The 55047-nt window shown below is 73.8% G+C and carries 55 protein-coding genes (1 of these 55 only partly in view); 31 read left to right on the top strand and 24 right to left on the bottom strand.

The window, feature by feature from the left end; all coding sequences use genetic code 11:
• Both ACFY00_RS29905 and ACFY00_RS29900 read left to right on the top strand, forming a co-directional pair.
• A protein-coding gene (locus ACFY00_RS29905; protein ID WP_388035044.1) for a thioredoxin domain-containing protein crosses the window boundary here: on the top strand, positions 1-740 show its final stretch. 1294 nt of this gene lie to the left of the window's left edge; the window shows 740 of its 2034 coding nt (coding positions 1295-2034); its start codon lies beyond the left edge, outside the window; it ends in the stop codon at positions 738-740.
• Between the two features lie 64 nt (positions 741-804).
• Positions 805-1656 (top strand): GNAT family N-acetyltransferase, encoded by an 852-nt coding sequence (locus tag ACFY00_RS29900; protein ID WP_388035042.1) that lies wholly within the window; start codon positions 805-807, stop codon positions 1654-1656.
• A 55-nt stretch (positions 1657-1711) separates the two neighbouring features.
• Here the strand turns inward: ACFY00_RS29900 and ACFY00_RS29895 are convergent, their stop codons facing one another.
• Complete coding sequence (locus tag ACFY00_RS29895) at positions 1712-2650, bottom strand: hypothetical protein (protein ID WP_388035039.1); 939 nt, start codon at positions 2648-2650, stop codon at positions 1712-1714.
• A gap of 264 nt (positions 2651-2914) precedes the next feature.
• On the opposite strand from ACFY00_RS29895, the gene ACFY00_RS29890 reads away from it, so the two are divergent.
• Positions 2915-3577, top strand: coding sequence for a papain-like cysteine protease family protein (locus ACFY00_RS29890; RefSeq protein ID WP_388035037.1), 663 nt, complete (start codon positions 2915-2917; stop codon positions 3575-3577).
• An 11-nt stretch (positions 3578-3588) separates the two neighbouring features.
• On the top strand, positions 3589-4434 hold the full coding sequence (locus ACFY00_RS29885) for a hypothetical protein (RefSeq protein WP_388035035.1): 846 nt from the start codon (positions 3589-3591) through the stop codon (positions 4432-4434).
• A gap of 162 nt (positions 4435-4596) precedes the next feature.
• Here ACFY00_RS29885 and ACFY00_RS29880 read toward each other — a convergent pair whose 3' ends face one another.
• Entirely contained in the window at positions 4597-5574 is a 978-nt protein-coding gene (locus ACFY00_RS29880) for a GlxA family transcriptional regulator (RefSeq protein WP_388035033.1), read from the bottom strand.
• A gap of 83 nt (positions 5575-5657) precedes the next feature.
• On the opposite strand from ACFY00_RS29880, the gene ACFY00_RS29875 reads away from it, so the two are divergent.
• Complete coding sequence (locus ACFY00_RS29875) at positions 5658-6623, top strand: NADP-dependent oxidoreductase (protein WP_388035031.1); 966 nt, start codon at positions 5658-5660, stop codon at positions 6621-6623.
• Between the two features lie 12 nt (positions 6624-6635).
• On the opposite strand, the gene ACFY00_RS29870 is transcribed toward ACFY00_RS29875, so the two are convergent.
• Complete coding sequence (locus ACFY00_RS29870) at positions 6636-7295, bottom strand: TetR family transcriptional regulator (RefSeq protein ID WP_388035029.1); 660 nt, start codon at positions 7293-7295, stop codon at positions 6636-6638.
• Complete coding sequence (locus ACFY00_RS29865) at positions 7292-8911, bottom strand: MFS transporter (protein ID WP_388035026.1); 1620 nt, start codon at positions 8909-8911, stop codon at positions 7292-7294. Before ACFY00_RS29865 ends, ACFY00_RS29870 begins: the two co-directional genes overlap by 4 nt.
• 213 nt (positions 8912-9124) lie before the next feature.
• On the opposite strand from ACFY00_RS29865, the gene ACFY00_RS29860 reads away from it, so the two are divergent.
• On the top strand, positions 9125-9394 hold the full coding sequence (locus ACFY00_RS29860; RefSeq protein ID WP_388035023.1) for a hypothetical protein: 270 nt from the start codon (positions 9125-9127) through the stop codon (positions 9392-9394).
• Between the two features lie 6 nt (positions 9395-9400).
• Here the strand turns inward: ACFY00_RS29860 and ACFY00_RS29855 are convergent, their stop codons facing one another.
• Positions 9401-10069, bottom strand: coding sequence for a hemolysin III family protein (locus tag ACFY00_RS29855; protein WP_388035020.1), 669 nt, complete (start codon positions 10067-10069; stop codon positions 9401-9403).
• Between the two features lie 264 nt (positions 10070-10333).
• Here ACFY00_RS29855 and ACFY00_RS29850 point away from each other — a divergent pair, with 264 nt between their 5' ends.
• Positions 10334-12163: a phosphoenolpyruvate carboxykinase (GTP) gene (locus tag ACFY00_RS29850; protein ID WP_388035018.1), complete on the top strand. Its 1830-nt coding sequence runs from the start codon at positions 10334-10336 to the stop codon at positions 12161-12163.
• 90 nt (positions 12164-12253) lie between these two features.
• Here the strand turns inward: ACFY00_RS29850 and ACFY00_RS29845 are convergent, their stop codons facing one another.
• Positions 12254-13468, bottom strand: coding sequence for a pyridoxal phosphate-dependent aminotransferase (locus tag ACFY00_RS29845; protein WP_388035015.1), 1215 nt, complete (start codon positions 13466-13468; stop codon positions 12254-12256).
• 118 nt (positions 13469-13586) lie between these two features.
• On the opposite strand from ACFY00_RS29845, the gene ACFY00_RS29840 reads away from it, so the two are divergent.
• Together ACFY00_RS29840 and ACFY00_RS29835 are read left to right on the top strand one after the other, a co-directional pair.
• Entirely contained in the window at positions 13587-14261 is a 675-nt protein-coding gene (locus ACFY00_RS29840; protein WP_388035012.1) for a prepilin peptidase, read from the top strand.
• A 57-nt stretch (positions 14262-14318) separates the two neighbouring features.
• Positions 14319-14813, top strand: a complete 495-nt coding sequence (locus tag ACFY00_RS29835; protein WP_388035010.1) for a hypothetical protein — start codon at positions 14319-14321, stop codon at positions 14811-14813.
• Between the two features lie 102 nt (positions 14814-14915).
• On the opposite strand, the gene ACFY00_RS29830 is transcribed toward ACFY00_RS29835, so the two are convergent.
• Positions 14916-16523: a chitinase gene (locus tag ACFY00_RS29830; RefSeq protein ID WP_388035007.1), complete on the bottom strand. Its 1608-nt coding sequence runs from the start codon at positions 16521-16523 to the stop codon at positions 14916-14918.
• 336 nt (positions 16524-16859) lie between these two features.
• Here ACFY00_RS29830 and ACFY00_RS29825 point away from each other — a divergent pair, with 336 nt between their 5' ends.
• The 4 genes from ACFY00_RS29825 (at position 16860) to ACFY00_RS29810 (ending at position 22153) form a co-directional block, all read left to right on the top strand.
• Complete coding sequence (locus ACFY00_RS29825) at positions 16860-17654, top strand: isoprenyl transferase (protein WP_388035005.1); 795 nt, start codon at positions 16860-16862, stop codon at positions 17652-17654.
• 191 nt (positions 17655-17845) lie between these two features.
• The gene (locus tag ACFY00_RS29820; RefSeq protein WP_388035003.1) at positions 17846-19177 is read left to right on the top strand and encodes a PhoH family protein; all 1332 of its coding nucleotides are present in this window, start codon (positions 17846-17848) and stop codon (positions 19175-19177) included.
• A 405-nt stretch (positions 19178-19582) separates the two neighbouring features.
• Positions 19583-20260 carry a transglycosylase SLT domain-containing protein gene (locus ACFY00_RS29815; RefSeq protein WP_388035000.1) on the top strand — a complete coding sequence of 226 codons (678 nt, stop codon included), beginning with the start codon at positions 19583-19585 and terminating at the stop codon, positions 20258-20260.
• A 435-nt stretch (positions 20261-20695) separates the two neighbouring features.
• The gene (locus ACFY00_RS29810) at positions 20696-22153 is read left to right on the top strand and encodes an AI-2E family transporter (RefSeq protein ID WP_388034997.1); all 1458 of its coding nucleotides are present in this window, start codon (positions 20696-20698) and stop codon (positions 22151-22153) included.
• Positions 22154-22247: 94 nt separating this feature from the next.
• On the opposite strand, the gene ACFY00_RS29805 is transcribed toward ACFY00_RS29810, so the two are convergent.
• Complete coding sequence (locus ACFY00_RS29805; RefSeq protein ID WP_388034994.1) at positions 22248-22781, bottom strand: alkyl hydroperoxide reductase; 534 nt, start codon at positions 22779-22781, stop codon at positions 22248-22250.
• Positions 22782-22784: 3 nt separating this feature from the next.
• Positions 22785-23336 carry a peroxiredoxin gene (locus ACFY00_RS29800; RefSeq protein WP_388034992.1) on the bottom strand — a complete coding sequence of 184 codons (552 nt, stop codon included), beginning with the start codon at positions 23334-23336 and terminating at the stop codon, positions 22785-22787.
• A gap of 175 nt (positions 23337-23511) precedes the next feature.
• Between ACFY00_RS29800 and ACFY00_RS29795 the strand changes: the two genes are divergently transcribed.
• From ACFY00_RS29795 to ACFY00_RS29775, 5 genes are all read left to right on the top strand, one after another.
• Entirely contained in the window at positions 23512-24453 is a 942-nt protein-coding gene (locus tag ACFY00_RS29795; protein ID WP_388034989.1) for a LysR substrate-binding domain-containing protein, read from the top strand.
• 174 nt (positions 24454-24627) lie between these two features.
• The gene (locus ACFY00_RS29790; protein WP_388034986.1) at positions 24628-25557 is read left to right on the top strand and encodes an AAA family ATPase; all 930 of its coding nucleotides are present in this window, start codon (positions 24628-24630) and stop codon (positions 25555-25557) included.
• Positions 25554-26282, top strand: a complete 729-nt coding sequence (locus ACFY00_RS29785) for an HNH endonuclease (RefSeq protein ID WP_388034983.1) — start codon at positions 25554-25556, stop codon at positions 26280-26282. The genes ACFY00_RS29790 and ACFY00_RS29785 overlap by 4 nt, the downstream gene beginning before the upstream one ends.
• Positions 26283-26373: 91 nt before the next feature.
• The gene (locus ACFY00_RS29780) at positions 26374-26811 is read left to right on the top strand and encodes a MerR family transcriptional regulator (protein ID WP_388034980.1); all 438 of its coding nucleotides are present in this window, start codon (positions 26374-26376) and stop codon (positions 26809-26811) included.
• The gene (locus ACFY00_RS29775) at positions 26780-27796 is read left to right on the top strand and encodes an NADPH:quinone oxidoreductase family protein (protein ID WP_388034978.1); all 1017 of its coding nucleotides are present in this window, start codon (positions 26780-26782) and stop codon (positions 27794-27796) included. The genes ACFY00_RS29780 and ACFY00_RS29775 overlap by 32 nt, the downstream gene beginning before the upstream one ends.
• Positions 27797-27877: 81 nt before the next feature.
• Here the strand turns inward: ACFY00_RS29775 and ACFY00_RS29770 are convergent, their stop codons facing one another.
• The 3 genes from ACFY00_RS29770 to ACFY00_RS29760 all read right to left on the bottom strand — a co-directional run bounded on the left by ACFY00_RS29770 (position 27878) and on the right by ACFY00_RS29760 (position 33958).
• On the bottom strand, positions 27878-29677 hold the full coding sequence (locus tag ACFY00_RS29770; protein ID WP_388034975.1) for a SpoIIE family protein phosphatase: 1800 nt from the start codon (positions 29675-29677) through the stop codon (positions 27878-27880).
• A 52-nt stretch (positions 29678-29729) separates the two neighbouring features.
• Complete coding sequence (locus ACFY00_RS29765; RefSeq protein ID WP_388034972.1) at positions 29730-30467, bottom strand: class I SAM-dependent methyltransferase; 738 nt, start codon at positions 30465-30467, stop codon at positions 29730-29732.
• Positions 30468-30976: 509 nt separating this feature from the next.
• The gene (locus ACFY00_RS29760; RefSeq protein WP_388034970.1) at positions 30977-33958 is read right to left on the bottom strand and encodes a BTAD domain-containing putative transcriptional regulator; all 2982 of its coding nucleotides are present in this window, start codon (positions 33956-33958) and stop codon (positions 30977-30979) included.
• A gap of 212 nt (positions 33959-34170) precedes the next feature.
• On the opposite strand from ACFY00_RS29760, the gene ACFY00_RS29755 reads away from it, so the two are divergent.
• Positions 34171-34380 (top strand): hypothetical protein, encoded by a 210-nt coding sequence (locus ACFY00_RS29755; protein WP_388034968.1) that lies wholly within the window; start codon positions 34171-34173, stop codon positions 34378-34380.
• Positions 34381-34455: 75 nt separating this feature from the next.
• Here the strand turns inward: ACFY00_RS29755 and ACFY00_RS29750 are convergent, their stop codons facing one another.
• A complete protein-coding gene (locus tag ACFY00_RS29750) occupies positions 34456-36117 on the bottom strand; it encodes a fumarate hydratase (protein WP_285734474.1) in 1662 nt (553 codons plus the stop codon).
• Between the two features lie 160 nt (positions 36118-36277).
• On the opposite strand from ACFY00_RS29750, the gene ACFY00_RS29745 reads away from it, so the two are divergent.
• Together ACFY00_RS29745 and ACFY00_RS29740 are read left to right on the top strand one after the other, a co-directional pair.
• Positions 36278-37006: a DUF1707 domain-containing protein gene (locus tag ACFY00_RS29745; RefSeq protein WP_388034965.1), complete on the top strand. Its 729-nt coding sequence runs from the start codon at positions 36278-36280 to the stop codon at positions 37004-37006.
• Between the two features lie 246 nt (positions 37007-37252).
• Entirely contained in the window at positions 37253-37594 is a 342-nt protein-coding gene (locus tag ACFY00_RS29740) for a WhiB family transcriptional regulator (RefSeq protein ID WP_388035110.1), read from the top strand.
• Positions 37595-37785: 191 nt separating this feature from the next.
• Here the strand turns inward: ACFY00_RS29740 and glpX are convergent, their stop codons facing one another.
• A complete protein-coding gene (gene glpX, locus ACFY00_RS29735) occupies positions 37786-38826 on the bottom strand; it encodes a class II fructose-bisphosphatase (RefSeq protein WP_388034962.1) in 1041 nt (346 codons plus the stop codon).
• 216 nt (positions 38827-39042) lie between these two features.
• Here glpX and ACFY00_RS29730 point away from each other — a divergent pair, with 216 nt between their 5' ends.
• On the top strand, positions 39043-39570 hold the full coding sequence (locus ACFY00_RS29730; RefSeq protein WP_388034960.1) for a DUF4245 domain-containing protein: 528 nt from the start codon (positions 39043-39045) through the stop codon (positions 39568-39570).
• 86 nt (positions 39571-39656) lie between these two features.
• Here ACFY00_RS29730 and ACFY00_RS29725 read toward each other — a convergent pair whose 3' ends face one another.
• Together ACFY00_RS29725 and ACFY00_RS29720 are read right to left on the bottom strand one after the other, a co-directional pair.
• A complete protein-coding gene (locus ACFY00_RS29725; RefSeq protein ID WP_388034957.1) occupies positions 39657-40250 on the bottom strand; it encodes a malonic semialdehyde reductase in 594 nt (197 codons plus the stop codon).
• A gap of 135 nt (positions 40251-40385) precedes the next feature.
• Positions 40386-40625, bottom strand: coding sequence for an exodeoxyribonuclease VII small subunit (locus ACFY00_RS29720; RefSeq protein WP_285734479.1), 240 nt, complete (start codon positions 40623-40625; stop codon positions 40386-40388).
• 72 nt (positions 40626-40697) lie between these two features.
• Between ACFY00_RS29720 and ACFY00_RS29715 the strand changes: the two genes are divergently transcribed.
• A complete protein-coding gene (locus ACFY00_RS29715) occupies positions 40698-41177 on the top strand; it encodes a GNAT family N-acetyltransferase (protein ID WP_388034955.1) in 480 nt (159 codons plus the stop codon).
• Here the strand turns inward: ACFY00_RS29715 and ACFY00_RS29710 are convergent.
• The 3 genes from ACFY00_RS29710 to ACFY00_RS29700 all read right to left on the bottom strand — a co-directional run bounded on the left by ACFY00_RS29710 (position 41111) and on the right by ACFY00_RS29700 (position 44743).
• Positions 41111-41773 carry an RNA polymerase sigma factor gene (locus ACFY00_RS29710; protein ID WP_388034952.1) on the bottom strand — a complete coding sequence of 221 codons (663 nt, stop codon included), beginning with the start codon at positions 41771-41773 and terminating at the stop codon, positions 41111-41113. The genes ACFY00_RS29715 and ACFY00_RS29710 overlap by 67 nt on opposite strands.
• Before the next feature lie 166 nt (positions 41774-41939).
• A complete protein-coding gene (xseA, locus tag ACFY00_RS29705) occupies positions 41940-43157 on the bottom strand; it encodes an exodeoxyribonuclease VII large subunit (RefSeq protein WP_388034949.1) in 1218 nt (405 codons plus the stop codon).
• A 239-nt stretch (positions 43158-43396) separates the two neighbouring features.
• Positions 43397-44743, bottom strand: coding sequence for an APC family permease (locus ACFY00_RS29700; protein ID WP_388034947.1), 1347 nt, complete (start codon positions 44741-44743; stop codon positions 43397-43399).
• A gap of 84 nt (positions 44744-44827) precedes the next feature.
• Here ACFY00_RS29700 and ACFY00_RS29695 point away from each other — a divergent pair, with 84 nt between their 5' ends.
• Complete coding sequence (locus ACFY00_RS29695; RefSeq protein ID WP_388034944.1) at positions 44828-45802, top strand: 4-hydroxy-3-methylbut-2-enyl diphosphate reductase; 975 nt, start codon at positions 44828-44830, stop codon at positions 45800-45802.
• A gap of 167 nt (positions 45803-45969) precedes the next feature.
• Positions 45970-46746: a polyphosphate--glucose phosphotransferase gene (gene ppgK / locus ACFY00_RS29690; RefSeq protein ID WP_388034941.1), complete on the top strand. Its 777-nt coding sequence runs from the start codon at positions 45970-45972 to the stop codon at positions 46744-46746.
• A 27-nt stretch (positions 46747-46773) separates the two neighbouring features.
• On the opposite strand, the gene ACFY00_RS29685 is transcribed toward ppgK, so the two are convergent.
• Positions 46774-47208 (bottom strand): DUF6542 domain-containing protein, encoded by a 435-nt coding sequence (locus ACFY00_RS29685; RefSeq protein ID WP_388034938.1) that lies wholly within the window; start codon positions 47206-47208, stop codon positions 46774-46776.
• A gap of 326 nt (positions 47209-47534) precedes the next feature.
• Between ACFY00_RS29685 and ychF the strand changes: the two genes are divergently transcribed.
• From ychF to ACFY00_RS29665, 4 genes are all read left to right on the top strand, one after another.
• Positions 47535-48608 carry a redox-regulated ATPase YchF gene (gene ychF, locus ACFY00_RS29680; RefSeq protein WP_388034935.1) on the top strand — a complete coding sequence of 358 codons (1074 nt, stop codon included), beginning with the start codon at positions 47535-47537 and terminating at the stop codon, positions 48606-48608.
• Between the two features lie 177 nt (positions 48609-48785).
• Entirely contained in the window at positions 48786-49067 is a 282-nt protein-coding gene (locus ACFY00_RS29675; protein ID WP_100588909.1) for a type II toxin-antitoxin system Phd/YefM family antitoxin, read from the top strand.
• Positions 49064-49318 (top strand): Txe/YoeB family addiction module toxin, encoded by a 255-nt coding sequence (locus ACFY00_RS29670; RefSeq protein WP_030236528.1) that lies wholly within the window; start codon positions 49064-49066, stop codon positions 49316-49318. The genes ACFY00_RS29675 and ACFY00_RS29670 overlap by 4 nt, the downstream gene beginning before the upstream one ends.
• 338 nt (positions 49319-49656) lie before the next feature.
• Positions 49657-50346, top strand: coding sequence for a 2-phosphosulfolactate phosphatase (locus ACFY00_RS29665; RefSeq protein WP_388034932.1), 690 nt, complete (start codon positions 49657-49659; stop codon positions 50344-50346).
• Here the strand turns inward: ACFY00_RS29665 and ACFY00_RS29660 are convergent.
• The gene (locus ACFY00_RS29660; RefSeq protein WP_388034929.1) at positions 50297-50884 is read right to left on the bottom strand and encodes a Uma2 family endonuclease; all 588 of its coding nucleotides are present in this window, start codon (positions 50882-50884) and stop codon (positions 50297-50299) included. The genes ACFY00_RS29665 and ACFY00_RS29660 overlap by 50 nt on opposite strands.
• A gap of 53 nt (positions 50885-50937) precedes the next feature.
• Here ACFY00_RS29660 and ACFY00_RS29655 point away from each other — a divergent pair, with 53 nt between their 5' ends.
• Together ACFY00_RS29655 and ACFY00_RS29650 are read left to right on the top strand one after the other, a co-directional pair.
• Positions 50938-51525, top strand: coding sequence for a TetR/AcrR family transcriptional regulator (locus ACFY00_RS29655; protein ID WP_388034927.1), 588 nt, complete (start codon positions 50938-50940; stop codon positions 51523-51525).
• The gene (locus tag ACFY00_RS29650; protein ID WP_388034924.1) at positions 51522-52898 is read left to right on the top strand and encodes an MFS transporter; all 1377 of its coding nucleotides are present in this window, start codon (positions 51522-51524) and stop codon (positions 52896-52898) included. Before ACFY00_RS29655 ends, ACFY00_RS29650 begins: the two co-directional genes overlap by 4 nt.
• Before the next feature lie 56 nt (positions 52899-52954).
• Here the strand turns inward: ACFY00_RS29650 and ACFY00_RS29645 are convergent, their stop codons facing one another.
• The 3 genes from ACFY00_RS29645 to ACFY00_RS29635 all read right to left on the bottom strand — a co-directional run bounded on the left by ACFY00_RS29645 (position 52955) and on the right by ACFY00_RS29635 (position 54829).
• Complete coding sequence (locus ACFY00_RS29645) at positions 52955-53611, bottom strand: HAD-IA family hydrolase (RefSeq protein WP_388034922.1); 657 nt, start codon at positions 53609-53611, stop codon at positions 52955-52957.
• Between the two features lie 68 nt (positions 53612-53679).
• On the bottom strand, positions 53680-54147 hold the full coding sequence (locus ACFY00_RS29640) for a deaminase (RefSeq protein ID WP_388034920.1): 468 nt from the start codon (positions 54145-54147) through the stop codon (positions 53680-53682).
• On the bottom strand, positions 54134-54829 hold the full coding sequence (locus ACFY00_RS29635) for a RibD family protein (protein WP_388034918.1): 696 nt from the start codon (positions 54827-54829) through the stop codon (positions 54134-54136). The genes ACFY00_RS29640 and ACFY00_RS29635 overlap by 14 nt, the downstream gene beginning before the upstream one ends.
• Positions 54830-55047: the final 218 nt, after the last annotated feature.

Raw genomic sequence — 55047 nt, 5'->3', positions numbered from 1 at the left:
ACCTGGTCGAGGCCGCCGAACGGGCCGCCGACCTGCTGATCGCCGTCCACCTGACCGCGGACGGGCGGCTGCTGCGCACCTCCCGGGACGGCCGGGCCGGGGCCAACGCCGGAGTGCTGGAGGACTACGCGGACACCGCGGAGGGCTTCCTCGCGCTGTACGCGGTCGGCGGCGAGACCTCCTGGCTGCAACTGGCCGGGGAACTGCTCGACCTGGTGCTGCTGCACTTCACGGACGAGGCCTCGGGCGCGCTGTACGACACCGCGGACGACGCCGAGCAGCTGATCCGCCGCCCGCAGGACCCCACCGACAACGCCACCCCGTCCGGCTGGACCGCCGCCGCCTCGGCCCTGCTGACGTACGCCGCGTACACCGGTTCGGCCCGGCACCGCACCGCCGCCGAGCGGGCGCTCGGCATCGTCTCCACCCTCGGCACCCGCGCCCCCCGGTTCATCGGCTGGGGCCTGGCCGCCGCCGAGGCGCTGCTCGACGGCCCCCGCGAGGTCGCCGTGGTCGGCCCCGCCGCCGACCCGGCCCGGGCCGCGCTGCACCTGGCCGCGCTGCGCTCCACCGCGCCCGGCGCGGTGGTCGCCGTCGGCGAGCCCGGCGACGCCGAGGTGCCGCTGCTGGCCGACCGCCCGCTGCTGGACGGCCGCCCCGCCGCGTACGTGTGCCGGCACTTCGTCTGCGAGCGCCCGACCGCGGACCCGGCGGAACTGGCCGAGCGGCTGCGCGACTGAGGGAGGAGGACGGCCCACCGGATAACCGGTGGTCGCCGCCGCGGCGGGCGGGAGAGGATGCGGCATGGGCTGGACACTCACCACGTCACTGGACGAATTCCGCACCGCCGCCGGGCCGTTCCTGGCGGCCCACCCCGCCGAGAACACCGTGCTGCTCACCATCGTCGACCGCATCGACCGGGACGGCCCGCAGGTCTACGGCGAGGCCCCGCCGCGCTACGGCTGGTGGCGGGAGCCGGACGGCGCCGTCACCGGCGTCACCCTGCGCACCCCGCCGTACGGGCAGCGCCTGGGCCGGATGACCGCCGCCGCGGCCGAGGCGCTGGCCCGCCTCCTCGCGGACGGCGGGCAGCGACCGGACGACGCGGGCGGCGGGCGGGCGGAGGTGTTCGCCTTCGCCCGGGAGCTGGAGCGGCTCACCGGCCGCGGCTGGACCGTCGCGACCAACGAACGGCTGTACCGGCTGGGCGAGTTGACGCCCCCGCCGGCCCCTCCGGCCGGGCGGGCCCGGCTCGCCGCCCCGGCGGAGCGGGAGCTGGTCGCCCGGTGGCTCGCCGCGTTCGCCGCCGAGGCGCAGGTGAACGTCCCCGGTGACCTGCAGGCCGACGCCGACCAGCGGATCGCCGCGGGCACCCTGCTGCTCTGGGAGGCCGAGGACGCCCGCGTCACCTCCCTCGCCGGGGCGAGCCCGGCCGTCGCCGGGATGTCCCGGATCGGCCCGGTCTACACCCCGCCGGAGCTGCGCGGCCGCGGCTACGCGAGCGCCCTGACGGCGGCGGCCTCCGCGCACGCGCGGGCGGGCGGCGCGGCCGAGGTGCTGCTCTACACCGACCTCGCCAACCCCGTCAGCAACGCGATCTACCAGCGCATCGGCTACCTGCCGGTCGGCGACGCGGTGCACGTCGTCTTCGACTGAGCGCGAGGGAAGGGGAGTTGCTTCCGTTCCCGGCGCGGGCCGAGTGGAAGGGGCGTCACTCCCAGTCCCAGCGCAGGCCGAGCAGGCAGGGCGGCAGGTCGGCGGCCACCAGGTGCGCGCAGTGGTGGCCGTCCAGGGTCAACTCCTCGCTCTCCAGCGGGGATTGCCCGGGTGTGCGCTGCGTGAAGCGGTCGCAGCGGACGGGCAGCGCGCCCGGGTCGAAGGTGACCTGCAGGACGTACTGCCCGGCGCCCGCGTTGAAGCCGCGGACGTACTCGTGGCTGGGCCCGGTGGACGGCGCCTCGTCGAAGCCGTAGCCGAGCAGGTGGGTGTCGCCGGTGCGCAGGCGGCGGTCCAGCAGGAGCTCGGCGACCAGCAGGTGCGCGGCCGGGTCGCGGCGGATCCGGCCGGGTCGGCAGTTCTCCTCGGCCCGGACCCGGACGCGTTCGATGTCGCAGCCCGGATCGCCCTGGTAGATGGCCAGGTAGCGGTCGATGCCGTCGCGGTGCGCGCGCAGCACGTGCTGGGAGTCGCGGCGCAGCAGCCGCCGGTCCGCGCCGACCCGGATCCGCTCGATGTGGGTGATGGTGTGCAGCCCGGTGTCGGGCGGCCCGGACAGCACGGCGAGCAGCCCGTCGACCGCCTCGGCCGGGCTGATCAGGTCCCGGTACGGGCGGACCGCCGGGCCCGTCGGGGCGGGCTCGGGGGCGCTGCGGCGCGGGCCCAGCAGCCGGGTCAGCGAGTGCTCCGGCAGCTCCAGCACCTCCTCCAGCACCGCGACGGCGCGCAGCGACTCGGCCCGCTCCGGGCGCCGCAGCCCCTGCTGCCAGTAGCTGAGGCTGGTCACCCCGACCTGCACGCCGCGCTGCGCCAGCCGCTCGCGCAGCCGGTGCAGGGCGAGGCCGCGGGCGGTGATGGCGGCCCGCAGGGCGAGGTGGAACGGCCCGGTGCGCAGGGCGAGGGCCAGGTCGGACGGTGCGGACGGCTGCTGCATGGCCACCTTCTCGATCGACCGTGGACTGACTGCGGATTGACCGTGAATATTCACACCTCCGGGCCGCCCTGTCATCGGCGCGGACGATATCCGCGCTGCCCAGGGCCGCCGCGTTCACACCGCCGCCGGGCCCGTTCACACCCCGACCGCCGTACCGAAAACGGCCGTTGACCTGCGCACCGGCCCGGCCGGATGCTCTTCCCGCGCCGTCCGGACGCGCCGCCCCCACATCCACTCCTCGCCCCTGCCAGGAGGCCAACCCCCATGCCACAGCTCCCGATCCGGCTGCGCCGGACGGTCGCCGCACTCGCCCTGGGCACCCTCGCCCCGGTCCTGGGCGTGGCCGCCGCCGCCCCCGCCCGAGCGGCCGCCGCCCCCACGGCCACGACCGCCGCCGCCGTTCCCGCCGCGGCCCCCGCCGCCGCCCAGGCCCCCGCGCTGGCCGGCACCTCGCGGATCCTCAACCTCACCATGCAGGCCCAGCAGCAGAGCAACTGGTGCTGGGCGGCCAGCGGCAACACCATCGCCACCTACTACGGCTACACCTACAGCCAGAACCAGTTCTGCAACCTGGCGTTCGGCCGCTCCGTCAACTCCACCTGCCCCAACAGCCAGGCCAGCCTGGCCGAGGTGCAGAACGCGCTGTACCGGATCGGCATCAGCACCGGCTCGTACGTCAACGGCTACCTGCGCTACTCCACCGTGCAGACCGAGATCGACGCCGGGCGCCCGGTCGAGACCCGGATCCAGTGGAGCTCCGGCGGCGGCCACATGAACGTCCTGTACGGCTACGACGTCACCAGCGACTGGCTGTACTGGGGCGACCCGTGGCCGTCCAACTACCGCTACAACTGGGGCGACTACAACTACTACGTGAGCAACGGGTCCTTCTCCTGGACCCACTCCCTGTACCGGATCGGCGCGTGAGGAGACCCGCCATGAGCAACCACCGCGTCCACGCCACCCGCACCGCGACCGCCCTCGCGGCCGTCGCCCTCGCCGCCGTCGCCCTCGCCGCCGTCGCCCTCGCCCCGGCGGCGCACGCCGCCGACACCCCCGCCGCGCTCGGCTCCGGCGAGCTCGCCGCCGCCCGCAGCGCGACCCAACAGCCCGCCGTGCTGCACCAGTTGGGACACTTCTTCGCCCGCAGGGGAGTGCCGCCCACCCAGCGGCTCGGGATCAGCGCGGCCGAGGAGGCGAAGGCCGCGACCGCGGCCGCACCCCGCCTCACCGGCGACACCGTGCCCGTCTACACCCTCTCCGCGGCCTTCGTCGCCGGACGGGCCGGAACCCCGGTCGCCGAGGTCGAGTTCACCGCGACCACCGCCGTCGCCGCGGACGGGCAGCGCGCCTCGGTCTGGACCGCCCGGCAGGGCGGCGGCTGGCGGGTCGTCAACATCGCCTCCGGCGGTGACGAAGCCGACTACGCGGCCCGGGCCGCGGCGGACGGCGGCACCGCCTTCCGCGAGCCGCAGATCGACGCCTGGTACGAGGTCAAGGGCGGCCGCGTCCTGCCGCTCGACGAGGACGCCCGCCGCTCGGTCGGCGACCGCGGCACCACCGTCGCCGCGTACCAGCAGCTCGTCCACCAGCGCTACGGGGACAAGCTGCCCGGCTCCGCGTACGACGCCTCCGGCAAGGCGGGCGGCTTCCAGGCGGCGGCCCCGGCGGGGGCGGACCGCGACGGGGGGCGGGTGCTCGCCGCGGGCGGTGCGATCGGGGTGACCGCGCTGGCCGGGGCGGTGGTCGGGGCGCGGCGGCGCAAGGCTCGCATCGCGTACTAGCGCCGAACCGGGAGCCCGGGGCTGCCGCAGGTCCGGGGACGGGCTTGCGGTGGTCCCGGGCTCCCGGTTCGGCCCGAAGCAGCACGGACTCTCCGATGGGCTCCGGCCGCCAGCAGCTCGGAGCCGCCGTTCCCCGGGCCCCTGATGGGGCCTCCGACAGGGTCAGGAGGTGGCGCCCGCGAAGGTGCGGCGGTAGGCGAGGGGGGAGACGCCGATCGCGGAGTGCAGGTGCTGGCGGAGCGAGACGGGGTTGGCGAAGCCGACGCGGGCGGCGATCCGGTCGATGCTGAGGTCGGTGGCTTCGAGCAGGTGGCGGGCCAGTTCGACGCGCTGCTGGGTGAGCCAGCGGCCGGGGCTCTGGCCGGTCTCCTCCTGGAAGCGGCGGGCGAAGGTGCGGGTGCTCATGTTCGCGTGGGCGGCGAGTTCGGCGAGGCTGAGCGGCTGGTGGAGCCGGGTGAGGGCCCACTCGCGGGTGGGGGCGGTGCCGGTGCTGCCGGCGCTGGGCACGGGCTGCTGGATGTACTGGGCCTGGCCGCCGTCGCGCCAGGGCGGGACGACGCAGACCCGGGCGGCGTGGTTGGCGGCGGCGGTGCCGTGGTCGCCGCGCAGGACGTGCAGGAAGAGGTCGACCCCGGCGGCCGCGCCCGCGGAGGTGAGGACGTCGCCGTCGTCGACGAACAGCACGTCGGGGTCGAGCCGGACGCGCGGGAAGAGGGCGCGGAACTGTTCGGCGAGGGCCCAGTGGGTGGTGGCGGGGCGGTCGTCGAGGAGCCCGGCGGCGGCGAGCACGAAGGCGCCGGTGCAGATGGAGATCAGCCGGGTGCCGGGCCGGACCAGGGCGAGCGCGGCGGTGACGGCGGGGTCGGGTTCGGGGCTGGTCGGGACGGGTCCGAACGGCGGGATCACCACGGTGTCGGCGTCGGCGAGGACCTCCGGCCCGTGGTCGGGGGTGACGGCGAAGTCGGCGTCGGTCCGGACGGGTCGGCCGTCGACGGTGCAGGTGACCAGCTCGTAGCGGTCGGCGAAGCTGCCGAACACCCTTCGGGGGATGCCGAGTTCGAACGGGTAGACCCCGTCGAGGGCGAGCACCGCGACCCGGTGCGGGGCAGGTGAGGGGGCGGACGGTGACGCGGGGGCCATGGCGGACCTCCTGGCAGGATCCCATCGGACGGTGTCCATCTTGCCACTCACGGCGGCCCGCCCGCACCGGCCAGGCTGGGCACATGACGAACGACACGACCAACCGGACGCCCACCATGCGCGCGATCAGCCAGGACGTCCTCGGGGGCCCCGAGGTGCTGCACCTTGTGGAGCGGCCCCGCCCGGTGCCGGGCCCGAGCCAGGTACTGGTCCGGGTGCGCGCCGCCGGCCTGAACCCGACCGACTGGAAGCACCGGGCCGCGGGCCTCTTCCTCGGCGAACCGCCGTTCGTGCTGGGCTGGGACGTGGCGGGCACCGTGGAGGCGGTCGGCCTGGGCGTCACGCTGTTCGCCCCGGGCGACGAGGTGTTCGGCATGCTGCCCTACCCGTACGGGGTCGGCTCGCACGCCGAGTACGCGGTCGGCCCGGCCCGGGCGTTCGTCCGCCGCCCCGCCTCGCTGGACGTGGTGCAGGCGGGCGCGCTGCCGCTGGCCGCGCTGACGGCCTGGCAGGCGCTGGCGGACACCGCGCAGGTCCGGGCCGGGGACCGGGTGCTCGTGCACGCCGCGGCCGGCGGGGTCGGGCACCTGGCGGTGCAGATCGCCAAGGCTCGCGGCGCGTACGTGATCGGGACGGCCAGCGCGGCCAAGCACGACTTCCTGCGCCGGATCGGGGTGGACGAGCCGGTCGACTACCGGGCGGTCGACTTCGCCGAGGCGGTGCGCGACGTGGACGTGGTGCTGGACACCATCGGCGGCGAGTACCAGCTGCGCTCGCTGCGCACGCTGCGCCGGGGCGGGCTGCTGGTGTCGATCCTGCCGTTCCCGGTCGAGGGCCTGGCCGAGGAGGCGGAGCGGCTCGGGGTGCGCACCGCGATGCTGCTGGTGGAGGCCGACCACGCGGGCATGACCGCGGTCGCCGACCTCGCGGAGCGCGGCCTGCTGCGGGCCGAGATCGCCGGGACGTTCCCGCTGGCGGAGGCCGCGAAGGCGCACGAGGTGGGCGACGGCGGCCGGGTGGCGGGCAAGCTGGTGCTGCTGGGCGACTGAGCCGCCGGGGCGTCAGTGCGCGGCGAGCCCCTGGAGGTGCTCCAGGGCGAGGTCGAGCAGGTCGGCGAGGTCGTCCCGGCCGCCCCGGTCGGCCCAGTACAGCGAGGTCTCGGTGAGCGCGGCGGAGATCGCGGCGGCGGTGATCCGCAGTTCGAGGGTGGGGGCGTCCAGGCCGGCCCGTTCGGTGAGCAGGTCGAGCAGCATGCCGCGCGGCTGGCCGGCGCCCTCCAGCATCCGGGCCCGGACGGAGGGCACGGAGGCGGCCAGCCGCATCCGCTCGTACAGCTCGACGCGCTCCTGCTCGCTGAGCATCCGGCGGACCAGTCCGACCAGCACCGCGCGGGCGGAGGTCAGGAAGGGCTCGCCCGCCGGGCGGGCCCGGATCGCCTCGGCCATCAGCGGGTCGTACTCGTCGGTGAGCAGCAGGTCCTCCTTGGCCGGGAAGTACCGGAAGAAGGTGGACGGGGAGACCTCCGCCGCGGCCGCGATCTGGTCGACGGTGGTGGCCTCCCAGCCCTGTTCGGCGAAGAGCCGCATGGCCTCCCGGCGCAGGGTCTGACGGGTCTTCAGCTTCTTGCGCTCGCGCAGCGACAGCGGGGCCCCGGCGAGCTCCTCCAGCGAGCCGGGGGAGGGGTCGGACGGGCGGGGCCGGGCGCTGCGCGGGGTGGTCATGCCGACGATTCTCCGGGATCGCCCGCCGCCGCGACCACCGGCCGCACCGGACCGCCGGGCGTCGGCGCGGTGGGCTCCGGTGCGGCGGGCACCGGCCCGGGGCCCGGGCCGGGTGCGGCGGCCGGGTCGGTGCCGGGCATCCGGGCCGCGACCAGGACGGCGGAGAGCAGCGCCAGCACCCCGGCGACCAGCATCACCAGCGTCATGCCGTGCAGGTAGGCGCCGTGCGCGGACGCGGCCAGCGCCGGGTCGCCGATCCGCTCGGCGACCGCGTCGGCGGCGGTGACCGAGCCGCGGGCCGACCGCGCGGCGGGCCCGGGCAGGCCGTCGGTGTCGAGCCGGTCGCGGTACCCGGCGGCGAGCAGGGCGCCGAAGACCGCGACGCCGACCGCGCCGCCGACCTGGCGGAGGGTCTGGACCAGGCCGGAGCCGACCCCGGCCTTGGCGGCGGGCAGCAGGAGCAGCGCGGAGGCGGTCGCGGTGATCAGCACCAGGCCGAGCCCGGCGCCGAACAGCGGCAGCCACAGCGCCGTCCAGCCGTAGCCGTCCCCGGGGGCGGTGCGGCTGCCGAGCAGCAGGGCGAGGCCGGTGAGCACCAGCCCGGCGCCGATCACCCCGCGCGGGGCGAAGCGGCGCACCAGCCGTTCGCCGGTCCGGGAGGCGACCAGCAGGCCCCCCATCATCGGCATCAGGCGCAGCCCGCTGCCGAGCGCGTCGGTGCCCAGCACGCTCTGGAAGTAGGCGGGCAGCACGAAGAAGCCGCCGAGCAGGACGACCGAGACCAGGGTGACCGCGACGGCGCACCAGCGGAACACCGGTTCGGCCAGCAGTCGGAGGTCCAGCATCGGGTGCTCCCGGTGGCGGCTGCGCCGCACCAGCCAGGTCAGCGCGAGCAGCGCCCCGGCCAGCGCGCCGAGCACCCGGGCGTCGGCCCAGCCGAGGTCGCCGCCCTCGATGACGCCCCAGGTCAGGGCGGACAGGCCGCCGGTGGCGAGCAGCGCGGCGAGCGGGTCGAGCCGGGGCGCGGCCGGGTCGGCGGACTCGGGGAGCAGCAGCAGGCAGGCGACGGTGCCGAGCAGCACCAGCGGGACGTTGACCAGGAAGATCGACCCCCACCAGTAGTGGCGCAGCAGCAGCCCGCCGACGATCGGGCCGAGCGGGACGCCGATCGCGGTCATGGTGGTCAGCAGGGCGGTGGCGCGGCGCTGTTCGGCGGGCGGGAAGACGGCGGGGACGACCGCCATCGACATCGGCATCACGAACGCGGCGGCCAGGCCCATCACCGTCCGGGCGGCGATCAGCGACCCGGGGCCGGAGGCGAGCGTGCCGAGCAGCGAGGCCGCGCCGAACAGGGCGAGCCCGAGCACCAGGGTGCGGCGGCGGCCGAACCGGTCGCCGAGCAGTCCGGCGGGCAGCAGGGCGGCGGCGAACACCACCGTGTAGGCGTCGACGATCCACTGCTGCTGTCCGGTGCCGACCTCCAACTGCCGGGCCAGGTCGGGCAGGGCGACGTTCAGCACGGTGGTGTCGAAGCCGATGACGAGCACGCTGAGCGCGACCGCCACCAGGGCGATCCAGCGACGCGGGCTGGGCGGCGGTGCCTGGGGCGCGGACATGCGGAGCCTCCATCCGGTAGTTTCTCTCAAATGAGAGTAACTATCAAAAGATGGCCACCGTCAAGCGAAGAGCGCCCTGCGGGATCCCCGCCTCTGTTGTTGATCCGCTGTTGATCCCCCGTTCTCCCGCGGAGCGCGCTGAACATGTCACCGTAGGTGAGGAGTTCCCTGACGGCGTGTCAGGAGACCGGTCGGCCGGCGGGAGGTTTGCCGATGGAGTACGGTGCGGCGCGGTTCTGGAGCGGCGTGGTCGGTGTGCTGGCCGCGCTGGCCGTCATCGCCGGGTACCTGGTCGGCGGTGCCCGGCTGGTCTGGGTGGTCTCCGCGGTCGAGGTGCTGGCGGTGATGGCGTGGGTCGGCCACCGCTTCCGGGGGCGGGCCCACCAGCGCGCGGCAGGCGAAGGGCCCGACGCGGCGCACTGCGAGCGCTGCCGTCGGGCCCGGGAGCGGCTGGAGGCCAAGGTCCAGCCGGTTCGTCACTGAGGGGGTTCAGGCGGTGGCGGCGTACGCCACCAGCGAGACCCCCACGTACTGCACGATGAACGCGCCCAGGGTGAGGGCGTGGAAGACCTCGTGGAAGCCGAACCAGCGCGGTGACGGGTTCGGGCGCTTGAGGCCGTAGACCACGCCGCCGACGGTGTAGAGCACGCCGCCGACGACGATCAGCGTCACCACGGCGGCGCCGCCCCTGTGCAGGAAGTCCGGCAGGAAGAACACCGCCGCCCAGCCGAGGGCGACGTAGCACGGGGTGTAGAGCCAGCGCGGTGCGCCGACCCAGAACACCCGGAAGGCGATCCCGGCCAGCGCTCCGCCCCACACCAGCCACAGCAGCACCTGCTGCCGCGCGCCGTCCAGCAGCAGGATGGTGAACGGGGTGTAGGACCCGGCGATGATCAGGAAGATGTTGGCGTGGTCGAGCCGGCGCAGCACCGCCTCGCCGCGCGGGCCCCAGGTGAAGCGGTGGTACACCGCGCTCACCCCGAACAGCATCCAGGCGCTCACCGAGTAGACGACGCAGGCGATCCGCGCCGCCGTCGAGTCGGCCAGGCAGATCAACACGATTCCGGCGGCCAGGGCGGCCGGGAACATCCCGGCGTGCAGCCAGCCGCGCCACTTGGGCTTCACGAGCTCCAGCGCTTCCGCGGTCATGGGCAGCATCTTACGGAACCGTAGGTTACTGGCGCGTAAGGAAGTGGTCCTCCTCACTCTTGTACGTCACGTACAAGTCCCTCGGCGTGATCAAGGTCTCTTCGGGGCATGCGTGGAGCGTCACGGGGCCACCGAATCGGACACTCTGGAGTAAAAATCTCGTCAATGACGCCAATTGGCAGAAGAACCAGTGCCGAACCGGGTCTACCGTGTAACCACCCTCAACCCCAGCGAAGCCGTCTCCTGGCCGAGATGGTGTGAAACGGAGCGATCGTGCCGCCTCAGATCTCTGCGCTCGCCGAGTCCGCGCCCACCCGCCACCAGCGCCTGGTGGACTGGGTCAACGAGATTGCCGACCTGACCCAGCCGGACCGCGTCGTCTGGTGCGACGGCTCGGAGGAGGAGTACCACCGCCTCGCCGAGCAGCTCGTCGCCCAGGGCACCTTCACCAAGCTCGACGAGACCAAGCGCCCGAACTCCTACTACGCGGCCTCCGACCCGTCCGACGTGGCCCGCGTCGAGGACCGCACCTTCATCTGCTCCGAGCGCGAGCAGGACGCCGGACCGACCAACCACTGGAAGGCCCCCGCCGAGATGCGCGAGGTCTTCCAGGGCGAGGACGGCCTGTTCCGCGGCGCGATGCGCGGCCGCACCATGTACGTGGTGCCGTTCTCGATGGGTCCGGTCGGCTCCCCGCTGGCCGCGTACGGCGTCGAGGTCACCGACTCCGCGTACGTCGCCGTCTCGATGCGCGTGATGACCCGGATGGGACAGGCCGTGCTCGACCAGCTCGGCGAGGACGGCGAGTTCGTCAAGGCCGTGCACACCGTCGGCGCCCCGCTCGCCGAGGGCCAGGACGACGTGCCGTGGCCGTGCAACAGCACCAAGTACATCTCGCACTTCCCGGAGACCCGGGAGATCTGGTCCTACGGCTCCGGTTACGGCGGCAACGCCCTGCTCGGCAAGAAGTGCTACGCGCTGCGGATCGCCTCCACCATGGCCCGCGACGAGGGCTGGCTGGCCGAGCACATGCTGATCCTCAAGCTCACCCCGCCCTCCGGCGAGGTCAAGTACGTGGCCGCCGCGTTCCCGTCCGCCTGCGGCAAGACCAACCTGGCGATGCTCCAGCCGACCATCCCCGGCTGGAAGGTCGAGACCATCGGCGACGACATCGCCTGGATGCGGTTCGGCGCCGACGGCCGGCTCTACGCGATCAACCCGGAGGCGGGCTTCTTCGGCGTCGCCCCCGGCACCGGCGAGGACACCAACGCCAACGCGATCAGGACCCTCTGGGGCAACACCGTCTTCACCAACGTCGCGCTCACCGACGACGGCGACGTGTGGTGGGAGGGCCTGACCGAGGAGCCGCCCGCGCACCTCACCGACTGGCGCGGCAACGACTGGACGCCCGCGTCCGGCACCCCCGCCGCCCACCCGAACGCGCGCTTCGCCGTCCCCGCCGCGCAGTGCCCGACCATCGCCGCGGAGTGGGAGGACCCGGCGGGCGTGCCGATCTCGGCGATCCTGTTCGGTGGCCGCCGGGCCACCGCCGTCCCGCTGGTCACCGAGTCCTTCGACTGGCAGCACGGCGTCTTCCTCGGTGCCAACATCGCCTCCGAGAAGACCGCCGCCGCCGAGGGCACCGTCGGCGAGCTGCGCCGCGACCCGTTCGCGATGCTGCCGTTCTGCGGCTACAACATGGGCGACTACTTCGCGCACTGGCTGAAGGTCGGCGCCGCGGCGGACGCGGAGAAGCTGCCGAAGATCTACTACGTCAACTGGTTCCGGAAGAACGCCGACGGCCAGTTCGTGTGGCCCGGCTACGGCGAGAACAGCCGCGTCCTGAAGTGGATCGTCGAGCGCCTGGAGGGCACCGCGGCGGGCGTCGAGACGCCGATCGGCGTGCTGCCCGAGGTCGACGGCTTCGACCTGGACGGGCTGGAGCTCTCCGAGGCCGACCGGGAGCTGCTGTTCACGGTCGACAAGGAGATCTGGAAGCAGGAGGCCGCGCTCGTCCCGGCCCACCTGGAGCTGTTCGGCGAGCACACTCCGAGCGAGCTGTGGGACGAGTACCGGGCGCTGGTCAAGCGGCTCGGCGACTGACCCCCGCCCAGGCCGGTGGAAGCCCGGCGAAACGTTCGCCCCGCACCCCGGGAGGGGTGCGGGGCGGCGTCGTGCGGGGCGGCCGGGCCGCTACGGCTGGGCGTACCCGGACAGGAAGTCGCCGATCCGGGTGACCGCGTCCGTGATGTCCTCCGGGTGCGGCAGGGTGACCAGCCGGAAGTGGTCCGGGTCGGGCCAGTTGAAGCCGGTGCCCTGGACGATCAGGATCCGCTGGGCGCGCAGCAGGTCCAGGACCATCTGCGCGTCGTCCTTGATCTTGTAGACCTGCGGGTCCAGCCGCGGGAAGGCGTACAGCGCGCCCTTGGGCTTGACGCAGGAGACGCCGGGGATCTCGTTCAGCAGCCGGTACGCGGCGTCCCGGGAGGCGAGCAGCCGACCGCCGGGCAGCACGAGGTCCCGGATGGACTGCCGTCCGCCGAGCGCCGCGGCCACCGCGTGCTGGGCGGGCATGTTGGCGCACAGCCGCATCGAGGCGAGCACGTTGAGGCCCTCGATGTAGGAGCGGGCCCGGTGCCGGTCGCCGGAGAGCACCATCCAGCCGGAGCGGAAGCCCGCCACCCGGTAGGACTTGGACATGCCGTTGAAGGTCACGCAGAACAGGTCGGGCGCCAGGGTGGCCAGCGGGGTGTGCTCCACCCCGTCGTAGAGGATCTTGTCGTAGATCTCGTCCGCGTAGACCACCAGTTTGTGCCGGCGGGCGAGTTCGACCAGGCCCTCCAGCAGCTCCTTCGGGTAGACCGCGCCGGTCGGGTTGTTCGGGTTGATCACCACGATCGCCCGGGTGCGGTCGGTGATCTTCGCCGCGATGTCCGCCAGGTCCGGGTACCACTCGGCCTGCTCGTCGCAGCGGTAGTGCACCGCGGTGCCGCCGGCCAGCGAGACCGAGGCCGTCCACAGCGGGTAGTCGGGCGCCGGGACGAGCACCTCGTCGCCGTCGTCGAGCAGGGCGGTCATGGCGAGCTGGATCAACTCGGAGACGCCGTTGCCGAGGTACACGTCGTCGACGGTCAGGCCGTGCAGACCGCGCTCCTCGTAGTGCATGACCACGGCGCGGCGCGCCGAGAGCAGGCCCTTCGAATCGCCGTAGCCGTGCGCGGAGTTGAGGTTGCGGAGGATGTCCTGGAGGATCTCTGGCGGCGCCTCGAAGCCGAACGCGGCGGGGTTGCCGGTGTTGAGCTTCAGGATGCGGTGGCCCTGGTCCTCCAGCCGCATCGCCTCGTCGAGCACCGGGCCGCGGATGTCGTAGCAGACATTGGCGAGCTTGCTGGACTGGATGACCTGCATACCCGCCTACTTTACGGGCGCGTTACGCCGATCACCGAGTGCTGTTCGCCACCTGGACACGGACGGGCGAACGGCCCCGGACGGTAGGGTCGCGGCGGACCGTCAGGGGAGGGGCCGGATGCTCGCAGCAGTGGTCGGAGCCGCACTCGGGCTGTGCGCGGGGGTGCCGCTGCGGGCGGCCGCCACCAGGTACGCGGTGCCGCCCGGCGAACCCTGGCGCACCTGCCTGCCCACCCCGTACGGCCGCTGCCCGCGGCACGGCGAGCCGCGGGTCGGCCCGCCGCCGCTGACCGTCGAGGCCGTCGCCGCCGCGCTCGGTGCGGTGCTGGCCGCCTGGGCGCCGGGCCGCTGGCTGCCGCCGCTGGTCTGGCTGGCCCTGTTCGGCACCGTGCTGGGCTTCGTGGACGCCGCGGTCAAGCGGCTGCCGGACGCGCTGACCCTGCCGCTGTTCCTCGGCACCGCCGTGCTGGTCCCGCTCACCGACCACGACCCGGCGGTGTGGCTGCGCTGCGCGCTGGCCGCGGGCGCCCTCGGCCTCCTCTACCTGCTGATGGCGCTGCTGGCCCCGATGGGCCTGGGCGACGCCAAGCTGGCGCCGAGCCTGGGCGCGGCCCTCGGGCTGGCGGGCTGGCGGGCGGTGTACGCGGGCCTCCTCTACACCTGGCTGCTCGCCGCCCTGTGGGCGGTGGCGCTGCTGGTCCTGCGCCGGGCGGGCCGCCGCAGCGAGCTGGCGCTCGGCCCGGCGATGCTGCTGGGCACCCTGGTGGCGGTGCTGGCGGCGGTCGGCGGCTGACCGCTCGCAGTGCCAACTCCCTTGTCTGCCAAGGGACACAGCCTCCACCATCGAGTCATGACACCGGATCCCGGCCCCCGGCCGCCGCAGGACCCTCCCGCCACCGACCGGCCCCGTTCCAGGGCCTGGGAGGTGTGCCTGTACGCCGTGGTGGTCTTCTGGTCCCTCGCCCTGTCCTGGGCCGGGGCCGGCGGCAGGACGGTCTCCGCCTTCCAGCTCGTCGAGCGCGCCGACGAGATCAGGACCGGTGCCCTGAGCCACGCGGTGACGGCCCTGCGGGTCGTGCAGTGGTCCGGCGGCGCGCTGGCCGTCCTGTCGCTGGTGCGGGCGTTCGCGCCGAGCGTCCGGCTGGCCGGGGCGGCGCTGCTGGCGGCGACCTGCACGTTCGGGGGCGTCGCGGTGGCCGTGGCGGAACTGCACCGGAGCCTGCAGGCGCTGCCGGTCACGGCCAGCGCGTCCCTGGACTACGGCGCGCTGGTCGCCGCGGTGGCCGGCCTGATGGCCCTGATGCGCGCCGCCGGCGACCTGGAGCGGCAGCGCGCCGCGGGTTGACCGGCCCGGGAATGGGCGGGGCCCGCCGTACCCCAGCGGTACGGCGGGCCCCTGTGCGTGCGCCCACCCCACCCTCGAGGAGCGGCGCACTGGCTCTTCGGGTTACGGCATGGCGTGCGCGAAGGCGCCGACGTTGTTGGAGAAGTCGTTGCCGTTGTTGGCGTCCCAGTTGGTCGACCAGGTCATCGCGCCGCGGATGGTCGGCCACTTGGCCGGCGGGACGAAGCTGCCGCAGTGGTTGCCGGTGGCCAGGCAGTCCAGCGCGTTGTTCACCACGGTGGAGTTGACGTAGCCGCCGCCCGCCGCCTTGGTGGAGGCCGGGACGCCGATGCCGACCTGGTCCGGACGCAGGCCGCCCTGGATGTGGGTGCAGACCTGCGCGGTGATGAAGTCGATGGTGCCCTGGTTGTACACCTTGCCGTCGCAGCCGTTCATGCCGCCCGAGTTGTAGAACTGGGTGTTGACGACGGTCAGGATGTCCTTGGTGGCGAGCGCCAGCTGGAAGTACGCACCGGAGGTGGAGTACATGCCGATGGTCTCGGGCGCCATGGTCAGGATGAAGCCGGAGCCGACCTTGGCCTGCAGGGCGTGCAGCGCCTGCGCCATGTAGGTGGAGTTGACGCCGTTCTCCAGGTCGACGTCGATGCCGTCGAAGCCGTACTGCTGGATCAGCTTGTAGGCCGAGTCGGAGAACGCGGTGGCGGCGGCGGAGCTGGCCACCGAGATGGCGCCGTTCTGGCCGCCGATGGAGAGGACGACCTTCTTGCCGGCCGCGTGCTTGGCGGCGATGTCGGCCTTGAAGTCGGCGTCGGTGTAGCCGCCGAGCTTGGTGGCCAGCGCCGGGTCCAGGGTGAAGGAGATCGCGCCCTGGGTGGTGGTCGCGTCGGCGAAGGAGACCGCGATGATGTCGTACGCGGACTGCACGTCGCGCAGCTTCTGCACGGTCGAGCCGTTGTCGAAGTTCTGCCAGTAGCCGGTCAGCACGTGCTTCGGCAGGCCGGTGTTCGGCGGGGTGGTGGTCGCCGAGGAGGACGGGCTGGGCGAGGAGGACGCCGAGGCCGAGGGGGAGGCGCTCCGCGAGGGCGAGGCCGACGCGGAGGGCGAGGCGCTCTTGGTCGGCGAGGCGGAGGCCGACGGGGAGGCCGAGCCGGCGGAGGCCGACGGGGTCGGGGAGGCGGTGCCGCCCGGGCCGATCAGCTGGATGTCGTCCGCGTAGTAGGTGGGCTGGCCGTACCAGCCGTGCACGTACAGCGTGACGCTGGTGGTGGTGGCGCCGGTGGTGAAGGTGGTGTTCAGCTGGTTCCAGGCGCTCTGCGCGGACCAGGTGGACGGGTCGGTGCCGCCGGTGCCGCGGGCGCCCAGGTAGACGTACTGGCCCTGGACCCAACCGTTGAGCGTGTAGGCCGTGTTGGGGAGGACCGAGACGGTCTGGGTGCACTCCGCGGTGTCGGAGGCGCCGGGGGTGGCGGCCAGCGCGCCGGTGCCCGCGTGCACCGGGGTGGCGACCGCGGAGGTGGTGCCGACGCAGTTCCAGCCGGACAGGCCGGACTCGAAGCCGCCGTTGGTGACCAGGTTGCCGACCGCGGCGTTCGCGCCGCCGGCCGACAGGGCGAGGCCGGTGCCCGCCAGCGCCAGCGCGGTCGCGGTGGCGAGGACGGCCGGGATCTTGTTGCGGCGCCGGTGGGACGGCTGCTGCAGGGTACGGGCCATGACAGGCTCCAGTGCAGGAGAGTGGGGGTGTGGGTGTGGGGAGGCACGCCGGGAAGGTCGGGGAGAGCCGCCGCGGTGGGGGTCGCGGCGGCTCCGCTGTGGGGGAGGGTCCGCTGTGGTGCTGCCCACACGCTGGACTAGACCAATGGCAAGCGTCAAGACCCGGAATCCGGTTTAGGGGCGGTTTAAGGATTCGGATACCGTTCCGTAGCTTGTCCCGTGCGCGCACTGTGACAAGACCGGTACCTGCGGTTTTGCCGCGCGCAAACCCGGGCGGAGTAGGCTGCCGCAGGGGATTTCGCACCCGGAGCAATCAGTACGGAGAGGCCGTTCACGATGGGTCTGCGCGATGTGGTGGAACGGACGCCGGGGCTGCGCACCCTGCTGGACAAGGCCTACCGGCTGTACGGCCGCCGGGTCGAGGTGCACCTGGCCAACACCCCGCACCACATCGGCGTGATCCTGGACGGCAACCGGCGCTGGGCCAAGGCCACCGGCGGCACCACCGCGTACGGGCACCAGCGCGGCGCCGACAAGATCGGCGAGTTCCTGGGCTGGTGCGCGGAGACCGACGTCCGGGTGGTCACCCTGTGGATGCTCTCCACCGACAACCTGGCCCGCCCCGCCGAGGAGCTCGTCCCGCTGCTCGGCATCATCGAGGACACCGTGCAGGGCCTGGTCGAGGCGGGCCGCTGGAAGGTCCACCCGGTGGGCGCCCTCGACCTGCTGCCCGCCCGCACCGCCGAACTTCTCAAGCGCGCCGCCCAGGACACCGCGCACGTCGACGGCCTGACCGTCAACGTCGCGATCGGCTACGGCGGCCGCCAGGAGATCGCCGACGCCGTCCGCTCGCTGCTGCAGGAGCACGCCGGCCGCGGCACCTCGATCGAGGAGCTGGCCGAGGTCCTCGACGTCGAGCACATCGCCGAGCACCTGTACACCAAGGGCCAGCCCGACCCGGACCTGGTGATCCGCACCTCCGGCGAGCAGCGGTTGTCCGGTTTCCTGCTCTGGCAGTCCGCGCACAGCGAGTTCTACTTCTGCGAGGCCTACTGGCCGGCCTTCCGGAAGGTCGACTTCCTCCGGGCGCTGCGCGACTACCAGCAGCGCAACCGGCGGATGGGGCGCTGACCGCAGGTCAGGTTCCATTACCCCTGGGACGGGTGGGAAAACGTTCACCTGTTGTGATCCCGCCGTTCGCTCCGGCGCGAATGCGGGGCCCCTCGCCTGGGAATACACCCCTCAGACCGTCCCCCCGGCCAGCGGGGCCGCGGGGACCGGTGGGCCGCGGGTGACGTCGGGTCACCCGCTCTGGAGGGCTAGTGGTCAGTTCCAAGAGCCGCCGGACACCTGACCGGCGCACGTACGTCCTCGACACCAGCGTGCTCCTGGCCGACCCCCTCGCGATGACGCGGTTCGAGGAGCACGAAGTGGTCCTCCCGGTCGTCGTGGTGACGGAGCTGGAGGCCAAGCGGCACCATCCGGAGCTGGGCTACTTCGCCCGTCAGGCGCTGCGGATGCTGGACGACTACCGCGTCCGGCACGGCCGGCTGGACGAGCCGATCCCGGTCGGCGAGCTCGGCGGCACCATCCGGGTCGAACTGAACCACTCCGACACCTCGATCCTCCCGGCCGGCTACCGGGTCGGCGGCGGCGAGGCCGACACCCGGATCCTCGCGGTCGCCCGCAACCTGCAGGCCGAGGGGTACGACGTCACGGTGGTCTCCAAGGACCTGCCGCTGCGGATCAAGGCGAGCTCGGTCGGCCTGCTGGCCGAGGAGTACCGGGCCGAGCTGGCGATCACCTCCGGCTGGACGGGCATGACCGAACTGCACGTCCCCGCCGACCAGGTGGACCAGCTGTTCGCCGGCCAGGAGCACGCCCTGCAGATCGAGGGCGTCGAGCAGCTCCCCGTCCACACCGGGCTGGTGCTGCACTCCGAGCGCGGCCGGGCGCTGGGCCGGGTGGCCCCCGACGGCCGGGTGCAACTGGTGCGCGGCGACCGGGAGGCGTTCGGCCTGCGCGGCCGCAGCGCCGAGCAGCGGATCGCCCTCGACCTGCTGCTGGACCCGGAGATCGGCATCATCTCGATGGGCGGCCGGGCCGGCACCGGCAAGTCCGCGCTCGCCCTGTGCGCCGGCCTGGAGGCCGTCCTGGAGCGCCGCCAGCACCGCAAGGTGATGGTGTTCCGCCCGCTGTACGCGGTCGGCGGCCAGGAGCTCGGCTACCTGCCCGGCAGCGAGGCCGAGAAGATGGGCCCCTGGGCCCAGGCGGTCTTCGACACCCTCTCCGCCGTCACCACGCCCGACGTGATCGAGGAGGTCATCTCCCGCGGCATGCTGGAGGTCCTGCCGCTCACCCACATCCGCGGCCGCTCGCTGCACGACGCCTTCGTGATCGTGGACGAGGCCCAGTCGCTGGAGCGCAACGTGCTGCTCACGGTGCTCTCCCGGATCGGCCAGAACTCCCGCGTGGTCCTCACCCACGACGTCGCCCAGCGCGACAACCTGCGGGTCGGCCGGTACGACGGGGTGGTCGCCGTGGTCGAGAAGCTGAAGGGCCACCCGCTGTTCGCCCACGTCACCCTCACCCGTTCGGAGCGCTCGCCGATCGCCGCCCTGGTGACCGAGATGCTGGAGGACATCCAGCCCTAGGCATAACCGGACACAACGGGGCAAAGGGGCCTGGCGCATAGCGTCAGGCCCCCGCGCTGTCAGTCGAACTGACGTCCCCTCGGCGGCCGGTGGGCCAAAGCCGCAGGTCGAAAAGTTTGTGAGATCCGCCACGGCACAGGGAATTGCGTAGACACGTCCGCGTGCGGCATGGTGAGGGTTCTGTCAGGCCCCGCGTACGGCACTGCACGCCCGGCAACTCCGGTCGGCGGGCGTACAACTGAACACCGCAGAGCCGTACGCCGCTCGTTCCAGCCGCAGTTCCCGGACGCCGTCCGGGAGGCGGCGAGCCCGAGCCTCCCGTGACCAGCGTTCGACGGAGGCCAGTGCCAGGGGCAGATACGCGCCCGTACGGTCACAGGACGGGCGACGCTGGAAGGAAACCATGTGACTCGGATCTCGGTCCGGGGAGTCGCTGTCGCCTCCGCCACCGCGGTGACCGCCGTCGGTGCCGTCGTGGGTGCGGCCTCTGGCAGTGAGGGCAAGGCCGACGTCCAGACGGTCGATGTCGCGAGCGCCACGCTGCTCGCCGACGCTCCCACCGGCACGCAGGCCCAGAACGTCAGCGACGGCATCGGCCGTCAGGCCGACGCCCAGCAGGTCTCCGCCGACGCCGCCGCCAAGAAGGCCGCCGAGGAAGCGGCCCGGCAGAAGGCCGCGGCCGACGCCCAGGCCAAGGCCGACGCGGAGAAGGCGGCCAAGGCGGCCGAGGAGAAGCGCGCCAAGGAGGAGGCCAACCGCGCCGCCGCCCGCAGCGTGCTGGCCACCGTCAGCCCCGGCTCCGTCCAGGACATGGCGCTGCAGATCATCGGCGACCCCAACCAGTTCCAGTGCTTCAGCCAGATCGTGAAGCGCGAGAGCGGTTGGGACTACACCGCCACCAACGCCTCCTCCGGCGCCTACGGCCTGGTGCAGGCACTGCCCGGCTCCAAGATGGCCTCGGCCGGAGCGGATTGGCGCACCAACCCCGCGACCCAGATCAAGTGGGGCCTCAGCTACATGAACAGCCGCTACGGCAGCCCCTGCGGCGCCTGGTCGTTCTGGCAGGCCCACAGCTGGTACTAGGCCCACCGGCCCGGTCCGCGCACCGAAGCGTCGAAGCACCGAAGGGCCCGCCCCCCGCTCTCCCGCGGGGCGCGGGCCCTTCGTGCTGCCGCCGCGAGGCGGTGGCCACGGCGCGGGCCGCCCCGCCCGGGCGGCGCTGACCAGTGCGCCGCGGGCGGTGACGGCTCGGTGCGGACGCGGGGGAACGGAGCGGGTCCTGGTTTTCTCCGCTCCCGGCCGGTCCGCCGACAGATGGTCCGTTCTGCTCACACCCCTTCCCCCCGCCCCTCGGGCGAAACCTCCGGAAAGCTGGCGAATTGCCGGAATCACCCGGCCGTTCGCCGAGGCACCCCCGAGACCGGGCGCCCCACCGGCGGGTAGCGTTCCTCACCGACGGCCGCGCGATCCGCGGCCCCGAGCAGACGGCACGGACAGACGACACGGGGGAGACCGGCAGTGACGGAAGAGACGGGCGGCGGCCGCTGGCGCGGCCTCGCCAAGATGGGAGCGGTCGCGGCCGGCCTGTTCGCCGCCGCCGAACGCCGCCGCCGCGCGGCCATCTCCGCCGAGGCGCACGTCCTCGCCAACGAACAGGCCGTCGAGCTCGCCGCCGAACTGGTCGCCCTGCGCACCGCCGAGCAGACGGTCCGTCAACTCGCCGAGCACGCGGGCGGATCGGCGGACGCACCGGCCGCACCACCGGAAGGAGGGGCCGTGCGCACCGACGACACCGTCCCCGCCCCGCGCACCCCCGAGCACGGCCTCCCGCTCGGCACCCCCGAGCACCCGCTCCCCAGCGCCCCGCTCGGCCGCCCCGCCAACCCCGTCGACGCCGTGCCCTGGACCCTGCGGGTCGCCGCCGAGTCGACCTGGCGGCTGCTGCTGCTCGGCGTCGCCCTCTACGTGGTCTTCCGGGTCGTCGACACCCTCAAGCTGGTCGCCTTCTCCGCCGTCGCCGCCCTGCTGATCTCCGCGCTGCTCGAACCCACCGTCTCCTGGCTGCGTCGGCACGGCGTCCCCCGCTCGGTGGCCGCCGTCGTCACCTTCCTGGCCGGACTGGCCAGCATCGGCCTGGTCGGCTGGTTCGTGTTCTGGCAGGTCTCCAGCAACCTCGACTCGGTCACCACCCAGGTCCAGGACGGCGTCCGGCAGTTGCGCGACTGGCTGCTCAACGGCCCCTTCCACCTCACCCCGGACCAGCTCAACAACTTCACCAACCAGATCACCACCGCCATCGGCAAGAACTCCGAGGCGCTCACCTCGGCCGGCTTCACCGGTGTCACCATCGCCGTCGAACTGCTCACCGGCGTGGTGCTCACCGCGTTCACCACCTTCTTCCTGCTCTACGACGGCGCCCGGATCTGGAGCTGGGTGCTGCGCGGACTGCCCCGGCACTCCCGCTACGCGATGGCGGGCGCGGGCCCCAAGGCCTGGGCCACCCTGACGGCGTACGTCCGCGGCACCGTCACCGTCGCCTTCATCGACGCGCTCTGCATCGGCATCGGGATCAGCCTGGTCGGCGTGCCGATGGCGCTCCCGCTCGCGGTGATCATCTTCCTGGGCGCGTTCGTGCCGCTGGTCGGCGCCCTGGTCACCGGCACCATCGCGGTGCTGATCGCCCTGGTCGCCACCGCCAGCGTCGGCAAGGCCCTGGTGGTGCTGGTCATCCTGATCGGCGTCCAGCAGTTGGAGGGCCACATCCTGCAGCCCCTCATCCTCGGCCGCGCCGTCCGGGTCCACCCGCTCGGCGTGGTCCTCGGCGTCGCCGCCGGCTCGATCATCGGCGGCATCCCCGGCGCGATCGTCGCCGTCCCGCTGATCGCGGTCACCAACACCGTCACCGGCCACCTCCGCCAGCGCAACGCGGCGGGGCAGGAGGTCTTCCAGGCCATCGAGGCCGCCCGGAAGCAGTAGCGCCCCCCGCCGGGAGGCGTCCGTGAACGAAAGGTCCGCCCCGGGAGAGAACCCCCTCCCGGGGCGGACCTTTCGTTCAGCGTGTTCGGCGTGCTCAGCGGGGAAGCTGCGCCTCCGCGTCCAGCACCGCGGCGACGGCCTGGACGGTCGCGGCGATCTTCACCGCGGCCTGGATCACCTCGCGTTCGACGCCCGCCTTGCGCAGCACGCCCTCGTGCGAGTCGAGGCACTGGCCGCAGCCGTTGATCGCCGAGACGGCGAAGGACCACAGCTCGAAGTCGACCTTGTCGACGCCCGGGTTGCCGATGATGTTCATCCGCAGACCGGCCCGCATCGTCCCGTACTCCTTGTCGGAGAGCAGGTGCAGCGTCCGGTAGTAGACGTTGTTCATCGCCATGATCGCGGCCGCGCCCTTGGCGGCCTCGTAGGCCTCGGGCTTCAGGTTGGCCCTGGCCTCGGGCTCCAGCTCGCGCAGCACGATCGGGGAGCGGGTGGCCATCGCGCAGGCGAGGACGGTGCCCCAGAGCTGCTGCTGCGGCAGGTCGGAGTTGCCGATCACCGAGCCGAGGTTGAGCTTGAGGTCCTTGGCGTAGTCCGGCAGGGCGGCCTTGAGTTCGTCGAGCGCCATCGGTCAGCCGGCCAGCAGGGCCTGGGCGTCGAGGGTGTCCTCGCCCTTGGTCCAGTTGCACGGGCACAGCTCGTCGGTCTGCAGGGCGTCGAGGACCCGCAGCACCTCCTTGGGGTTCCGGCCGACGGAGCCGGCGGTCACCATGACGAACTGGATCTCGTTGTTCGGGTCGACGATGAACACCGCGCGCTGGGCGGTGCCGTCCGCGCCCTCGACGCCGCAGGCCCGCATCAGGTCGTGCTTGACGTCGGCGAGCATCGGGAAGGGCAGGTCGCGCAGGTCCTTGTGGTCCTTGCGCCAGGCGTGGTGGACGTACTCGGAGTCGCCGGAGACGCCGAGGATCTGGGCGTCGCGGTCGGCGAACTCCTCGTTCAGCTTGCCGAAGGCGGCGATCTCGGTCGGGCAGACGAACGTGAAGTCCATCGGCCAGAAGAACACGACACGCCACTTGCCCTCGTAGGACTTGTGGTTGATCTCGGCGAAGGCGTTGGCGGCGTCGAGGTCCACGCAGGCGTTGAGTTCGTACTCGGGGAACTTGTCACCGATCGTCAGCACGTTCGCTTCTCCAAGGTTTGGGACGAGGGTTGTCCGGATTGCGGACATTTCCCAGCGTCGCACATCACCACTGATCAGTGAAATCGGTTCTGCCGCGAGCCGCGATAGGCAAGTCCGATCAGTGCGGCAGACTGGAACGGAGCACCCCCGTCGACCGGCAGGAAGCACCACCCCCGTGAAGCCCAGCGCGCCCCGCACCCCCACCGTCTCCCAGTTGCGGGCCTTCGCCGCGGTCGCCGAGCACCGGCACTTCCGGGACGCCGCGGCCGCGATCGGCACCAGCCAGTCCGCGCTGTCCGGGGCGGTCGCCGCGCTGGAGGAGTCGCTCGGCGCGCAGCTCGTCGAGCGCACCACCCGCCGGGTCGTGATCACCCCGCTCGGGGAGCGGATCGCCGAGCACTCCCGCCGGGTGCTGTCCGCGCTGCACGCGCTCACCGAGGAGGCCGAGGCCGCCCGCCGCCCGTTCACCGGGCCGCTGCACCTCGGGGTGATCCCCACCGTCGCACCGTACCTGCTGCCCGCCGTGCTGCGGCTGGTCCGCGACGCCTACCCCGACCTCGAACTGCACGTCCACGAGGAGCGCACCCCCTCGCTGCTCGGCGGCCTGGCCGACGGCCGGCTCGACCTGCTGCTGCTGGCGCTGCCCGCGGGCGGGGCGCTGCCGGTGGCCGAGATCCCGCTGTTCGACGAGGACTTCGTGCTGGTCGTGCCGCCCGAGCACGACCTCGCCGGACGGGTCGACGTCCCCCGGGACGCGCTGCTCGACCTGGACGTGCTGCTGCTGGAGGAGGGGCACTGCCTGCGCGACCAGGCGCTCGACATCTGCCGCGAGGTCGGCGCCGAACCGGCCGGGGGCAGCACCCGGGCCGCCGGGCTCTCCACCCTGGTCCAGCTGGTGGCCGGCGGCCTCGGCGTCACCCTGCTGCCCGCCACCGCCCTCGACGTCGAGGCCGGACGCACCGACCGCCTCGCCGCCGTCCGCTTCGCCCACCCCGCCCCCGGTCGCCGGATCGGCCTCGCCCACCGCCCCGGCTCCGCCCGCACCGCCGAGTACACCCGCTTCGCCGCCGCCCTCCGCGAGGCCCTGCGGGGCCTGCCGGTCCGGCTCGCGGCCTGAGCCGCCCGAGCCGTCGGAGCCGTCGGAGCCGTCGGAGCCGCCGGACGGCCCGGTTCGCTCGAACGGGCGATGGCGGGTGCGCGCGGCCGAGTTGACGCCGCGTCACCTGCTCGTCCCGGCCGGGCGGATGGGCGGGCCGGGGCGTGGGCATAACCGCTCCGAGGGGGTGGTCCGGTGTACGTGTCGCGGATCAGGGTGTCCGGAGTGAAGTGCTTCACCGGTGCGCGGGAGGTCGACCTGACGATCCCGCCCGGCCCGGGGTGGACGGTCTTCGCCGGGCCGAACGGCAGCGGGAAGAGCACCCTGCTGCGGGTGCTCGCGATGGCGCTCGGCGCGCTGCCCCCCGGCCCCGCCGCCCGCTGGGGCGCCGACGGCTGGGTCCGGGCCGACCCGGCCCCGCGCTGGCGGGTCGGCGACCCGCCGGGCCCCGCGCGCGCCCACCACCCGCTGCCCGCCCTGGGCCGCCGCACCCCGCTGGACGCCGAACTGGCCGCCGAGGTGCTGCCCCCCGGCTGGCGGGTCAGCGACCCGGAACGGCAGTACGTCGCCCGCGGCGACCTGGAACTCCCGCTGGACGAACTCGGCGACGGCACCGCCGGGTTGGCCCGCCTGGTCAGCCAGCTCGCCGCCGCCCCCGCCACCCCGGGCCCGGTGCTGCTGGACGACGTCGACCGGCACCTGCACCCGCTCTGGCAGCAGCGGATCGGCCCCTGGCTCACCGGGCGCTTCCCGCACGCCCAGTTCCTGGTCACCACCCACAGCCCGTACGTCTGCCAGGCCGCCGACCCCGGCGCCCTCGTCCGGCTGCCCGGACCGGACGAGGACCGCGCCCCGTACCGGCTCGACGAGGAACTCCGGCAGCGGGTGCTGTACGGCAGCGGCGAGGACACCGCGCTGTCCGAACTGTTCGCGCTGCCCAGCGCCTACTCGCCCGCCGCCGAGGCCGAGCGCCGACTGCTGGTGCGCCTGGAGCGCAAGCTGTACGCCGGGCAGGCCACCGACGCCGAACTCGCCGAGTACCGCGAACTGGGCGCCAAGCTGAACAGCTCGCTGACCGCCCGGGTCGACGAGGTCACCGCCCGGCTGCTCGGCAGGGACGGGTGATCCCGCTCCAGCGGCCACCGCTCCAGCCCCGGCTGGCCGCCGAACTCGCCCGCGCCACCGACCGGATACGCGCCGACGGCCCCAACACCGCCACCGGGCGTGCCGCCTGGCGCCGCGCCGTCCGCCCCAAGGCCCAACTGCGGCTGATGCTGCGGCAGATGGCGCCCGGCCTGGAACGCTGCATGTACTGCGGCGACAACCTGGGCACCGACATCGACCACTTCGAACCGATCGCCCAGGCCCCGCTGCGCACCTTCGACTGGCAGAACCACCTGCTGGCCTGCGCCCACTGCAACAGCAACCGCAAGCGCGACCGCTTCCCGCGCGACCCGGCCACCGGCGACGGCCTGCTGGTCGACCCCTGCCGCGAGGACCCGGCCGACCACCTGCGGCTCTACCTGGACTCCGGCGCGTACGACCCGCTGACCGTCCGCGGCGAGGCCACCATCGAGGTGTTCGGCCTCAACGAGCGGCCCGAACTCGTCCGCGGCCGCCGGATGATGTTCGCCGTGGTCAAGGCCCTGCTGCTGGCCTGGCGGTCCGCCGCCACCCCCGCCGCGGCCGCCGAGTACGCCGCCGCGCTGCGCGAGATCCACCACGCCGACGTGCTGCGCACCGTCCTCGCCCTGCGCCGCAGCCGCCCGCTGGCGCTCGCGGTGCTGGGCCCGGACGTCCTCGACGCGCTCGACCGACTCGTCGACGGAGCCTCGGGGTTCCCCGGATGAACCGGCCAACCGGCACTGCGCAGAAGGTGGTTGGCGGGACGTCGGCCCGTGCTGCGGAAGATCGCGGCGCCCCCCGGCGTTGGGTACGGGCATGAGGATCGGGGAGGCCGCGCGAGCCAGCGGCGTGAGCGCGAGGTCGCTGCGGTACTACGAGGACGAGGGGCTGATCGTCCCGGGCCGGTTCGACAACGGGTTCCGCGACTACTGCCGGTCCACCATCGACCGGGTGCTCGCCATCCGCTCGCTGCTGGAGTCCGGGCTGCCCGTGCGGCTGATCAGGGAGGCCCTGCCCGACCCCGCCGACCCCGGAAACGCCGGGGCGGTGGACGAGGAGTTCCTGCGCGAGGTGCGCGCCCACCGGGACCGGCTCGCCGCGCGGATCGCCCTCCTCAGCGAGCAGCACGCGGCGCTCGACGCCTACCTCCGGGCGGCGCCCGGCACCGACCCGCGCCCGCCGCTTGACCTTGACGCAAGCGTCAAGGTCCTACCGTCGGCGCATGGAGACCGACGAGCAGCACAGCACCGATGAACGGACGGTCCGGGCCCTGGTCCAGCGCTCGCACCTGGGCCCCCGGGACCTCACCCTCACCACCGGCCGCCCGCGCCCCGTGCCGGGGCCCGGCGAGTACCTGATCCGGGTGGGCGCCGCCGGGGTCAACTTCGCGGACGTCATGCAGACCCGCGGCACCTACGGGGGCGGCCCGCGGGCGCCCTACGTCGCGGGCTTCGAAGCGGCCGGCGAGATCGTGGCCGTCGGGGAGGGCGTCGCCGAGCCGTTCCCGCCCGGCACCCACGTCGTCGGCACCGGCCCGGGCGCGTTCGCGCAGTACGCGACGGTGTCGGCGGCCGGGGCGCTCCCCGTGCCGGACGGCTGGAGCGACGCCGAAGCGCTCGGCCTGGTGCTGAACTGGGCGACCGCGCTGGCCGCCCTGAAGCCGCTGGGCGGGATCCGGTCCGGTGAGACGGTGCTCGTCCACGCCGCGGCCGGCGGCGTGGGGCAGGCCGCCGTCCGCCTGGCCCGCCACTACGGCGCGCGGGTGGTCGCCACGGCCTCCCCGGCGAAGCACGACACCGTCCGGGCGCTCGGCGCCGACGAGGTCCTGGACGGCCGGCGTTCCGACCTGGCCGCCGAGGTCACCCGCCTGACCGGCGGGGTCGACCTGGTCCTGGAGTCGGTGGGGCGGGCCACCTTCGCGACCAGCCTGGCGGTCACCAAGCCCTTCACCGGACGTGTCGTGGTGTTCGGCGCCGCCTCGGGCGACGCCACCCTGACCACGCACGACCTGGTCTTCACCCACCCGGTCCAGGTCAAGGGCCTGCACATCGGCGCCCTGGCCGCCGCCGTCCCGTCCCTTTACCGCTCGCTGATCGCCGAACTCGGGACGCTCATCGCCGACGGCGTCTACCCGCCCGGCACGCCGGTGGTCCACCCGCTGGCCGACGGCCCGGCCGTCCTGGAGAGCCTCGAAGCGGGCCGGACCAGCGGCAAGCACGCCCTCGACCCCTGGCGTTGAACCCTGCCCCGCGGCCCTCAGCGGCTGCGGCCCCCGGCATCCGCAGCCCTCAGCGGCTGCGGCCCCCGGCATCCGCAGCCCTCAGCGGCCGCGCTCCAGCCGCTGCTCGAACCAGACCACCTTGCCCGTGCCCAGCCGGGTCGCGCCCCAGCGGTCCGCGCACCGGGCCACTATCTGCAGGCCGCGCCCGCGCTCCTCCTCCGGCCCGGCCCGGCGGGTGCGCGGCAGCGCGGGGGAGTCGTCGCCGACCTCGCAGCGCAGCAGCGAAGTGCGCACCAGCCGCAGCGTCACCGGCCGGGTGGCGTGCTGGATCGCGTTGGTGACCAGCTCGCTGACCATCAACTCGCAGTTCTCCGCGAGGTGTTCCAGCCCCCAGCGGCGCAGCGCGTGCCCGGCCAGCCGACGCGCCCGGCCCGGCGTCTCGTGCCGCGGCTGCAGGTGCCAGTGCGCGACGTCCTCGGCCGGGATGCCGTCGAACGCGGCCGCCAGCAGGGCGATGTCGTCCGCCCGGTCGCCCGGCGGCAGGATCCGCAGCGCCTCCTGGCACAACTGCTCGGGGGTGAGCCGGTGGCCGCCCGCGAGCCGGGCCCGCAGCAGCTCCAGGCCGGTGCCCAGCGGGCGGCGGCGGGTCTCCACCAGGCCGTCGGTGAACAGCAGCAGTGCCGAACCGGGCGGCGCTGGCAGCTCCACCGAGGCGAAGTCCACCCCGCCGACGCCGATCGGCGCGCCCGAGGGCAGTTCCAGCAGCTCGCTGCTGCCGTCCGGGCCGATCAGCACCGGCGGCACGTGCCCGGCGTTGGCGATCCGCACCCGGCCCGCGATCGGGTCGTACACCGCGTACACGCAGGTCGCCAAGTGGTGCTCGCGGCCCAGGCGTTGGGCCTGCTCGTCGAGGTGGTACAGCACCTCGTGCGGCGGCAGGTCCAGGCCCGCCAGGGTCTGCGCGGAGGTGCGCAACTGGCCCATCACGGCGGCCGAGGTCAGCGAGTGGCCCATCACGTCGCCGGTGATCAGCGCGACCCGGTTGCCGGGCAGCGGGATCGAGTCGTACCAGTCGCCGCCGACCTGCGCGCCGCGCTCGCCCGGCAGGTAGCGGTGCGCCAGCCGGACGCCGTGCGGCTGCGGCAGGTGCGCGGGCAGCATCGAGCGCTGCAACTGGTCGGCGATCTCCCACTCGCGGGTGTAGCGCAGCGCGGTGTCCACCGCCAGGCCGCCGTGGGTGGCCAGGTGCGCGGCGGTCGCGGCGTCGGCCGGGTCGAAGCCGGCGGGGGCGCCGTCCGGCAGCGGGCGGCGGATCAGCAACAGCATGCCGAGCGCGGCCTGCCGCCCGTGCAGCGGCAGCGCCAGCAGCGCCGTCCCGGCGGGCAGCCGGCCCAGCGCCCGGGCGCCCAGCAGTTCGGCGGCCAGGCCGCCGCGGGCGCCGCGCCCGGCGTCCAGCACGGTGGGCCCGCTCGGGGCGCGGTGGGTCAGGGCGTGCTCCAGGGCGCTGCCGGGCAGCACCGGGCGCAGCCCGGCGCGACGGCCCAGCCGGGTGCCGCAGGTGTGCCGCACCCGCAGGGCCCGCGGCGGCCCCGGGTCGCGCTCGACGTCCGGCAGCGGGTCGCGGACCAGCACCACCAGGGCGTCCGCGACCGCCGGGACGAGCACCCGGCCCAGGTTGCGCAGGGTCGCCGTCAGGTCCAGCGAGCTGTTGATCCGCCGGGCCGCCCGGTCCAGGGCGGCCAGCCGCTCCGCCAGCCGCTGCGGCACGCCGGAGGGCACCTCGCCGGAGGCCGGAGCGTCGGGGGCCGGAGCGTCGGGGGCACCCCCGCCGGGCGGCGGGTGCCGCTGGACGGGTACGGCGGGCGGCTGCCCCGCCAGGGGCTCCAGGTGGTCGCGCACGGGCTGCCCGATCTGTGCAGGTGTGGTGTCGGGTACGGGAGCTGACGCCGCGTCAGCCGGTGCGCCGACAGCGCAGGTACAGCTGGGTCTCCGGCGGCTGCGCGGACCCGGCGGGCGCGTACGACTGGCTGTCCACCGCCTCCACCGCGAACCCGGCGCCCTCCAGCAGGGCCACCAGGTCCTCGCGCAGGTAGCCGCTGACCCGGATCTCCTGCTCCAGGAACGGCAGCGGCGCGTCGTCCAGGTCCGCCTCGACCATGCCCAGCGCCAGCAGCCCGCCCGGGCGCAGCAGCGCGCGGAGGCGGCCGAGCGTCTCGGCGATCTCCGCGCGGGGCAGCATCAGCAGCGAGAAGAACGCCGCCGCGGCGTCCAGCGAACCGTGCCCCGCGAGGCCCAACTCCGGTGCGCCCCACAGGGTTCCGGCGCTCTCCAGGCCGAGGTCCAGGACGTCCATCCGGTGGAAGGACGCCGCCGGGACGGCCGCCCGGGCCTGCGCCAGCATCCCCTCGGACAGGTCGATGCCGGTCACCCGCAGCCCGCCCGCGGCCAGTTGGCGGGCGGTCGGCTCGCCGGCCCCGCAGCCCACGTCCAACACCCTTGCACCGGACGGGAGTTCGGACAGCAGCCAGTCGCCGCACGCGAGTTGCCCGGTCCTGGCCGGAAACACCTCCTGGTAGCGGCCCCCGATCGCGTCGAACACGGCGGCCTGGCGGGCCCGTTCGGCCCGGCGCGCACCTGCCGTGGACGCCCCGTCGGCGTCGGCGGCGGCAGTGGTCTGTTCGTCCGTCACGATGATCTGGGCACCTCTCCCGCGTGCGTCCTGCCCTGCCCGTCGTGGCCCGCACACCACGCCCGACCCTGGCCTTCGAGAATAAACGCGATCACCGCACCGTGGAGTCCGTTTCCGGCCAACTCGTGCGCCGTTGGGCGCTTATCGCCCGCCAGGGGAGGCACGCCGGGGTCCGCCAGGTAGCGCGCCAACGGCCCGCACGCCGCATGGCGCGACCGCGCCACGGCCCGCGCCAGGGTCGTGAACCGCGCCGTGCCCTGGGGCGTGGACCGCGCCGTGACCTGCGCCGTGACCTGCGCCGCGGCCTGGGTCGTGAGCTGGGGCGACGCCCGGTCAACGGCCTTGCCGCGAGCGTTTATCGAACGTCAATCGCCACCTGTCAGAGTCTTCTCAGCGCCGGGGAAGCGTCAAGGCGTTCCCGCAGCCGGGGGGCTGCGGGGACGCCGACGCTCCCGGGGGGAAGGCTTCCGCCAGGGGGGACCAGGGGGGTACCACGGGGGAGCGGGGGCCTACGGCGCGACGGGGGGAAGAGGGGGAGGGGAAGGCTCGGTGTGCCGCGAAGCGATGAGGTCCTGCACGGGCTGGGCCTCGGGCACACCGAGCCGGGTGAACACCGTGAGCGCCTCCTGGAGACAGGCCAGCCCGCGCGAGGGCTGGCCCAGCTCCAGGAGCGCCTCGCCCAGGGCGGCGTTCGCCATGCCCTGGCAGTACGCCGCCTCGATCTCCTGGGCGATCGACAGCGACTCCTCGGCCGCCTCCGCCGCCGCCGCGAACTGACCGTCCGCGAGCAGGCAGGCCGCCAGCCGGGCCAGCGAGTAGCCCTCCCAGATCGGGTGCTGGTGCTGCCGGTACAACTGGTGCGCCTCCCGCAGGTGCACCGCCGCCTCGCCGGGCGAGCCGGTGGAGCGCAGCACCACGCCCAGCTGGTAGAGGGTGTCCGCCAGGCAGGGCACGTTCCCGGACGCCCGGGCCGCCGCCACCGCCGCGCGCGCGGACTCCTCGGCCTCGGCGTGCCGGTCCAGGCCCACGTACGAACGGGCCATGTTGCCCAGCAACCGGGCTTCGCTGATCGGGGCGTTCAACCGGGACGCCATCAGCTGGGCCTGCTGGTAGAACGGCAGGGCCTCGGCCGGGCGGCCCGCCATGATCAGGACGATCGCCAGGGCGTTGGCGGTCGTCAGGCGCTGGGCGGTGGGCCGGTCGGTCGGTTGCAGGGCCAAGCTGCGGGCCAACGACTTCTCGGCTTCGGTGAGTTCGCCGCCGACCCGGTGGACCTGCCCGAGCGCGTGGTGCACGCCGGCCAGGACGACCGGGTCCCGGTCGGCCGCCACGCTGGTCGCCGCGGCCAGCAGCATGGCTCGGATCCGGGGGGCCAGGGTCGGGTCCTCGATCACCGACACCAGGCTCTGCAGGATGTCCACCGCCGGACGCAGCAGGTCCATCGGGGCGTTGGCGGCCGCCTCGACGGCGCTCAGCAGGACCGCGACCTCCGAGCGCAGCCAACTGCGGGCGGCGTCGTTGTCGGGGAACGCCCGGCCCGGGGAGTCGGCCCGGTGCAGCGGCTCGACGGACAGGTCGTCCGGCTCGATCACCCGCAGCGCGTTCCGCATGGTGGCGTCCAGCAGGTCCAGCAGCCGCAGCAGCGCCGCGTGCTGCTGCTCGACGTCCCCCAGCTTGGCGTTCTGCCGCTGCGCGTACAGGCGCAGCAGGTCGTGGTACCGGTACCGGCCGGGGGTGAAGCACTCCAGCATGTTGGCCTCGACCAGGGCCTCCGCCAGGTCCTCGGCCTCCTGCTCGGAGGTGCCGAGCAGCGCGGTGACGGCCGACAGCGGCAGGTCGGGGGAGTCGACCAGGGCGAGCAGCCGGAAGGCCCGGGCCTCCTCGGGCCGGAGCTGGGCGTAACCGAGCCCCAGGGTGGTCTCCACGGCGAGGTTGCCGAGTTGGAGCTCCTGGAGCCGGTTGCGCTGGTCCGCTAACCGCCGGGCCAGGTCGGAGACGCTCCAGCGCGGACGGCTGGCCAGCCGGGCGGCGGCGATCCGGACCGCCAGCGGCAGGAACCCGCAGGAGGTCACCACCTGCAGCGCGGCCTCCGGCTCGGCGCCGACCCGCTCGGCTCCGACGATCGCCGAGAACAGCGCCAGCGCCTCGTCCGGGGTCAGCTCCTCGATGTCCACCAGGTGCGCGCCGGGCAGTTCGGCCAGCCGGGAGCGGCTGGTCACCATCACCGCGTTGCCGGAGACGCCGGGGATCAGCGGCCGCAACTGCCCGGCGTCGCGGGCGTTGTCGAGCAGGATCAGCATCCGCTTGTCGGCCAGCAGCGAGCGGTACAGCGCGGCGCGCTGCTCCAGCGAGTCGGGGGCGTCGGGCGCGCCGAGCGCGTGCAGGAAGTCGCCGAGCACCACGGCCGGGTCGGCGGGGGAGGCGCCCGCGCCGCGCAGGTCCACGTACAGCTGCCCGTCCGGGAAGTCCGGCCGCAGCGAGTGCGCGACGTGCACCGCGAGGGTGGTCTTGCCGACGCCGCCGATGCCGGCCAGCGAGGTCACCACGACGGCTTGGCCGGAACCCGCCCTCAGCACGTCCCGGAGTTCGCTCACCAGCTTGCTGCGCCCACTGAAGTCCGAGACGTCGGCCGGGAGTTGGGCGGGCGGGACGAACGGGGGAGGCTCTGCGGCGGCCTTCGGCGGGGCGGCCGACGGAGCCAGCAGTTCCGGGTCGCCGGCCAGGATCCGGGCGTGCATGGTGGACAGCCCGCTGCCCGGCTCCACGCCCAGTTCGTCGATCAGCAGCTTGCGGGTGTCCGCGTACACGCCCAGCGACTCGGCCTGCCGACCGCTGCGGTACAGCGCCAGCATCAGCAGCTCGCGCAGCCGTTCGCGCAGCGGGTGCGCGGCGGACAGCGAGTTCAACTCGGCCACCACGTCGGCGTGCAGGCCGATCTCCAGGGCCAGCGCGCAGCGCTCCTCGGCCACCGCGAGCTGCCGTTCGGAGAGCCGACCGCGCTGGGTCTCGGCGTACGGCCCCGGCACACCGGCCAGCGGACGGCCGCGCCACAGGTCGAGCGCGGCGACCAGGGTGTCGTGGGCGGGGCGCAGGCCGCCGTCGGCCCGGGCGGCGGACGCCTCGGCGACCTGCCGCTCGAAGACGGCCAGGTCCAGGGCGTCGGCCGGGATCCGCAGCGCGTACCCGTCGGTCATCGAGACCAGGACCTCGGAGGGCGTGCGGGCGGCGCGGTGGGGCTCCAGCACCGAGCGCAGCCGGGAGACGTAGGTGCGCAGCGCGGCGACCGCCTGCGGCGGAGTGCGGTCCCCCCAGATGCCGTCCACCAGGTCGTCGGTGGTCACCGGACGGCCCTCGCTGAGCAACAGGGCCACCAGGACGGCCTGTTGCTGCGGCGATCCGAGGGCCAGCGGCACGTCGCCGCGCCACGCCTGGACAGGGCCGAGCACTTGGAAGCGCAACGCCGCGGCGGAGCGCGTGTCCTGATGCTCCATGTCCTCCCCTGTGGCCGATGAACCGTCTGTTCCCCACGCCTCCGCCGGTCGGGTGGGGGCGACAGCTTATGAGGAACCGTGCAAACGTCCACCAAGCGGATGCGCGGTGCAACGTTTATAAGACATTTAGCGGTCCCTACGATACTGTCCGCGCGCCCAACGACAGTCGTCCGGGTGATCGAAACCCTCTCAGCTGAAAGGCGGCCCGCCCCATGGCCGACGAGACCACCACCGCCGTTCCCGAGGCCGAGCAGATCCCGGCCCCGGTCGAGCACACCGCCGACGTCGCCGACCCGAACGCGATCGAGAACGCCCTCGAAGCGCTGGCCGAGCAGTCCGCTCCGGAGGTCGCTCCGGTCCCCGCCACCGACAAGCCGGGCGAGGACCTCGAGCCGCTCGGCCTGGTGACCAACTGCCCCTGACCCACCCCCGCACGACCAGAACGAGCCCCGGCCCTCACCGGCCGGGGCTCGTCCCGTTTTCGTGCACGGACACCGCTACTGCGCCGAGCGCACCCGCAGGTTGGTGATCAGCGGGCCGTCGGTGACCTCGGCGAAGAAGTCGTTGCCCTTGTCGTCCACCACGATGAACGCCGGGAAGTCCTCCACCTCGATCCGCCAGACCGCCTCCATGCCGAGCTCCGGGTACTCCAGCACCTCGACCTTCTTGATGCAGTCCTGCGCCAGCCGGGCCGCCGGGCCGCCGATCGAGCCCAGGTAGAAGCCGCCGTGCTCGGCGCACGCCTTGGTGACCTGCTTGGAGCGGTTGCCCTTGGCCAGCATCACCATCGAGCCGCCCGCCGCCTGGAACTGGTCGACGTAGGAGTCCATCCGCCCGGCCGTGGTCGGGCCGAAGGAGCCGGACGCGAAGCCCTCGGGGGTCTTCGCCGGGCCCGCGTAGTACACCGGGTGGTCCTTCAGGTACTGCGGCATGCCCTGACCGGCGTCCAGGCGCTCCTTGATCTTGGCGTGCGCGATGTCGCGGGCCACCACCAGCGTGCCGGTGAGCGAGAGCCGGGTCTTCACCGGGTACTTGGACAGCTCGGCGCGGACCTCGGACATCGGGCGGTTCAGGTCGATCCGCACCACGTCGTCGTTCAGGTGCTCGTCGGTGGTCTCCGGCAGGTACTTCGCCGGGTCGGTCTCCAGCTGCTCCAGGAACACGCCCTCGGCGGTGATCTTGCCGAGCGCCTGGCGGTCCGCCGAGCAGGACACCGCCATCGCGACCGGCAGCGAGGCGCCGTGCCGCGGCAGCCGGATGACCCGCACGTCGTGGCAGAAGTACTTGCCGCCGAACTGCGCGCCGATGCCGATCTTCTGGGTCAGCTCGAAGACCTTCTGCTCCAGCTCCAGGTCGCGGAAGCCGTGCCCGGTCCGCGCGTCGCCGCCGGTGGGCAGGTTGTCCAGGTAGTGCGCGGAGGCGTACTTCGCGGTCTTCAGGGCGAACTCGGCGCTGGTGCCGCCGACCACGATCGCCAGGTGGTACGGCGGGCAGGCCGCGGTGCCCAGCGAACGGATCTTCTGCTCCAGGAAGTTGAGCATCGACGCCTCGTTGAGGATCGCCTTGGTCTCCTGGTACAGGTACGACTTGTTGGCGGAGCCGCCGCCCTTCGCCATGAACAGGAACTTGTACGCGTCCCCGTCGGTGGCGTACAGCTCGATCTGGGCCGGCAGGTTGTTGCCGGTGTTCTTCTCGTCCCACATGGTCACCGGGGCCATCTGGGAGTACCGCAGGTTCAGCTTGGTGTACGCGTCGAACACGCCGCGGGCGATCGCCGACTCGTCCTCGCCGGAGGTCAGCACGTTCTGGCCGCGCTTGCCCATCACGATCGCGGTGCCGGTGTCCTGGCACATCGGCAGGATGCCGCCCGCCGAGATGTTGACGTTCTTCAGCAGGTCCAGCGCCACGAACCGGTCGTTCGGGCTGGCCTCCGGGTCGTCCAGGATCCGGCGCAGCTGCGCCAGGTGCGCCGGGCGCAGGTAGTGCGAGATGTCGTGCATCGCCTCGGCCGTCAGCAGCCGCAGCGCCTCCGGCTCGACCTGCAGGAAGGTGCGACCGCCCGCCTCGAAGGTCGAGACCCCCTCGGAGGTGAGCTTGCGGTACGGAGTGGTGTCCGTGCCGAGCGGGAGCAGGTCGCGGTAGGCGAACTCTGGGGCCATGGGGTGATCCTTCGGTTCTTTCGGCTTCGTCGACGAGGCACCCTCCAGGTTAGGCGCACCCACCGCTCGCGCCGCGCCCAGGTCCGCCTCCGTGACCGGGGTCACGCCCGTTGCGTCGAACCGCCGTTCGGGGCGGGGGCGGGCTCGCTAGGCTTGTGACGTGGACAACTCTCCCGAGCAGGACCCGCGGGGCCCGCTGCCCGCCCCGCTGCCGAAGAACGCCCCCGTCCAGGCCCCCGGAACCGACCTGGCCGCCGAACTGCGCGCCTCCGACGCCGACCGCGAACGCGTCGCCGACCTGCTGCGCGACGCGTACGCCGAGGGCCGGCTGACCGTCGACGAGCACGCCGAACGCATCGAGGCCGCCTACAGCGCCCGCACCTTCGGCGAGTTGGAGCCCCTCACCCGCGACCTGCCCAGCCACCCCGGCCCGATCCGGCACAACCTCACCAAGCCCCCGCTGGAGGCCCCGGCCCACGCCCCGCAGCCCCCGCTGCCCCCGGCCCGGGCCGAGTCCCCCACCATGGTCGCGGTCTTCGGCGGCGCCTCCCGCAAGGGCCGCTGGCGGGTCGGCTCGCACCTCAAGGCGGTGGCCGTGTTCGGCGGCATCGAGATCGACCTCACCGACGCGGTCTTCGAGTCCCCCGAGGTGGTCATCGAGGTGGTCACGGTGTTCGGCGGCGTCGAGGTCCGGGTCCCCGAGAACGTCAGCCTGCACGGCGGCGGCGCGGGCGTCTTCGGCGGCTTCGAAGTTCGCGAACAGACCTCCGCCGACCCCTACGCCCCCGTCGTCCGGGTCAGGGGCGCCGCCGTGTTCGGCGGCGTCGAGGCCAAGCCGCGGCGCGGCAAGAAGCTCACGGAGTGGGTCCGCCGCCAGCTCGACGGCTGACCTGCGCACTTCCCGACGCGGCGTCAACTCGCCCCGCGGCACTCGTCGTTGTCCCGAGTGCAGCGGGTAGTCGGTTGCGTGCGGTGTGCATGAATCGCGGGGCGGCGGGGTAGTTCCCCTCGCACATCGTTCCTGTACGGCTGTGACCCCGCGGGTCGGCGACGGCGCCACGGCGAGGGAGCACGGGGCAGTCGGGCAGGAGGCGAGACCGTCCCCGAGCCTTGAGCCTGGTCAGGAGTTACCGTGCTGCACCCGATCGAATCCACCGCCGCCGCCCGCCGCCCGGCGGCCCAGCCGGGCGTGGACGACAGCCCCTGGCACACCTCCGCCGCCTGCCGCAGCGACGAGGCCGGGCTGTTCTTCGCCCCCTCCAAGGAGCCCACGGCGGCCCGCCTCGCCCGCGAGGAACAGGCCAAGCGCGTCTGCGCCCGCTGCCCCGTCCTCCTCGAGTGCCGCGAACACGCCCTCGCCCAGCCCGAGCCCTACGGCGTCTGGGGCGGCCTGACCGCCGCCGAGCGCCGCGTCGTCCTCACCCGCCGCCGTCGCCGCGAAGCGGAGATCCGCGTCCCGGCCCGCATAGCCGGCTGAAGACCGGAGCCAGGGAACGCGGAACCAGGGGCGCGGGGAACTGCGCGGCCAGCCGAGCGCACCCAGCCGGATCGCGACGCGGCACAGTCACCTGCACCGTCCCGCGACCACGCTGACGTGCGACTCCTTCCCCCAGCCCCAAGGGGGGCTGGGAGGTGCCCCCTGCGCGCAGTTCCCCGCGCCCCTCCCGCTCAGTTCGCCCGGTCGAAGTCGATCGCGCTGTACGCCCGCAGCTTGGCGAGCTTGTGGGTGGAGTCGATCCGCCGGATCGTCCCGCTCTTGGAGCGCATGACCAACGACGAGGTGGTGGCCGTCTCCTGGCGGTAGTGGACGCCGCGCAGCAGCTCGCCGTCGGTGATGCCGGTGGCGACGAAGAACACGTTCTCGCCGCTGACCAGGTCGTCCGTGGTGAGCACCCGGTCCAGGTCGTGCCCGGCGTCGATCGCCTTCTGGCGCTCCGCCGCGTCCTTGGGCCACAGCCGCCCCTGGATGACGCCGCCCATGCACTTCATCGCGCAGGCCGCGATGATGCCCTCGGGGGTGCCGCCGACGCCCATCAGCAGGTCGACGCCGGTCTCCTCGCGGGCGGCCATGATCGCACCGGCCACGTCGCCGTCCGAGATGAACTTGATCCGGGCGCCGGCCTCGCGGATCTCCCGGACCAGGCCCTCGTGCCGGGGCCGGTCCAGCACGACGACGGTGACGTCCTCGACCGCGGAGCCCTTCGCCTTGGCGACCCGGCGGATGTTGACCGCGGGCGGGGCGGTGATGTCGACGTAGTCGGCGGCCTCGGGGCCGCAGACCAGCTTGTCCATGTAGAAGACCGCGCTGGGGTCGAACATGGTGCCGCGGTCGGCGACCGCGAGGACCGCGACGGCGTTGTTCATGCCCTTGGCGGTCAGCGTGGTGCCGTCCACCGGGTCGACGGCGACGTCGCACTCGGCGCCGGTGCCGTCGCCGACCCGCTCGCCGTTGTAGAGCATCGGGGCCTCGTCCTTCTCGCCCTCGCCGATGACGACGATGCCGTTCATCGAGACGGTGGAGACGAGGGTGCGCATCGCCTTCACGGCCGCGCCGTCGGCGCCGTTCTTGTCACCCCGGCCGACCCAGCGGCCGGCCGCCATCGCGGCGGCCTCGGTGACCCGGACCAGTTCGAGGGCGAGGTTGCGGTCGGGCGCTTCCGGTGCGACCTCCAGGGCGGAGGGGAGGTGGTGCGGGTACTGCGTGGTCATCGTCGTTACCTCTCTGTACGCGACGGCCAGTCAGCACCGGGACGCGGAGCGTCACCAGTGCTGCATTGAGGGTTGCTGCGATCGTATCGGCAGGCGGAACGGGTGTCTGTGGCGCCCGCCTCCTCCACCCCTTACCGGCAGGGACCGGGGCCCCCACCGCCCCCCACCGGCACACCGGTGCGCAGCCCCCGCGTAAGCGCCGCCTACCATGGGCGGGTGGCAGGCAACAGCAGCAAGAGGGGCCGACAGACGGTACGGGACATGGTCCTGTCGATGGCGGCGGTCGGCGTCGTGGTGGTGGTCGCGTACTTCTCGATCCCCAGTGCGGACGGCAAGGGCGGCGTGCACGCGGTGCCGTACCAGGTCGAACTCGCCTCGGCGAAACGGGCCGCGCCCTACCCGCTGCTGGGCCCGGACCGGCTGCCGGACGGCTGGCAGGCCACCTCGGTGAGCTACAGCCCGAACGACAGGGGCCACGCCGCCTGGCACCTGGGCATCAACACCGCCTCCGGCCAGTACGCGGCGATCGAGCAGAGCAACGGCAAGTCCGCGGACGTGGTGGAGCAGAACGTGCCGGGCGCCCAGCCGGACGGCACCGTCACCGTGGCGGGCCAGGAGTGGCAGCGGGTGCAGGGCGACCGCTACCGGGCGCTGGTCCGCCCGGCCGGGGACACCGGCACCACGGTGCTCACCGGCACCGCCTCGTACGAGGAGCTCGCCCAGCTCGCCGAGACCCTGCACTGACGGCGCGCGGCACCACGAAGGCCCCCACCGGAACCCGGTGGGGGCCTTCGCCGTCAAGCTGCGGACCGTCGGTGCCGCGGACCGGCTCAGACGGTGGTGACGACCTCGTCGTAGGCCAGGCGCGGGCTGCGCGGGAACCAGGCGTCCTCGCCCGGCTTGCCGATGTTGACCACGGCCAGCACCGAGTGCTCGCCGTCGCCGAAGAACTCCTTGTTGATGCCCTCGGCGTTGAAGCCGGTCATCGGGCCCGCGGCCAGGCCGGCGGCGCGGACGCCGATGATGAAGTAGGCGGCCTGCAGGGCGCCGTTCAGGGTGGCGGAGGCCTCGCGGACCGAGCGCTCGGAGAAGAACACGTCCTTCGCCTGCGGGAAGTGCGGCAGCTGCGTCGGGAGCTCCTCGTGGAACTCGTTGTCGGCGGCGAGGATGGCGACCAGCGGCGCGGAGGCGGTCTTGGCCTGGTTGCCCTCGGCCATGTGCTGGACGAGGCGGGCGCGGCCCTCCTCGGAGCGGACCAGGACGATGCGCAGCGGCTGCTGGTTGAAGGCGGTCGGGCCGTACTTCACCAGGTCGTAGATGGCCTGGACCTGCTCGTCGCTGACCGGCTCGTCCGAGAAGGTGTTGGCGGTGCGGGCCTCACGGAAGAGCAGGTCCTGGGCGGCGGCGTCGAGTGCCAGGGTCATGGTCTGTGTCCTACCTCAAGCTGGAGACTGGGGTCCGGTCCGGCGGCTGGTGTGCCGCACGATCGGGTCCAACTTCGGTGAAACTTAAACCATTCCCGGGGGGCGTCGTGATGTGCGTCACAAACCGCCCGCGGCTCACTCCCCGGCGGGCTCCTCCGCGGCCAGCGCCGCGTCCAGCCGGGCCCGGGCGCCGTCCAGCCAGCGCTGGCAGACCTTGGCCAGCTCCTCGCCGCGCTCCCACAGCGCCAGCGACTCCTCCAGCGTCGTCCCGCCGGTCTCCAACTGCCGCACCACCTGCAGCAGTTCGTCCCGCGCCTGCTCGTAGCCGAGCGACTCCTGCGGACCTGCTCCCTGCTGACCCCGCTGATCTGCCATGCCGCCAGGGTAGGCGCTGTCCCCGACAAACCCGTTGCGCCCCGCCCCGCACCCCGCCCTACCCTGCGCTGCATGAGCACCCCACGCCCGGCCGTCCCCGCGGACGCGGAAGAACTGGTCGAACTCCGCACGCTGATGTTCGAAGCCATGCAGGGGGAGGCCCGCCCGGGCCCCTGGCAGCGCACCGCCGCCGACCTGCTGGTCCGGCAACTCGCCGAGCCGCAGCGCCGGTTGCAGGCCTACGTGGTCGACGACCCGGAGCGCCCCGGACGGCTGCTCAGCTGCGCCGTCGGCACCCTGGAGCAGCGGCTGCCCGCCCCCGGCCACCCCGAGGGCCTGTTCGGCTTCGTCTTCAACATCTGCACCCGCCCCGAGCAGCGCGGCCGCGGCCACGCCCGGGCCTGCACCGAGGCCCTGCTCGCCTGGTTCGACGCGAGCGGCGCCACCCGGGTCGACCTGCACGCCACCGAGGACGGCCAGGCGCTCTACCGCAGCCTCGGCTTCCAGGAGCACTCCACGCCGCTCTCCCGGCAGCGCCCGCCCGCCGGCTGACCCGCCGCCCCCGCCGCCCGCCGGACCGGGGCCGGCGCCCCCTGCGCCAGCGTGCGCCGCAGGTTCAGCCGGGCCCGGTACGTCAGGGTCTTCACCGCGCCCACCCGCAGCCCGATCCGGTCGGCGATCTCCACCGAGCTCAGCCCGTCCCAGTACCGCAGCCGCAGCACCGAGCGCTGCCGCTCGTTCAGCACCGACAGCGCCGCGCCCACCCGCTCCGCCTCGGCCGCGGCGATCACCGCCTCCTCCACCCGCACCCCGGAGTCGTGGTCGGCCACCGCGGCCACCGCCGACTCCCGGCGGGTGGAGCGCCGTTTCTCGTGGTCCAGCAGTACGTGGCGGGCGATGGTGAACACCCACGCGCCGAGGTCCGTGCCGGTCCAGTGGAAACCGCGGATTCCCGCCATCGCGCGGACGAAGGTGTCCTGGGCCAGGTCCTCGGCCAGCGGCCGGCTCCCGGTGCGGCGCAGCAGGAACGCCAGCACGGCACCGTGGTAGCACCGGTAGATGTCCGCCCAGGCATCGCGGTTCCCCGACTTGGCGGCCTCGATCAGCGCGGGCGTCACCACCGGTCTGCTCGACGGGGGGACGTCCATGCCAAACCTCCGGAAAATGCCGGAAAAGGGAAGGCCCGTCACACTATGACCCGGTCCGACCGGGGGCAAGCAGTTCACGGGAAAGCAACGTGAATTCCCGTCAATTCCCGTTCGCGGGGGGCTCGCGGACAATTCCGCGAGCCGGTACCGGATTGTCGACGGACGGTCAGTCCGCGTCCGGCTCCGCCCGCACCCCGAACGACCCGCCCGCCACCCGGGCCCGCAGCACCTCCCCGTCCGCGACCTGCGCCGGGTCGGTCAGCACCGTGCCGTCCGCCTTCTGCAGCACCGCGTACCCGCGCTCCAGGGTGGCCAGCGGCGACAGCGCCACCACCCGGGCCAGCGCGTGCCCCAGGTCGCTCTGCGCGAGGTCCAGCCGGTGCCCGAGCACCCGCCGGGCCCGCTCCACCAGCGCCTCCACCTCCGCGCCGCGGGCCGCCACCGCCTCGGTCGGCGCCGCCAGTGCCGGACGGCTGCGCACCGAGGCCAGCCCCGCCGACTCCCGCTCCACCCGGTGCAGCACGGCCCGCCGCGCCTGGTCCCGCAACTGCCGCACCCGGGCCAGCTCCTCGCCCACGTCCGGCACCACCCGCTTCGCCGCGTCGGTCGGGGTGGACGCCCGGAAGTCCGCGACGAAGTCCAGCAGCGGCCGGTCCGGCTCGTGCCCGATCGCGCTCACCACCGGCGTCCGGGCCGCCGCCACCGTCCGCACCAGCTCCTCGTCGGAGAACGGCAGCAGGTCCTCCACGCTGCCGCCGCCGCGGGCCACCACGATCACCTCGACCTCCGGCAGCGCGTCCAACTCCCGCACCGCCTCGCACACCTGGCCCACCGCCTGCGGTCCCTGCACCAGCACGTTGCGCACCTCGAAGCGGACGGCCGGCCAGCGCCGCCGGGCGTTCTCCAGCACGTCCCGCTCGGCCGCCGAGCCGCGGCCGGTCACCAGGCCCACGCAGCCCGGCAGGAACGGCAGCGGCTTCTTCCGGGCGTCCTCGAACAGCCCCTCGGCGAACAACCGCCGCTTCAGCTGCTCCAGTCGCGCCAGCAGTTCGCCCAACCCCACCAGCCGCAGCTCGGACGCCCGCAACGAGAGCGTCCCGCGCGCCGTGTACCACTCCGGCTTCGCCCGGACGATCACCCGGGCCCCCTCCTGCACGGCGTCCGCCACCTGCTCGAACACCTGCCGGAAGCAGGTCACCGTCAACGAGACGTCCCGGTCCGGGTCCCGCAGCGTGAGGAACACCATCCCGGCCCCCGGCCGCCGGTTCAACTGCGCGATCTGCCCCTCCACCCACACCTCGCCCAGCCGATCGACCCACCCCCCGATCAACGCCGACACCTTCCCCACCGGCAGGGGCGCTTCCGGACTGCTCGCATTGACCATCCCCCGAGGCTAACCGCTGCCCCGGACGCGCGGCCGAAACCCGCAGGCGCGAAACCGGGGGCGCGAAACCAGGGGCGCGAGGAACTGCGCGGCCGACCGAGCACCCACAGCCAGACCGCGACGCAGGATGATCACTTGCACTATCTCGCGACCTTGCTGACGTTCACCTCCCGCTTCGCGCAGTTCCCCGCGCCCCCGGTTGTGCAACCTCAGCTCGCGCAGCAGTTCTCCCCGCGCCCCTACCGGTGCCTTCCCCGCCCGTGCTGCGCGACGAGCACCACCAGCCCCACCCCCAGCCACACCGCCCCCACCACCTGCGCCGTGTGCGAGGCCTCCACCAGCACCGCCACCAGCACCGCCACCCCCAGCAGCGGCACCACCCCGTGCCGCAGCCAGTCCCGCGAGCCGCCGCGCACCACGTACCAGCCCACCACCGAGGCGTGCAGCAGCACGAACGCGGTGAGCGCGCCGACGTTGACCACCGAGGTCAGCTGGTCGAGCCCGTCGTCGCGGCGGGCCGCCCAGACCGCCGCGACCAGCGTGATCACGGCCGCGGTGAGCAGCGCCCGCCGGGGCACCCCCGTCCGCCCGTCGACCGCGCCGAGCGCCCGCGGCAGCCGCCGCTCCCGTCCCATCGCGAACACCAGCCGCCCGGCCGCGGCCTGCCCGGCCAGGGCCGCGAACGCCGCCCCGATCGCCTTGGACGCCGCGATCAGCACGTGCAGCCAGTGCCCGACCGAGGACTCCACGGTGTCGTAGAAGGCGGAGCCCTGCGCCTCGGGGTCGGCGGCCAACTGCTGCGGCGCGGTCGGCTCCAGCACCGCCGCCAGGTACGTCTGCACCACGAACAGCAGCCCGGCCAGGGCCAGGCACCACAGCACCGCCCGCGCCACCGCCGCCGACGCGCCGACGGCCTCCTCGACGAAGGAGGCGATCGCGTCGAAGCCCAGGTAGGAGAGCACCGCCACCGACACCGCGGACAGCACCGCCGGCAACGAGAACGCGCCGACTCCCCCGAACGGGGAGCCCCAGTCGCGCGCCGCCCCGTCCCGGGCCAGCACCACCACCGCGGCGACCACGAACACCGCCAGCGCCACGACCTCCATCGCCAGCACCGCGAACCCCACCACCGCGGCCGTCCGCACCCCGACCAGGTTCAGCGCCGTGGTGACCAGCACCGCCAGCACCGTCCACACCCAACGCGAGACGTCCGGCAGCAGCGAGTTCAGCGCGATCCCGGAGAACAGGTACGCCACCGCCGGGATCAGCAGGTAGTCCAGCATCGCCATCCACCCGGCGACGAACCCCGCCCCCTCGCCCAGCCCGGCCCGGGCGTACGCGAACACCGACCCGGCCCGCGGCACCGCCCGCACCATCTCCGCGTACGACAGCGCGGTGAACCCCATCGCCACCGTCGCCACCAGGTACACCGCGGCCACCGCGCCGTGGCTCTTCGCGTCCAGCACGCCGAACACGCCGACCGGCGCCATCGGGGCGATGAACAGCAGCCCGTACACCATCAGATCCCGCACCCCGAGGGTGCGCCGCAGCTCAGCGGTCCGTGCCTGTGTGCTCACCCTGGCCATTCCACCCGATCCGACCCGCCCGTCCCGGCCATGACCACGGCGACGCGCGTGGGGGCCCGCAGGACTCGCCCGTACGATGGAGCCATGTCGACCACCCCCCAGCGCCGTGTCCTGCTCGCCGCCCCCCGGGGTTACTGCGCGGGTGTCGACCGCGCCGTGATCGCCGTGGAGAAGGCCCTGGAGCAGTACGGGGCGCCGATCTACGTCCGCAAGCAGATCGTCCACAACAAGTACGTCGTGCAGACCCTGGAGAAGCGGGGCGCGATCTTCGTCGACGAGACGGAGGAGGTGCCCGAGGGCTCGATCGTGGTCTTCTCGGCGCACGGCGTCGCCCCGTCGGTGCACGACGAGGCCGAGGCGGGCAAGCTCGCCACCATCGACGCGACCTGTCCGCTGGTCACCAAGGTCCACAAGGAGGCCCGCCGGTTCGCCGACGAGGACTACGACATCCTGCTGATCGGCCACGAGGGCCACGAGGAGGTCGTCGGCACCATGGGCGAGGCCCCCGAGCGGATCCACCTGGTGGACGGCGCCGAGGACGTCGCCAACGTCAAGGTCCGCGACGAGTCCAAGCTGGTCTGGCTTTCCCAGACCACCCTCTCCGTGGACGAGACCATGGAGACCGTCGGCGCCCTCAAGCAGCGCTTCCCGCTGCTGGTCTCCCCGCCCAGCGACGACATCTGCTACGCCACCCAGAACCGCCAGGTCGCGGTGAAGCAGCTCGCCCCCGAGGCCGACCTGCTGATCGTGGTCGGCTCCAAGAACTCCTCCAACTCGGTCCGGCTGGTCGAGGTCGGCCTCGAGTACGGCGCCAAGGCCGCCCACCTGGTCGACTTCGCCGAGGAGATCGACCCGGCCTGGCTGGAGGGCGTCGGCACGGTCGGCCTGACCAGCGGCGCCTCCGTCCCGGAGATCCTGGTCGACGGCGTGCTCGAACTCCTCGCCGGGCACGGCTTCCAGGACGTGCAGATCGTCAAGACCGCCGAGGAGCACCTCACCTTCTCGCTCCCCAAGGAGCTCCGCCGCGACCTGCGCGCCGAAGCCGCCGGCAAGGTCTGACCCGCCCCCGTTCCGCCCGACGCCCGGCCCCGCTCCACGGGGCCGGGCGTCGCCCGTGCGGGCGGCCGCCCTCCGGGAACGGGCTGCGCCCGGCCCCGTACCCCCGTACGTTGGTGCGAGGGCCGGCGGGCAGCGGACGCCCCCGGCGGGTACGGGAGGCGACGGCAGTGACGACGGTCTTCGGCGTGGACATCGGCGGCTCGGGCATCAAGGGCGCACCGGTCGACCTGGACAAGGGCGCGCTCGCCCAGGAGCGCCACAAGGTGCTCACCCCGCACCCCTCCGGACCGGAGGAGGTGATCGGGGCGGTCTGCGAGGTCGTCCGGCACTTCGACCACCGGGGGCCGGTCGGCCTGACCTTCCCCGGCGTGGTCGTCGACGGGCGCACCATGACCGCCGCCAACGTCGACAAGGGCTGGATCGGCCTGGACGCCGCCACCCGCTTCAGCGAGGCCCTCGGCCTGCCCGCCACCGTGGTCAACGACGCCGACGCGGCCGGCATCGCCGAGGTCACCTACGGCGCCGGACGCGGCCGGGGCGGCGTCGTCCTGCTGCTCACCTTCGGCACCGGCATCGGCAGCGCCCTGTTCTCCGACGGCGTGCTCGTCCCCAACACCGAACTCGGCCACCTCGAACTGCGCGGCAAGGATGCCGAACGGCGGGCCTCCTCCGCCGCCAAGGAGCGCCACGACCTCAGCTGGTCCGAGTGGGCCGGGCGGGTCGACGAGTACCTCGACCTGGTCGAGATGCTGTTCTCCCCGCAGCTGATCGTCATCGGCGGCGGCGTCAGCCGCAAGCACGAGAAGTTCCTGCCCCTGCTCAAGGACCGCCGCGCCGAGGTCGCCCCCGCCGAGCTGCGCAACGACGCGGGCATCGTCGGCGCGGCCATGGCGGCCACCCTGCAACCCACCGTGCCCGCCGCCGAACCCCCGGTCGGCCACTGACCCCCGCGGGCCCCCGGGCCCGGCGACCTACCTGGCCCGGCGACGGCGGCGCTGGGCCAGGTAACGCGCGGTGACGATCGCGGCGGCCAGGGCGGTGCCGGCGAACAGCCAGCCCGCCCGCAGCGCCAGGCCGCCGGCCAGCGCGACCACCTGGCCGGTGACGCCCTGCGCGGGGCCCGGCTGCAGCAGCACCAGCGCCGCCGCGAAGGCGATCGGCCCGCAGATCGGCGCCGACGCCAGGTCCGAGTACCGCACCCGCACGGCCAGCTGGAAGCACACCACCAGATAGCCGAGCCCGAACAGCACCCCGAGCCCGCCGAACAGCAACCGGTCCACCGCGGCGCACACCAGCGTCCCCGCCACCGCCACGACCCCGGTGCCCACCGCCGTCAGCCGGGCCGGGCGCCCGCTCCCGCCGCGCCGCTGCCGCGCCGCCAGCAGCCGCTGCACCGCGCGCTTCACCGCGGGAGGGCCGGTCCGGGCGCCGGACGCCGACCGCAGCCGCGACTCGGGGGGCCCGCTCTGCCCCGGGACGGCGGCCTCGCCGGCGCCGCGTCCGGGCGGTCGCCTTTTCGGCCCTGGCGGTTGGGTACGGATGCTCTGCTCCACCCGACCAACGTACGGTCCGATCATCGACACCGTGTGTAATGGCCCCCGAGCAATTGTCCGTGTCCGGCCGGTGCGCGCCCCCACCGCGCTTCGTCCGTCCCCCGCGCGCCCCGTAGACTGGGGGATCGGCCCGCACCGGGCCACCTCGACGCCCTCCAAGCCCCGGGACACCACTCTCCATGTCGCTCACGATCGGAATCGTCGGCCTGCCGAACGTCGGCAAGTCGACCCTGTTCAACGCCCTGACCAAGAACGACGTGCTGGCGGCCAACTACCCGTTCGCCACCATCGAGCCGAACGTCGGCGTCGTCGGCGTCCCGGACCCGCGGCTGGGCAAGCTCGCCGAGATCTTCGGCTCGCAGCGCATCCTCCCGGCCACCGTCGACTTCGTCGACATCGCGGGCATCGTCCGCGGCGCCAGCGAGGGCGAGGGCCTGGGCAACAAGTTCCTCGCCAACATCCGCGAGGCCAACGCGATCTGCCAGGTCGTCCGGGCCTTCACCGACCCCGACGTGGTGCACGTGGACGGCAAGGTCTCGCCCAAGGACGACATCGAGACCATCCACACCGAGCTGATCCTCGCCGACCTGCAGACCATCGAGAAGGCGCTGCCCCGGCTCCAGAAGGAAGCCCGGCTCAAGAAGGACACCGCCCCCGTCCTCGCCGCCGCCGAGGCCGCCCAGGCCGTCCTGGAGACCGGCAAGACCCTCTTCGAGGCCGGTTTCGACACCACCGCCATCCGCGACCTGCACCTGATGACCGCGAAGCCGTTCCTCTACGTCTTCAACGTCGACGAGGACGCCCTCTCCGACGAGGACTTCAAGGACGCCCAGCGGGCCCTGGTCGCCCCCGCCGAGGCCATCTTCCTCAACGCCAAGATCGAGTCCGAGCTGATCGAGCTCGACGACGACGAGGCCCTCGAACTCCTCCAGTCCATGGGCCAGGACGAGCCCGGCCTCGCCACCCTCGCCCGGGTCGGCTTCGCCACCCTCGGCCTGCAGACCTACCTCACCGCAGGCCCCAAGGAGACCCGCGCCTGGACGATCAGGCAGGGCGCCACCGCCCCCGAAGCCGCCGGAGTCATCCACACCGACTTCCAGAAGGGCTTCATCAAGGCCGAGGTCACCTCCTTCGACGACCTCGTCGCCGCCGGCTCCCTCGCCGAGGCCCGCGCCAAGGGCAAGGCCCGCATCGAGGGCAAGGACTACGTCATGCAGGACGGCGACGTCGTGGAGTTCCGCTTCAACGTGTGATCGTTTGATTGCTTCGAGATAGATCGATCTGTCGAACGCGCAGGTCGGACGGGGCCCGCCTCCTTTGAGGTGGGCCCCGATCTCTTTTCCGTGCCGACTTGGTGCTGACTTCTTCGTCCCGTTGCATCCTCGTGAGTGGTACGTTATGTGGTACCACTTGCGGAGGGAGTTCAGTCCATGTCGATCACTGCCAGCGAGGCGCGCAAGGCTCTCTTCCCGTTGATCAAGAAGGTCAATGACGATCACGAGGCCATTGAGATCGTCTCCAAGCACGGAAATGCCGTACTCGTGTCGGCCGAGGACTATGCCGCCTTGCGTGAGGGCTCCTACCTGTTGCGCTCGCCGGTGAATGCCCGCCGCCTGCTCAAGGCGTACGAGAACGCCCTTGGCGGCACAGGGCTTTCCGAGCGGGAGCTCATCGACCCTGATGCGGCGGATGGCGAGAAGGGTGCCGCGTGAGGCTCGTCTTCGAGGAGACCGGCTGGGAGGACTACACCTCCTGGCTCAAGAGCGACCGCAAGATGCTCGCCCGGATCAACAAGCTCATCGAGGACGTGTTGCGCGACCCGTTCACTGGCATCGGCAAGCCCGAGCCGCTGAAGTACCACTTGCCCGGGGCCTGGTCGCGACGGATCGATGACGAGCACCGCCTCGTCTACTTGGTGACGGACCGGGAGATCATCGTTCTCGCCGCCCGCTACCACTACTGATGGCTGGCTGCGAGTTCGAGTCACCGTGCTGATGACGTGCTGACTTGGGCCGTCAGGATCGACGTTTTCGCAGGCCACAGCGTTGTGGTGGAAGTTCCGCTTCAACGTTTGGTCATGTGCGTGCTGCGCGTGAGCAACTGTGCCAAACGTGCAGGTCAGAAGGGGTCGGGCTCCGTTGAGTCCGCCCCCTTCGTCGTCACCGTGCTGGATGGGTGACGCTCCGCTTCAACCTCTGACCGGTCCGCGCGGAGGCCCCCTCCCGGGAGGGCGGCCTCCGGCGTGTCCGGGCCCGGAAAAGCCTTGGTGCCGGGTGCGGCGGGCCGGTGAGGATGGATGGCATGGAGACCGACTTCCTCGCCATCGGCGAGCTCACCGCCACCCCGTCCGTCGCCGTGGTCGTCGACGTGATGCGGGCCTTCACCACCGCCGCCTGGGCCTTCGCGCAGGGGGCCGAGCGGATCGTGCTGGCCGAATCGCTCGACACGGCACTGGAGTTGAAGGCACGTCACCCCGAGTGGCTCGCCCTCAAGGACGGGGCGCCCGCGCCCGGCTTCGACGCCGTCAACTCGCCGGGCCGGATCCGCGGCACCGACCTCGAGGGGCGCACCGTCGTGCAGAAGACCACCGCCGGGACGGTCGGCGCGCTCGCGGTGCAGGGGGCCGACCTGGTGCTGTGCGCGAGCTTCGTGGTCGCCGGGGCCACCGCCCGCGCCCTACGGGGACGCCCGGAGGTGACCTTCGTCGTCACCGGCGAGGACGGCCGCGCCGAGGAGGACCTCGCCTGCGCCCAGTACATCGCCCACCGCGCCACCGGCCCCGCCCCGGACCCCGCCCCCTACCTCCGGCGCGCCGCCGACTCCACCGCCGCCGCGGAACTGCTCCAGCACGTCCGCCAGGGCGTCCACGAGGACGACGTGCGGCTCTGCCTGGAGCTGGACCGCTTCCCCTTCGCGATGTCCGCCGCCCCGGAGGACGGGCTCACGGTGCTGCGCCCGTACGGGGAACGAGCCGGTCGAGGTCGACTGTGACCGCGAACGGCGCGGAGCGGGTGAGCGTCTCCCGGAAGATGCCGACCGGAACGTAGCTGCGGGTGGGGGTGTCGAGTTCGTAGACGTGGGCCACGGCGGCCCCGGACTCGTCCTCGATCAGCCAGTAATGGGGGATGCCCGCCTCGGCGTACTTGCGGAGCTTCACCGTGCGGTCACGGTGGGCGGACTCGGGCGAGACCACCTCGGCGACGAGCAGGACGTTCGCGGGGTCGTGCCAGGTGCGGTCCGGGTCGAACGGCACGGTGACGAGCAGCAGATCGGGCTCGGGACGGGTGCGGGAGTCCAGCCGGACGGTCATTTCGCGCTCGACCTCGATGCCGACGGGGGTCTGGGCGGCGAGGGCGTTGGTGAGAGCGGTGACGACGCGGCTGTGCCACGACCGCTGCGGGAACATCGTGAAGACGAGCGCTCCGTCGATCAGTTCCGTGTGCCGCGGCGCCTCGGGCAGGCGGTCGAGATCCTCCGCGAACCAGCCTTCCGCGCGGGGCGGGCGCATCCAGTCGGGCAGTGAGGTCATGCCTTCAGGGTATCCGGTAGACACTGTCTACTCGCTGCTGGTAGACAGTGCCCATGAGCAGCGAGGAACAGACCCCCCTGCGGGAGCGCCTGGTGGACGCCGGGGTGGAGTTGGTGCTGGCGGAGGGCTCGGGAGCGGTCGGGCTGCGGGAGATCGCGCGGCGGGCCGGGGTGTCGCACGGGGCGCCCCGGCGCTACTTCGCGACCCACCGGGAGCTGCTGTCGGCCGTGGCGCGCCGCGGGTTCGAGGAGCTGGCGGGGCGGTTCGCGGCGGTGCGGGAGGCGCAGCCGCGGGAGCGGCTGGCCGGGCTCGCCCGGGCGTACCTGGCGTACGCCGTCGAGCGGCGCGGGATGTACGAGTTGATGTTCCGGCACGACCTGCTGAGCAGCGGCGACGGGCCGGCGGCCGGGCCGCGGCTGCGGGAGGCGACGGTGCCGCTGTTCGGGGAGCTGGCGCGGCTGGTCGGGCAATGCACGGGGGACGCGGAGCGGGCGCCGGTGGTGACCGCCGCGCTGTGGGCGAACCTGCACGGGCTGGCCCAGTTGCAGGGCTGGGGCAGCACGGGGCTGATGCTGGGGGAGGGGCGCGAGGAGGAGTTGCTGGAGGCGGTGCTGACCGCGCACCTCGGGGCGGCGGCGTGAGCCGCGGCGCGAGCCGCCTCGCGCTGCCGGTGAGCGCAGGGGCGGCCGTCCTGGTGGCCCTGGACGGGACGGTGCTGCTGATGGCGCAGCCCGACATGCGGCGCGAACTCGACGCCACCGCAGCGCAGTCGCAGTGGACGAGCACCGGCTACCTGGTGGCCGTCGCGGCCCTGCTGGTGCTCGCGGGGCGGCTCGGCGACCGGTACGGCCACCGCCGGACGCTGCTGGCGGGCGTGCTGGGCTTCGGCGCGGCCTCGGCGGGCGTCGCGCTCGCGCCGACCGTCGGCTGGGTGGTCGGACTGCGGGTCGCGCAGGGCGTGTTCGGTGCGCTGCTGCAGCCGGGCACGCTGGCGCTGCTGCGGCTGTGCTGCCCGCCGGAGCGGCTGGGTCGCGCGATCGCCGTCCGGACGGGGGCGATCGCGGTGGCGGCGGGCGCGGGCCCGCTGCTCGGCGGGGTGCTGGTGGACGGGTTCGGCTGGCGCGCGGTGTTCTGGATCAACGTCCCGGTCGCCGCCCTGCTCGCCGCCATGACACTCGCCCTGCGCCCCGCCCCGGCCGAACCGCAGGGGACGGCCGAACCGCAGGGCCCGGCCGAGCGGCGGTTCGGCCTCGCGGCCGCGGCCCTGCTCGCGGCGGCGCTGGCGGTCTCGGTGCACGCGCTGTCCCGCGTCCCGGAGCGCGGCTGGGGCGGGTCGTCCGCCGAACTCGCGCTTTCCGCGGCCCTGTTGGGCGCCCTGGTGGGGCACGAGCGGCGGGCCGCGCACCCGGTGGTGCCGCGTCCGGTGGCCCGCTCGCGCCCGGTGGCGGCCTCCCTGTTCCTGCTGCTGACCGCTTCGGCGGGGCTGTTCGGCACCCTGTTCAGCACCACCTTCCGTCTCCAGGACGCCCTGCACGTCGGCCCGTCGCAGACGGCGCTGCGGATGCTCCCGCTGACCGCGCTGATGGTGCTGGGCGCCCCGGCGGCGGAGCGGGCCCTGCGGGCGCGGGGGCCCCGCCGGACGGCGCTGGCGGGGGTGGCGCTGCTGGTGACGGGCATCGCGGGGCTGGCCGGTCCGGGCGGCGGGGGCGCGTCGGTGGCGGCCACCGCGGTGGCGTCGGCGCTGCTGGGCGCGGGGTTCGCGGCGGTGATGGTGACGGCGACCGGCACCGTGGTCGGCGACGCCCCGGCGGGGTACGCGGGGGTGGTCGGCGGCCTGAAGCAGACCGCGATGAACATCGGCCCGACCCTGGGCATCGCGGTCGCCGCCGGCACCGGCACCGGAGCGCACGGCACCCTGCCCGCCCTGGCGCTGCTCGCCGCCCTCGGCCTGCTGCCCGCCGCCGCCCTCCCGGGCGGTCGGCACCTCGGCGGGCCCGCCGCCACCGGCGCGTGACGCCCGGCGCCGCGCAGCCCTCGCTGCGGGGCGCCGGGCACCAACCGGGGCTCGGCTCAGGGCAGTTCGACGACCAGGGTGCCGTCCGCGGCGGGGCTGACGAAGACGCCGGACAGGTCGTCCACGTGGTGGTCGGGCCGGTGGGCGGCGGCGCGCGGGCCGATGCCGAGCACCGGCATGCCGGCCGCCCGGGCGGCGGCGATGCCCGCCTCGGAGTCCTCCAGCACCAGGCACTCGGCGGGGGCGACGCCCAGTTCGGCAGCTGCCTTGAGGAAGCCCTCCGGGTCGGGCTTGCTGGCGCCGACGTGCTCGGCGGTGATCATCAGCGGCGGCAGCGGGACGGCGGCGGCGGCCATCCGGACCCGGGCGAGCCGGTCGTCGGCGGAGGTCACCAGGGCGTGCGGCAGACCGGCCAGCGAGGCCACCAGCCGTGCGGCGCCCGGGACTTCGACCACGCCCTCGGTGTCGGAGGACTCCTCCTCGAGCATCACCGCGTTCTCGGCGAGGTTCTGCTCCACCGGGCGGTCGGGCAGCAGCAGGCCCATGGTGAGGTGGCCCTGCCGCCCGTGCACGACCCGCATCACCTCGTCGCCGTCCAGGCCGTTGCGCCCGGCCCAGCGGCGCCAGCAGCGTTCGACCACGGCGTCGGAGTTGACCAGGGTGCCGTCCATGTCGAGCAGGACGGCTCGGACCGGCGGGGTGAGGACGGGCATCGGGGCTCCTCGGGAGGCCTCGTACGGGTGTTTGTTTCTCAATCGTACAAAAACGCCCGCGGCCGCCCTCAGCCCACCAGGTGCGCGTTCACCGCCCGGGCCTCGGCGGCGAGCTCCGGCAGCTCGACCACCTCGGTGCCCGCGGCGGTCAGCAGGGCCGTGCCCTGGCAGGCCTCGACGAACAGCGCGGGCTCCCGCCAGGCCACCACCACCCGCGGCACCCGGGCCGCGACGATCAGTTCCGCGCAGGGGCGCGGCCGGGAGGCGCGCTGGCCGCAGGGCTCCAGGGTCGAGTAGACGGTGGCGGTGCGCAGCCGCGGGTCGCCGTCCGGGAGCTTGCCGAGCGCGGCCTCCTCGGCGTGGTTCACGGCGTCCACCTCGCGGCTGTACCCCTCGGCGAGCACCTCGCCGTCCGCGCCGACGACCACCGCGCCGACCGAGAAGGCGGTCGCGGAGGGCGGGCAGCGCTTCGACAGCTCGATCGCGCGGCGCATCCAGCGCAGGTCGCGCTCGCGGTCACTGTCACCGGTGCTCATCGGGGGACTCCTTCGGGGCGTACCGCAGCAGGACGACGTCCCCCACCGTACGGGCTCCGAGCAGCCGCATCCGCCGGGTCGGGCCGCCGGGGTAGGCGGCGGGGGAGAGGAAGCGCGGGGCGTCGGCCTGGCCGACCAGCAGCGGGGCGACGGCCACCTGCAGCTCGTCGGCGAGGCCCTCGGCGAGGAAACGGGTGTGCACGGCGCCGCCGCCCTCGACCATCAGCTGGCGCACCCCGCGCGCGCCCAGGTCGTCCAGCACCGCGCCCGGCGACACCTCCGGACCCAGGCCGACCACCTCGGTGCCGGGCGCCCCGGCCAGCGCGGCGCGCAGCGCGGGCGCGACGGCGTCGGTGGTGTAGACGAGCTTGGCGCCGCCGGTGTGCCAGAACCGCAGCCCCGGGTCGAGCCGCCCGCTCGCGCTCAGGGTGACCTTCAGCGGGTACGGGGGTCGCCCGGCGGCGACCCGTTCGGCGCGCCGGGCGGCCGAATTGACCAGCAGCCGGGGATTGTCGGCGCGCAGCGTCCCGCCGCCGACCAGGATCGCGTCGCTGTCGGCGCGCAGCGCGTCGACCCGGTCGAAGTCCTCGGCGTTGGAGAGCAGCAGCCGCTCGGACGAGGCGTCGTCGAGGTGGCCGTCGAGCGACACCGCGGCGCTCAGCAGGACGTGGGGGCGGGGCACGGCGGGACTCCACGGGGTCGGCGGACGGCGGGGCTCCACCGTACGCCCGCGCCGCCCGGCGCCCGCCGCCGCTCAGGACGGCCGGGGCGGCACCGGCAGCGGCAGGGCGGGCAGTCCGTTGATGCTGACGCCGACGTTCTCCTTGCCCTCGCAGTACTCGCTGAACCGGTCCTCGCCCTTGCGGTCGAAGTAGTCGGCGAGCAGCGTCCGGTCGGCCC

It is taken from the genome of Kitasatospora sp. NPDC001540 (assembly GCF_042894345.1).
Lineage (GTDB): Bacteria > Actinomycetota > Actinomycetes > Streptomycetales > Streptomycetaceae > Kitasatospora > Kitasatospora phosalacinea_C.
Note: the sequence above shows the minus strand (reverse complement) of the source record. Positions and strands in the feature narration are given on the sequence as shown.

What these genes read in the sequence shown, in the direction of transcription:
- ACFY00_RS29875 (WP_388035031.1), top strand. Translation starts at nt 5,658, where the DNA reads ATGACGAACGACACGACCAACCGGACGCCCACCATGCGCGCGATCAGC.
- ACFY00_RS29665 (WP_388034932.1), top strand. Translation starts at nt 49,657, where the DNA reads ATGGAGACCGACTTCCTCGCCATCGGCGAGCTCACCGCCACCCCGTCC.
- ACFY00_RS29755 (WP_388034968.1), top strand. Translation starts at nt 34,171, where the DNA reads ATGGCCGACGAGACCACCACCGCCGTTCCCGAGGCCGAGCAGATCCCG.
- ACFY00_RS29780 (WP_388034980.1), top strand. Translation starts at nt 26,374, where the DNA reads ATGAGGATCGGGGAGGCCGCGCGAGCCAGCGGCGTGAGCGCGAGGTCG.
- ACFY00_RS29710 (WP_388034952.1), bottom strand. Translation starts at nt 41,773, where the DNA reads ATGGACGTCCCCCCGTCGAGCAGACCGGTGGTGACGCCCGCGCTGATC.
- ACFY00_RS29835 (WP_388035010.1), top strand. Translation starts at nt 14,319, where the DNA reads ATGACACCGGATCCCGGCCCCCGGCCGCCGCAGGACCCTCCCGCCACC.
- ACFY00_RS29675 (WP_100588909.1), top strand. Translation starts at nt 48,786, where the DNA reads ATGTCGATCACTGCCAGCGAGGCGCGCAAGGCTCTCTTCCCGTTGATC.
- ychF (WP_388034935.1), top strand. Translation starts at nt 47,535, where the DNA reads ATGTCGCTCACGATCGGAATCGTCGGCCTGCCGAACGTCGGCAAGTCG.
- ACFY00_RS29645 (WP_388034922.1), bottom strand. Translation starts at nt 53,611, where the DNA reads ATGCCCGTCCTCACCCCGCCGGTCCGAGCCGTCCTGCTCGACATGGAC.
- ACFY00_RS29865 (WP_388035026.1), bottom strand. Translation starts at nt 8,911, where the DNA reads ATGTCCGCGCCCCAGGCACCGCCGCCCAGCCCGCGTCGCTGGATCGCC.
- ACFY00_RS29825 (WP_388035005.1), top strand. Translation starts at nt 16,860, where the DNA reads ATGGGTCTGCGCGATGTGGTGGAACGGACGCCGGGGCTGCGCACCCTG.
- glpX (WP_388034962.1), bottom strand. Translation starts at nt 38,826, where the DNA reads ATGACCACGCAGTACCCGCACCACCTCCCCTCCGCCCTGGAGGTCGCA.
- ACFY00_RS29830 (WP_388035007.1), bottom strand. Translation starts at nt 16,523, where the DNA reads ATGGCCCGTACCCTGCAGCAGCCGTCCCACCGGCGCCGCAACAAGATC.
- ACFY00_RS29640 (WP_388034920.1), bottom strand. Translation starts at nt 54,147, where the DNA reads ATGAGCACCGGTGACAGTGACCGCGAGCGCGACCTGCGCTGGATGCGC.
- ACFY00_RS29695 (WP_388034944.1), top strand. Translation starts at nt 44,828, where the DNA reads ATGTCGACCACCCCCCAGCGCCGTGTCCTGCTCGCCGCCCCCCGGGGT.
- ACFY00_RS29655 (WP_388034927.1), top strand. Translation starts at nt 50,938, where the DNA reads ATGAGCAGCGAGGAACAGACCCCCCTGCGGGAGCGCCTGGTGGACGCC.
- ACFY00_RS29870 (WP_388035029.1), bottom strand. Translation starts at nt 7,295, where the DNA reads ATGACCACCCCGCGCAGCGCCCGGCCCCGCCCGTCCGACCCCTCCCCC.
- ACFY00_RS29860 (WP_388035023.1), top strand. Translation starts at nt 9,125, where the DNA reads ATGGAGTACGGTGCGGCGCGGTTCTGGAGCGGCGTGGTCGGTGTGCTG.
- ACFY00_RS29855 (WP_388035020.1), bottom strand. Translation starts at nt 10,069, where the DNA reads ATGCTGCCCATGACCGCGGAAGCGCTGGAGCTCGTGAAGCCCAAGTGG.
- ACFY00_RS29900 (WP_388035042.1), top strand. Translation starts at nt 805, where the DNA reads ATGGGCTGGACACTCACCACGTCACTGGACGAATTCCGCACCGCCGCC.
- ACFY00_RS29720 (WP_285734479.1), bottom strand. Translation starts at nt 40,625, where the DNA reads ATGGCAGATCAGCGGGGTCAGCAGGGAGCAGGTCCGCAGGAGTCGCTC.
- ACFY00_RS29885 (WP_388035035.1), top strand. Translation starts at nt 3,589, where the DNA reads ATGAGCAACCACCGCGTCCACGCCACCCGCACCGCGACCGCCCTCGCG.
- ACFY00_RS29715 (WP_388034955.1), top strand. Translation starts at nt 40,698, where the DNA reads ATGAGCACCCCACGCCCGGCCGTCCCCGCGGACGCGGAAGAACTGGTC.
- xseA (WP_388034949.1), bottom strand. Translation starts at nt 43,157, where the DNA reads ATGGTCAATGCGAGCAGTCCGGAAGCGCCCCTGCCGGTGGGGAAGGTG.
- ACFY00_RS29840 (WP_388035012.1), top strand. Translation starts at nt 13,587, where the DNA reads ATGCTCGCAGCAGTGGTCGGAGCCGCACTCGGGCTGTGCGCGGGGGTG.
- ACFY00_RS29760 (WP_388034970.1), bottom strand. Translation starts at nt 33,958, where the DNA reads ATGGAGCATCAGGACACGCGCTCCGCCGCGGCGTTGCGCTTCCAAGTG.
- ACFY00_RS29895 (WP_388035039.1), bottom strand. Translation starts at nt 2,650, where the DNA reads ATGCAGCAGCCGTCCGCACCGTCCGACCTGGCCCTCGCCCTGCGCACC.
- ACFY00_RS29700 (WP_388034947.1), bottom strand. Translation starts at nt 44,743, where the DNA reads ATGGCCAGGGTGAGCACACAGGCACGGACCGCTGAGCTGCGGCGCACC.
- ACFY00_RS29725 (WP_388034957.1), bottom strand. Translation starts at nt 40,250, where the DNA reads ATGACCCTGGCACTCGACGCCGCCGCCCAGGACCTGCTCTTCCGTGAG.
- ACFY00_RS29890 (WP_388035037.1), top strand. Translation starts at nt 2,915, where the DNA reads ATGCCACAGCTCCCGATCCGGCTGCGCCGGACGGTCGCCGCACTCGCC.
- ACFY00_RS29660 (WP_388034929.1), bottom strand. Translation starts at nt 50,884, where the DNA reads ATGACCTCACTGCCCGACTGGATGCGCCCGCCCCGCGCGGAAGGCTGG.
- ACFY00_RS29805 (WP_388034994.1), bottom strand. Translation starts at nt 22,781, where the DNA reads ATGGCGCTCGACGAACTCAAGGCCGCCCTGCCGGACTACGCCAAGGAC.
- ACFY00_RS29845 (WP_388035015.1), bottom strand. Translation starts at nt 13,468, where the DNA reads ATGCAGGTCATCCAGTCCAGCAAGCTCGCCAATGTCTGCTACGACATC.
- ACFY00_RS29750 (WP_285734474.1), bottom strand. Translation starts at nt 36,117, where the DNA reads ATGGCCCCAGAGTTCGCCTACCGCGACCTGCTCCCGCTCGGCACGGAC.
- ACFY00_RS29775 (WP_388034978.1), top strand. Translation starts at nt 26,780, where the DNA reads ATGGAGACCGACGAGCAGCACAGCACCGATGAACGGACGGTCCGGGCC.
- ACFY00_RS29880 (WP_388035033.1), bottom strand. Translation starts at nt 5,574, where the DNA reads ATGGCCCCCGCGTCACCGTCCGCCCCCTCACCTGCCCCGCACCGGGTC.